Genomic DNA, 57,671 nt, shown 5'->3' on the forward strand with positions numbered 1-57,671 from the left:
TATGGCTTCAGTTTTACTTAATTTCTTTGCAGAGTAAGCCCAGGTTACCGGTTTTTCGATTTGAGCAAATGCGCCAGCAATGGTAAAAAGTACCATCGAAAGCACCAGGGTGATTTTTTTCATTTGTGTTTTATTTTGTGTGTATAAATTCAATTTCCTTAAAGTTAAAAACTTTTAAACCATTTTTTGTAACAACGTTTAACCTGCCGTTATTTTCAACTCCTGTAATCGTTCCTTCAAAAACCTCGCCGTTATGTTTATATAACGCAACAGTCTGGTAATTATATAGCTTCGCAAGGTAATCATTTTGTAAAATACTGAATTTCCCTGCCCTCAAAATTAAGTAGTACTTTTCAATAAATATGATTATTTTCTCCATAATATCCATTAAAGGCACTTCTCTTTGTAAAATTTGAATGACGGAAGTGGCACGCCTACTTATACTTTCCGAAAATTCTGATTGATTCACGTTTAACCCAATGCCAATTACTGATGACTTAAAAGCACTACCTGTCAGTGTATTCTCAATTAAAATTCCGCCCAATTTCTTGTCCTCATAATAGATATCGTTGGGCCATTTCACGCTTACTCCTGTGGGAATAAAACAAGATAAGGCTTCACTTACGGCCAGGCTAACAGCCATATTTAAATAAAACTGCATCTCAAGAGGTAAAAAAGAAGGTTTAACATAGATACTCGTACTGATATTTTTACCTTCCTGTGTCTGCCAAACACTTTCCTGCTGCCCCCTTCCGGCAAACTGATGGTCTGCCATAATTACAGTTCCTTCAGCTAATGGCTCGGATTTTGACACCATATCTTTTAAAAAGTTATTTGTAGAATCAACTTCTTTTAATTTGATTAAATTTTGACCAACAAATAGTGTTGAAAAAGTGTTATTTTGCAAGTGTTGAATTTATAATATTGTAATTCCAAAATTAAAGCATTTTAATGGTAAAAAAGAAAATAGTAGCCCTTTCTACATACCTTTCTGAATTGGCCGTTCACGGCATACAGGAGAAAAAAGGAGAAGATATCGTGCGGTTAGATCTTAGAAATATTCATACTTCAGTGGCTGATTACTTTATTATAGCGAGTGCCAACTCCGCTACCCAGGTAAAAGCTATTGCCGATAGTGTAGAAAAAGAAATATACAAAGCCACTCTGGCCGACCCCAGACATAAGGAAGGTTTCGAATCAGCAGATTGGATAATTCTTGATTATTTCGATGTGGTTGTGCACATTTTTAAAACTGAAAAGCGCCACTTTTATGGCATAGAAGAACTTTGGGGAGATGCAGAAAGCACAAATTTTCAAAGCGCATAACCTAATAGAACCATTTTGACAAAGACAAATGAACGACAATCAAAATAATAACGAGAAACAGGGAAGAAGAATTCCAAATATTCCTAAAAAACCACAAAAAGGATCAAAATTTAATATTTTCTGGGTTTATGCAGCCATTATTATAGCCATTATTGCTGCACAGTTTTTATTTACCAGTGATGGGGGTAAAGAGGTAACTTACCAAAAGTTTGAACAACAGATGTTGCTTAAAGGCGACGTTCAAAGAGTGGTTGCTTACAAATCAGACGATTTAGTTCGCGTAGAGGTTTATATCAAAAAAGACAGTCTAAAAAAACCGATATATGATGCATACAAAAGCAACAGCACTTTTAACGTAAACAACGCCTCGAGTCCTGTTGTATTTTTTAATGCCGGAACGATGGATGGACTGGATAAACAACTTGCTGATTCGCAAAAAGACCTTCCCGCTAACCAACCAAGAATATTGGCAGAAAAAACCAGTCGGAGTAATCCGTTGGCAAGCTGGTTTTTAAGCATCATTTTACCAGTATTGCTTTTAATCGGTTTCTGGATTTTTATGATGCGCAGAATGGGTGGCGGTGCTGGCGGTGGCGGCCAGATTTTCAGTATCGGAAAATCTAAAGCAACTTTATTTGACAAAGAAAGCCAGGTAAGCATCACATTTAATGATGTTGCAGGTTTAGAAGAGGCTAAAACAGAGGTAATGGAAATTGTAGATTTCCTTAAAAACCCTAAAAAATACACCGATCTGGGTGGAAAAATACCTAAAGGTGCTTTATTAGTAGGTTCGCCTGGTACAGGTAAAACGTTATTGGCCAAAGCCGTTGCAGGCGAAGCTCAGGTTCCTTTCTTTTCTCTATCAGGTTCCGACTTTGTAGAGATGTTTGTTGGAGTTGGTGCATCTCGTGTTCGCGACTTGTTTAAACAGGCAAAAGACAAATCACCTTGTATTATCTTCATTGATGAGATTGATGCTATTGGCCGTGCCCGTGGCAAAAACGGTGTGATGGGCGGAAATGATGAACGTGAAAACACCTTAAACCAACTTTTGGTTGAAATGGATGGTTTTGGTACCAATACACATGTGATCATCCTTGCTGCTACCAACCGTGCTGATGTTTTAGATAAAGCCTTATTAAGGGCTGGAAGGTTCGACAGGCAGATTTACGTTGATTTACCGGATGTTATAGAACGCAAACAGATTTTTGAAGTACACATTGCGCCACTTAAAAAATCTGAAGAACTTGATACCGAATTTTTAGCGAAGCAAACGCCAGGATTCTCCGGTGCAGATATTGCAAATGTTTGTAACGAAGCGGCATTAATTGCGGCACGGAAAAACAAATCCTCAGTTGATAAGCAAGATTTCTTAGATGCTGTAGATAGAATTGTTGGTGGTTTAGAAAAGAAAAATAAAATCATTACCCCAAGCGAAAAACGTGCAATTGCGATCCACGAGGCTGGCCACGCCACGGTAAGCTGGTTACTGGAACATGCTGCGCCTTTAGTCAAGGTTACTATTGTTCCACGTGGACAAAGTTTAGGTGCCGCTTGGTATCTGCCTGAAGAGCGCTTAATTGTCCGCCCTCACCAAATGCTCGACGAAATGTGCGCAACAATGGGCGGTAGAGCCGCTGAAAAAGTGATGTTTGATACCATTTCTACAGGTGCACTTAGCGATTTAGAAAAGGTGAACAAACAAGCAAGGGCAATGGTTACTATTTATGGTTTGAACGATAAATTAGGAAACATTACTTATTACGATTCATCTGGTCAGAACGAATATAATTTCTCTAAACCATATTCAGAGGATACCGCTTTAACTATCGATAAAGAAATTTCGGCATTGATTGAAGGTCAATACCAAAGGGCAATTCAGCTATTAGAAGAAAATAAAGATAAATTGATTCAATTGGCCGATATCCTAATCGAAAAAGAAGTTTTATTTAAAGACGATTTAGAAGTGATTTTTGGTAAACGGTTATTCGAAAACCAAGGCGAAAGCGGAACACCTGGACATATTACTCCAGTTGAGGCTTAAATAAATAATTTCTATTATTACATTTGCTACCCTAGTTTAATCATTAGGGTAGCTTTTTTTTATAATGAAGGATAATACGACAGCGAAAGAACAAATACTAAAAAAGATAAGGAAGGCATTATTAGAGAAGCGTGAAAATCCCTATCCTAACTTAGAAGAAAGTCCATTGTATAAAAAAAATACAGATGAGCTTGAAATATTATTTGCTGAACAGCTTACCGCAATATCTGGTAACTTTATCTTCTGTGAAGATGGAATTGATTTTTTTGAAAATATGTTGCATCTGGCTGATAAGTTTAAATGGCGGAAAATCTATTGTTGGGAACCTGAGCTACAGCAATTTTTAAGCAAATACGAGTTTCCATTTTACCAAACTGATAAGGATTTTGATCAGGCGGAGGTAGGTATTACCCTTTGCGAAGCCTTAATTGCCCGCAACGGAAGCGTAATGGTTACAAATCAAGGCGCTGCAGGGAGAAGGCTTAGCATTTTTCCACATCACCACATCGTAATCGCAAAGACCAGTCAGTTGGTTTTAGATCTTAAAGACGCTTTTATGCTATTGAAAAACAAATACGGCAACCAAATCCCGTCAATGATCAGTAATATTACAGGACCAAGCAGAACGGCAGACATCGAAAAAACTTTGGTTTTAGGTGCACACGGCCCTAAAGAGCTTTTTGTATTTTTGATTGATGATTTTAGTTAACTATTGTTGTTTTTGTCTAAAAAATTATAGCCTCGCCCAGTTCTTTTCAGTAGATTCCCCCAAAATTATTTACAGCATTAACTGCAGTTGATACCATCGTAAAAATATGGCGCAAAAGCTAAATGTAACCGAAAAATCAGGGCGGCTAAAGTTTGCGCTTGAAAATAAATCACGCTAACTTTTTTATTTATTTTCGATTATCGAAGATTATTGGTATTTTTATACTACATACCATTTTGGTATGTGGTATTATAATGATGAGCAAAGCGATAAATACGGTAATCACCGGTACTGGAAGTTATATTCCACAAAATATTATTTCTGGTAATGAATTCTTAAACTCGACATTTTTTGAGAACGGAAATGTACTGGAAAAAGAAAATTCAGAGATCATTCATAAATTTTCCGAGATTACAGAGATTGTGGAACGTCGTTATGCCTGTCCTGATCAGTTAAGTAATCATATCGGCGCAAAAGCAGCAGAAAAAGCCATTGAAAATGCAGGTATCGATAAAGAAACCCTGGATTACATTATATTCTGTCATAACTTTGGTGATATCCCTTTGGGTAGTAACCGTACTGATATTTTACCATCTTTAGCTTCAAAGGTTAAACAACAACTCGGCATTCAAAATCCAGACTGTGTTGCTTACGATATTATTTTTGGCTGCCCGGGATGGGTTCAAGGTGCGATACAGGCCGATTACTATATCAAAAGTGGGGATGCCAAACGGGTTATGGTTATTGGCGCAGAAACCTTAAGCCGTATTATCGATCCACATGACCGTGATAGTATGATCTTCTCGGATGGTGCCGGAGCTGTAATATTCGAAGCAGAAGAAGCGGCAGAAAAAAGCGGAATATTAGCTCATAAAACAGAAACCCATGCGCTTCATCATAGTAACTTACTTACTATGGGCAAAGGATCTAATCCTGATGATACCAGCGGAAACTTCTACCTGAAAATGAACGGACGTAAACTTTATGAATTTGCAGTAATCCAGGTACCACAAGTAATTAAAAAAGCGATTGACAAAGCTGGTTTAAGTGTTGATGATATCAACATTGTATTTGTGCACCAAGCCAATGGTAAAATGGATACCGCAATCATGAAACGTTTGTTTAAACTTTATGGAAAAGATACGGTGCCGGAAAACTTAGTTCCGATGACGATTTCGTGGTTAGGAAACAGTTCTGTTGCCACGGTACCAACCTTGTTAGACCTCGTATTAAAAGGGGAAGTTAAGGGTTATAATATAAAAGCCGGCGATGTAGCGGTATTTGCTTCAGTAGGAGCAGGGATGCACATTAATGCTTTTATATACCGCTTCTAATTGGCTAACCGTTTTAACCCGGCCCTGGCCTGGTTTTCAATACTGCTTTCAAACTCATGATTTTTCATGGCAATGGCAGTATTGAAGGCCTCTTTTGCTTTCGCTATATTTTTCCTTCTTTCATAAATCTTACCCATCTGCACCGCAGCATTTGCAGCAAAATAATATTTCAGGCTTCGCCCTTCGTTAATCGTCTCCTGATAGGCTCCTAATGCCTGATCATCTTTTCCTAAATCATCATAAATTCTACCCAAACGGTAGTTTAGTTCTGTTTTGTCTTTGTCGTTAGTATAATCTGTTACCTTCCTGTTACTAATGATCTGCAAGGCCTTGCTTAAATAACCACCGTCAAATAGCAACCTGGCTTTTAAAAGATCAATAGTTGGTGTTGCTGCGGCAGCTTCGGCCTTGGCCTGCTTATCCTTTTCCATATAGCTGTATCCGTTTTTAACAGCCTTCGCTGCATATAACGTATAAGCTGCCTGATCTCCTTTCAGAAGAGCGATCCAACCCAAATGAAGGTAAGTGTCCTTTACAAAATTAACACCCTTTGTATCCTGTAAAAACTTGTTAAAATAGGTGCCGGCATTGAGGTCGAGTTTATTTAAATGCGCAATTCCCTCCAGATAGTCCAGGTAAGGGAAAGGCTGATAAACTCCTCCCTCTGGTCGCTTGGCTAAAATGGAAATCGCTTGCTCACTGTGCCCGTTTTTAATGCATACATAACTTTGCAAATAACTTTTTAATAAACTGGTATCGGCAATCCGTTCGGTATACCTCATGGTTTTGGCATATGCCTGCGGACTATGTGCCACATCAGTTAAAACGTAAGCATAATAAAACACCACTTCTTCGTAAAAAGGTTCATAAGATGATTTTGGCAGGTTATCGGCTAATTTTTCGAACATATTTAATCCACTCTGCAGGTTTCCCTTAATGCCGAAGGTTGATAGTGCCGTTTTTAAAGCCCCATCAGGCAGGTTGCCCAAGACGACATTAATCAAGCCCAGGCCTTTTAAGTTCAGATGAAAATTTGGAAACTTCTTATTATTATCCTGCAAAAGGCTGTTCGCTCTTTTAACTTCCATAGCCGCGTTAAAATACTCTCCGAAACGGCCACGAATAAGCGCCCATTGCAAGTTAATTTCTGCCTGTGCATAAAGGTAGTAAGGCGAATTTTTATCGTCATCGCTTATTTGATCCAAACGTTTAGACTTATTTCCTTTCAAACGGTCAAAATCAGCCTTACTTTCCGATGTAAGTATGGTAAAATAATCGACATAATTTTCGAGAAGCGGAATAATGGAATTGTTGGGATGCTGTTTTTTTTCTGTAGAGATATAAGCCCTCGCATTCCCTAATTTAAGTTCGAATATGCTTTTATAAGCATTTAAGCAGTTATTATTAAAATCGAAATTTGCAAGTGAAAACAAAGGAGAGACGAGCAGGAGAAACGTTATGGAAAAACGGGAACTTTTATTCATCAGGGATTTTATTTCGGTTTGGTTCTATGCTGCCGCAATAGCTCACATTTAAACAAATAAATACATTAAACGTTAAAATGATATTCTTGTTTCGGGTAAGGCCAAAAAATAGCCATAAACAAAAAACGTCCCGATTTAGTCGGAACGTTTTAATAATTTATAATTGAGCTTAAGCCTCTGCTACTTCGTGTGTTAGCGCTTCATCAACCAAAATACGACCACAGTGTTCGCAAACAATGATTTTTTTACGTTGACGGATATCCAACTGGCGTTGTGGCGGAATCTGGTTAAAACATCCAGAGCAAGAATCGCGATCGATAGTTACCACTGCTAAACCATTTACGGCATTTTTGCGTAAACGTTTATAAGCAACCAATAAGCGTTCTTCGATTTGAGGTTCTGCTTTATCCGCTTTCTTTTGCAAATCCTGCTCTTCTTTTTCAGTTTCGGCAGTAATTACGTCAAGTTCTGCTTTCTTAGCTTCCAAATCTTTTTTTCTTCCATCTAACTCAGCTTTAGCAGCTTCATAGATTTCAGTTTTTGAAGTGATTTCGAAGCCATGTTCTTTGATTTTCTTTTCAGAAACCTGAATATCTAAACCTTGAATCTCGATTTCTTTGGTTAAAGCATCGTATTCACGGTTATTTTTAACTTCTTTTAATTGAGAATCATATCTTTTGATGGCAGCTTGCGCATCTTTGATTGTATTTTTGCGCGTTACGATCGAATCTTCAAGATCATCAAGCTCGCCTTTGATTTTTGCAATTCTGGTTTCTAATCCTAAAACGTCATCCTCAAGGTCGGCAACTTCCATTGGTAATTCGCCACGTACCTGGCGGATTTTATCAATTTTCGTGTGGATATTTTGTAATTCGTATAAAGCTTTTAGCTTTTGTTCTACGGTTTGTTCCATTAAAACAAGTAATTTATGGGGTTTGTATTTTGCTCCGTTAAACGGATTGCAAAGTTAGTAAATTTTTTCTGAATAATTTCAAGCAATAAATTTGAGGTAAATTGTTCAGTTTCAAAGTGTCCGATGTCAGCAATGATCAATTTTTCTTCCGCATCAAAAAACTCATGATATTTGAAATCTGCGGTAATAAATGCATCTGCCCCGGCGGCAATGGCTTCTTTTAACAGGAAGCTTCCCGAACCCCCACAAACCGCAACTTTTTTGATCCTTTTGCCAATTACTTCGGTATGCCTGACTACTTTAGCCTGCATCCTATCTTTTACCAAATGCAGAAAATCGTAAGCATCCATATCGTATTCCAGCCAGCCAATCATACCCGAGCCCACCAGTTGATGTTTGTTTTCGAGTTTATAAATATCGTAAGCTACCTCTTCGTAAGGATGGTTCTCGAACAAAGCCACCAGAATTTTTCGTTCTGCCTGTGTAGGGTAAACCATTTCCATCCGCACTTCGTCCTCTCGATGGCGAACACCTTTTTCACCCACGAACGGATCTGAATTTTCATTTCCCTTAAACGTGCCGAAACCATCGGCATTAAAACTACACTCGCTGTAGTTGCCAATGTTCCCCGCGCCGGCGTAAAACAATGCCGATCGCAATTGTTCGGCCTGGGCCTGTGGACAATAAGTAACTAGCTTTTTTAACAAGCCTGCTTTTGGAGAAAGCACTTTAGTACCTGTTAAGCCCAAACGCTCACAGATCCTCGCATTTACACCTGTATGGATACTGTCTAAATTGGTGTGAATGGCATAAAGCGCAATGTTGTTTTTAATGGCTTTTAACACCACACGTTCCACATAGTTTTTTCCATTGAGCTTTTTTAGTCCTTTAAAAACTATCGGATGGTGGGTAATAATCAAATTGCATCCAGTCGAAATCGCTTCATCCACAATTTTCTCTACACCATCTAAAGCCACCAAAGCAGCACGGATTTCCATGTTCGGATCGCCTACAATCAAACCAGAATTATCATAATCTTCCTGATAATTAAGCGGCGCAATACTTTCTAAATAATTGGTAATTTCTGCTAATTTCATTCGATAAATATAAATAAAGCAGGCAGGTTTCGAAAACTTATCAGTTAACTATTCATCACGCATCAATAACATTACTGGTCTATATTGTTTTTTGAAAGCAAGGTTCGGTTCATTTCGGTTACGAAAGCCCCGCTATACGCTGCAAACCCTGGTTCGTTCCTCACCGTTGGGTTTTCACTTCTATCGGGTTTATTTAACATGGGTAATTCGACCTTTAGTCACAAAATTAACCGCAATACTGGGAAATACGTAATATAAATGCAGCCAGGTGGTTTAAGTGGTCAAAAGATTTTGAAAAAATAGTTTTTAAAAACCAAACCCCGCATGTTTTAGAAACCTGCGGGGTTTAAATATCAGATAATTATCCTAGAATTTTCCAGCCTGCTGGAATCCACCGCCCATTCTTACCATCTGTAAGCTTTCAAAAACCATTTTCTGGTTGTGTTCAAAAGCAAGTGTTTTGTGATTTACCACGTCAATAATTGATCCGATAAAGCATAAACCGGCAGTTAACAGGTACAAAATACCCATACCTATCTGGCCAATAATAAACCGCTGCAAACCCGGAACAGCAAATAGCCCGATTAAGCAGAAAATTAACATATCTGATGGATTCTTTCTTTTACTGCTGTAAACCATCAGGAAATTACGCAACTGCTCTTCAGTTAAGCCTGTTGTGGCTTGTTGTAGATATGAGTATTCCTCTGGTGTTATACCTGGTAACGACATAAGAGGTGATTGAAATATATCCATGGTTTCTATGTATTAGTAGTTGAAATTTTAAACTTATTTTTATTTTTTATCAATGTATAAATCCTATAAACTATAATTAAAAGTGCCGGAAACCCGAACCAATGTTCAGAAAAGCTTTCGGTAAATTTGCCATGTAAAATATGACTGATTGACCTGCCTATACCACATCCCGGACACCAATCCTCAAAGCCTAAATGAGCTAAAGGACAAAGTGTAAAATGATGATCGTGGCCATTTGCTATTGCCAACAATACTAAAGCAGCTACCCAGAAAAAAAGTTCCAGTGGAAAGTGCTTAATGTAATTCATTGTTTCACTTTTTATATAATTTAGAAGTTTTAACACCACCTTTGTTACATCAATTTTCCCTTAATCGACGAAATGGGGATATATTTCGACCAAACGAATAATGTTATCTAAGAACAATACACTATTTCTTACCTACATATAATTTTCACGTGGCAACCCTGCCAAAAATAGTTAAAAAAACCTTTACACAAATTGCGGGTTAATATTAAAAGATAAGCTTATTTTTGTGCCTTGAACATTCGCGATTTAATAAACAGATACAAAACCGACGATAGGGTAACCCAATTTACCAAAGCGTTAAACAGCAGCAAAAACCCAAAGATACAGTTAAAGGGATTAGTGGGTTCGGCTGATGCTATTGTTGCACTTTCTTCTTATTTCCTGTTACACAAGCCCATTCTGTTCGTTTTGCCAGATCGGGAAGAAGCCGCCTATTTTCAATCGGACCTCGAAAGCGTATTGGATAAACAGGTTTTATTATTTCCTTCCTCATACCGTAAATCTTTTGATTTTACACAGGTAGATACAGCCAATGTGCTGGCCCGTGCAGAGGTATTGAACGAATTGAATCATGATTCGGAGTATGGTAAGATTGTAGTTTCATATCCTGAAGCCATTGCTGAGAAGGTGATTGATCGTTCGGCACTCGAAAAAAACACATTAGAAATTAGCTTAGGAGCCAAACTAGGCATCGATTTTATCAACGAATTCTTAATTGATTACGATTTTGACAGAAGAGATTTTGTTTATGAACCAGGACAATTTTCTATCCGTGGCGGGATTGTAGATATCTTTTCATTTTCATCCGATCTTCCTTACCGCATTGAGTTTTTTGGCGACGAGGTGGAGAGTATCAGAAGTTTTGAAATTGAAAGTCAGCTTTCGGTTTCCGATGTTAAATCGCTTACCATCGTTCCGAATGTTCAGGCAAAGTTTTTAACGGAAAGTAATATCAGCATTCTTGATTATATTGATCAGGATACGCAACTCTGGTTTAAAGACGTAGAGTTTACCCTTGATATTGTTAAAGCGGGCTTTAAAAAGGCTGTTGAACTCTGGAAAGCTTTGCCTGCGGCAGATAAAAGCCAAAACCCTGAATGGATCGATCCAAAATTTGCCTTTACTGATGAAAAGTTATTAGGCGATCATCTTCAGGATTTCCCATTGGTTGAATTCGGAAAACAATTTTTTTATAAAACAGACAATCGTTTTGAGTTCGAGACCAAACCACAACCATCTTTCAATAAAGATTTCAATCTGCTGATTCATAACCTTAAGGAAAATGAAAAGACTGGTATTGTTAACTTTATTTTTACCGATTCACCAAAACAGATTGAGCGTTTATATGCCATTTTAGAGGATATTGATAAAACGGCCAAGTTTACGCCAATCAATAGTATGTTGCGCGAGGGTTTTGTTGATCCGCAGATCCAAACGGCATTTTATACCGATCACCAAATCTTCGATCGATATTACAAATACAAACTTAAAAAAGGCTACCAGAAAAGCCAGGCCATTACCCTAAAAGATTTAAGAGAACTGAAATCCGGCGATTATGTTACGCACATTGATCACGGTATAGGCAAATATGCCGGGCTTGAAAAGGTTGAAGTGAATGGCAAAACTCAGGAAATGATCCGTTTAGTTTACGCCGATAACGACCTGCTTTACGTCAACATCAACTCGCTAAACCGGATTGCCAAGTACAGTGGTAAGGAAAGCGGCGTACCTAAAATGAATAAACTGGGTACAGATGCCTGGGACAAGCTAAAAAAAAACCACTAAAAAAAAAGTTAAAGATATCGCCCGGGATTTGATCAAGCTTTATGCTTTACGCAAAACCCAGGCCGGAACTGCATTTTCTCCAGATAGCTATTTACAAACTGAGCTGGAAGCATCTTTTATTTATGAGGATACTCCTGATCAGTTAAAAGCGACTCAGGATGTGAAAAAGGACATGGAATCCCCACATCCAATGGATCGTTTGGTGTGTGGTGATGTGGGCTTTGGAAAAACAGAGATTGCCGTTCGTGCAGCATTCAAAGCTGTAGCAGAAGGTAAACAGGCTGCTATTTTAGTGCCTACTACAATTTTGGCTTTACAACATTTTAAAACATTCTCTTCCCGTTTAAAGGATTTCCCGGTAACGGTAGATTACATTAACCGTTTTAAAACCAATAAGCAGATTAAAGATACCCTGGCCGAAGCTGCGGCAGGTAAAGTGGATATCCTGATTGGAACACACCGTTTACTCAGTAAGGATGTTAAGTTTAAAGATCTCGGCATCATGATTATTGATGAGGAGCAAAAATTTGGTGTTACTGCTAAAGAACGGCTAAAGGCCATACGGGTAAATGTTGATACGCTAACCCTTACAGCTACACCAATTCCAAGAACACTACATTTTTCATTAATGGGGGCAAGGGATTTATCCATTATCAGTACACCACCTCCAAACCGGCAGCCGGTAAGTACCGAATTACATGTTTTTAAGGATAAATTGATCCAGGAAGCCGTACAGTTCGAACTGGACCGAGGTGGACAGGTATTTTTTATCCATAACCGGGTAAACGACCTGATGCAATTGGGTGGGTTAATTCAGAAACTGGTTCCAAAGGCAAGAATTGGCATTGCACACGGCCAGCTGGATGGCGATGCACTAGAAGATGTAATGCTCGATTTCATTAATGGGGAGAAAGATGTTTTGGTAGCCACCACTATTATTGAAGCAGGCTTAGATATCCCAAATGCCAATACCATCATCATCAACCACGCACACATGTTCGGTTTGAGCGATCTGCACCAAATGCGTGGCCGTGTAGGCCGAAGCAATAAAAAAGCCTTCTGTTATTTGCTATCACCTCCTTTATCTACCTTAACTTCCGAAGCCCGGAAACGTTTAAGCGCCATTGAAGAATTTTCAGATCTGGGCAGTGGTTTTAATGTAGCCATGCGCGATCTGGATATCCGTGGAAGTGGAAATTTATTGGGTGCCGAGCAAAGTGGTTTCATTGCCGAAATCGGTTTTGAAATGTACCATAAAATATTGGACGAAGCGATTCAGGAATTAAAAGAAGCTGAATTTAAAGGATTGTTCGAAAATGAACCCGCCCGTCCGTTTGTGGGCTTTACGCAGGTAGATACCGATCTGGAATTATACATTCCGGATGCTTACATTACCAATATCACGGAACGTTACAATTTATACACCGAGCTTTCTAAACTCGATAATGAAGCTGAACTGGCCGTTTTTGAAAAGCACCTGGCCGACCGTTTTGGTCCGGTACCACCACAGGTAAAAACCATGCTCAGTGTGGTGCGTTTACAGTGGCTAGGTAAAAAATTAGGTTTTGAGAAAATCAGTTTCAAAAAAAATAGTTTACGCGGATATTTCTTAAGTGACAAACAATCGGCTTATTTTGATTCGAACACCTTTACCAAAATTTTAACTTTTGCACAGAATCATCCCCGCATGTGCAATTTAAAAGAGGTAAAGAACACCCTTAGAATTGCTTTTGATAATGTAAAGACTGTTGAAGAAGCAATTGAAACGTTAGAATTGATTGATTAAAAACGTTAATTGAGTCAGTTCATTGACTGAATTAACGTTAATTGAGTCAGTCTATTGACTGAATTAACGTTTTTTACTATATTTGACTTAAATGAAAAGTCAAATCATTAGATCTTTACAGCCTATTATTCTTAATAAAATTGGAAAAAAATAAGGTCATTTTAATTTTCGGCACAAGGAGGGTAGGCAAAACCTGGTTGGTAGAAAGCATTGTTAGAGATGCCAACATCAACCACCTTTCTTTAAATGGCGAAGATCAGGATGTACAGGTATTGCTCTCAACCCGAACAGCGGCAAATTATAAAAGGATTTTGGGTGACGCCAAACTGCTCATTATTGATGAAGCCCAGGTGATACCTGAAATCGGAAAAATATTAAAATTGCTCATTGATACTTTTAAAGACCTTACCATTATTGCCAGTGGGTCATCTACCTTCGATCTGTCAAACCAAACAGGTGAACCCTTAACCGGAAGAAATTTGACCTATCATCTCTACCCTATAGCACAGGTTGAACTGGATAAACAGGAAAATGCCTTGCAAACTACCCAAAACTTAGAGGAAAGATTAATTTTCGGTTCTTATCCGGAGTTGTTCCATTTAAATTCATTGGCTGAAAAAGCTCAATATTTAACTGAACTGGTTAAATCATATCTGTTAAAAGATATTTTGATGTATGAAAACATTCAAAATAGCGCTAAACTACTGGAATTATTGAGACTAATTGCCTATCAGGTAGGATCGGAAGTTTCAATTGATGAGATTTCCCGTAACCTGGGTATCAGCAAAAATACGGTAGATCGTTACCTTGATTTACTCTCAAAGGTTTTTATCATCTATAAAGTTGGTGGTTACAGTAATAATTTACGGAAAGAGGTCACGAAATCATCCAAATGGTATTTTTACGACAATGGCATTCGAAATGCAATTATAAACGATTTCAGGTTGTTAGCTTTACGGGATGATCAGGGAATTTTATGGGAAAATTATTGTTTTAGTGAGCGAATTAAAAAAATGGAATACGAACAGCAAAATTCCACTTATTACTTTTGGAGAACTTATGATCAACAGGAGATAGACCTAATTGAAATTAACAACGGAGAAATTTTAGCCACTGATTTCAAATGGGGAAACCAAAAAAAGAAGATCCCCGGTTTTTTTTGCCAAAAACTATCCTCAAGCTAGCTTCTCGGTTATTAACAAAGAAAATTATTTAGATTTTATATTATAAATGTTAGATCCTTCCTTATTACTCGATTTAGTAAAAATGCAGATGCCTTATGGAAAATACAAAGGTTACCTGATCTGCAACATTCCTGAAAGTTATTTGCTTTGGTATAAGGACAAAGGTTTCCCGAAAGGAAAATTAGGTGATTTAATGGCTACCATGTTCGAAATCAGGGTGAATGGTTTAGAGTATTTATTAGGGCCGTTGAAGAATCAGCGTTGATGGATCGCTACTGGAGATAACGTCATTTCGAGCGAAGTGCAGCGCAGTCGAGAAATCTATTTGGATAGATCTCTCCCCGCCTGTACGGGTAGGCCTGTCCGCACAGGCGGGCGCTCCACTGCATTTCGGTCGAGATGACGAAAAAGCACAATCCTATATTTCGCATCCATTTTCATCACAAACCGCATCATCGTTTTTATTTAGTGAGGTAAGTTTGGTAATAGGCTGAGCGGCTTTCCACTCGGTAAAACTTTGGGTAAGCGCATCAGTAAAAGCCTGAACAGGCTGGGCACCTGAAACACCATATTTACGATTCATTACAAAATAGGGCACACCGCGGATTCCTAGATTCTGGCTTTCATAAATATCATAACGAACAGCTTCAGCAAACTCATTACTATTTAAAACGGCAGTAGCTTCATCCTGATCTAATCCGATTTCTACAGCAAGATCAACTAAAATATCTGTTTCACCAATATTTTTGCTATTTACAAAATGAGCTTCAAACAGTTTTTCTTCAGCTAAATCCTGAAGGTTATGTTTTGCTGCCAAATGGATCAGGCGATGCGCATTAAAGGTATTGGCAGGGATATTTTTATTAAAATCGATCGTTAGACCAGCATTTGCAGCCATCTCTTCCACCTGTTTTGTCATTTGTTTGGCCTGCTCAACCGGCATTCCCTTACTTCTTGATAAATAATCGTACACCGTTTCATTATTGGTATTATGATATTCCGGATTGAGTTGAAAACTCTTCCAATCCACTTCAATTTCATTTTTAAAGGGTAATTTTTCCATCGCCTCTTCAAAATGTCTTTTCCCAATATAACAAAACGGACACATTACATCCGACCAAATTTCTACTTTCATAATCCAAAATTAAGCGGATTATAATTGGCTATAGTAAGGCGAAAGTAAAAAGCCACTATCGTTTGGGATATTGGTTTGTATTAGTATTAGAATATCATTCTTGGAGAAATTTATGATACAACCCGATATATGACAAGGAAATCTTAATAAATTGAGAGACTATGAGCATCGTCATTCCCAACTCGATCCGATGGCTATCGATTGGGCTGGAATGACGAACGATTAAGAAATGAGTAAGGCAAACTCCATTGTTATTATTTATACAATTGATTAAATATCAGCTTAAAAGTACCGTGCGTTTGTGCTCTGAACGCAATTTCAGGACCGAAAGCAAGCAATTTACCTTTGCCCACCCTTGCTTCAAAAGAGGTTACCCCATCGTGCAGGTAAGCTTGCCCCCAGGCCCAACCGCTACGCAATGGAGTAGCATTTTCAAACCACATTAAAGGTTTAATCTTTGCAGCTGCAATTGCGTCGCCTGTGAGTTTAAAAACAGGACTATTATCGAAATAGACGTCGGCTTCTTTTTCCATGCCCCAATTGGCTGGCAAAGCCGTATCTATATTAACATTTAACACACTTCCAGGAACATAATATTTTTCAGCAGGTAATCTTTTTTCCGCACCATTTACAATTTCTACCATAGCATTACGTACAGGCAGATTTAAGTGATAAGCCAGATTGGTACTGCTTCCAATAGTTACAATATTTCCTCCAGCTTCCAAAAACTTCTTTAATTCAGGAATTGATTGATCAGCACTAATTCTCCCTAAACGGTTTCTAAATTCCTGAGGAATTTCTTCTGCTTTTGGTCCGAAATTTCTGTTGCCAAACCCGCCTTGAACAGAGGGTATAGCTCCGCCCACAAAAATGATCACATCGTATTTGGATTTTAAGTTCCCTGCGTCTATATCCTGCGGATAAATTACCGTGGCACTATAATGATATTGCTCCATTAAAAAACGCACCCAACCCGAAGCCATAGAACCACCATAAGTATCCCAAAGTGCAATTCTAGCAGTCGAAACTTTAATTTTATTTTTAGGGGCAGCAGCAATTTTTAGTTTGATGTTTGCCTTTTCTAGCACAGCTTTTCCTGCTGACGAAACATAAAAGTCTCCGTTATCTGTAGATCGATAAACCGCTACCTCATTTTTCAATAAATCGTTAACTGCTGTATAGGAATCATTTTGTGCTGCACTTAATAAGTAACCCGATCCATTTGGCACTTTATTTTCAGGTTTTAATAACTCTCCGTACGGATTTTTTTCAAAGGGACCTGAAAAATCATCGAGAATCCGGTCAAACTTAATATCCATTAAATAGGCCAATGTCCATCCGGCGGCATCGTACGGCGGAATTGGCGCACCACCTTCGTATTTAAAATCATTTGGGTGATCTTGTGGTTCGAACATATCCAAAACATGTGGACGGAAAGCCTGATCAGTTTTAACCACATAACTTCCGGCAGGATAATTTTTACCAGCAACGGTAAATGGCGCTGTTGCTTTTTGAACTACAATACCCGTTCTAATCAACGCATTCAAAAACTTAATGGCAGTATTAAAATCAGACTGATCTGCAGATAAAATATACCCACGAGGATCCCGGTTTGCAGGCGCTTTCATCACAGTATCGAAAGCTTTGATGCTCATCTGGCGTCTTGATTCAAAATCAGCATCGCTTCCAGTAGCAAAACCAACTTTTGCAGCCTTATTAATGGCTTCAATTTTCTTTGGAGAAAAAGACCAGGTATCTTTTTTACCTCTTTCAATGGAATTTCTACCCATCTGGTAAATATTGTACAGCAATTCATCGCGGTAACGTTGTGCATAATTTAAAACAGCATAATTTAAGGATACCGAATAATCAATCGCGTTTTTAAAATACCATTTCCTGGGTGTGATCGGATTAGGTGAATCCCCGTTAGGTAATAACCTGGAAGGGACTAGCGGAATTTCGGAAGGCGTAGGGTTTCCGATAATTTCAGTCAACAGCCCAATCATGTTATGAAAATAGGTCGTAGTTCTTAATCCGCCATTGTACCAAGTAGAATACACCGATCCTCCGCGCTGCGTATAACCAGGTTTATTTTCTACGTTCATCCTGTTATGCATGGCAGCACCAACTGCATCTAAACTGGTTAACAAGGTTGGATCAAAAACATAATTAAAGGGATCCCGATAGGGAGGACCTGCGACAACCGTTCCCGCCGGACCAGCCTGATGGTGGTTGTACATGATTTGCGGGATCCATTCTACAAAAAGCTGGCGACCAATATTCTGCGTTTCTTTGAGATTTAACATAAAGAAATCTCTGTTATTATCATGTCCTGCATATTTTTCGTACAAAACCGGCAAGCCTGTGGTTGTGCGTTTTTTAGGATCTTTTTCTCTCATGTACCAGTTGCTTACAAGTTCCTGCCCATCCGGGTTGGCATGTGTAAATAAGATGATCACATTATCCAGAATACGCAGGGTTTCAGGATCTGTTCGAGAAGCAAACTCGTATATTGTTTGGATCAATTGATGGGTACCAACCACCTCATTTGCATGTAAACCACCATCTATCCACACCACTGCTTTACCTTCCTGTGCCAATGCTTTGGCCTGCTCTGGTGTCATTTCAGCATGAGCCAACCGTTGCGAAATTTCTTTATAATGGTCTAATTTCTTCAGGTTCTCCGGCGAAGAAACAATCAACATATATTGACTTCTGCCTTCTTCTGTTTTACCGATATCAACCAGTTTAATGCGATTAGAACTTGCTGCAAGCTTCTTTAAGTAGGCTTCTGTTTGGGTATAATTGGCCAATTGGTAGTTGTCACCTATATCAAAGCCAAAATGGGATTTCGGCGTGGGTACTTCCTGTCCTAGTAAGGCACAATTACTCAGCAATAAAAAAGCGATGCAAAGCCTGATAAAGTAAGTTTTTATCATAATCTGATAGTTTAGTTGGGTAATCAAATATAATGGAGAAAAATTCCAAAATCAGCTTGCTGTAAATTTGTTACAAGTTTTAAATCCTAATCCATACATTTGCCTTGATGTAAGTTCTTAACTTTATTTTTCATCAACCGATACAGGTTCCCGGAATTACAACCGGGATTAATAGGGAATCGTGTGTAAATCACGAGCTGTCGCGCAACTGTAAATTCTGTCTTTTAGCAAAAAGATAACGGTCTTATCATTATGCCACTGTGCCTTTAACGGCATGGGAAGGCGATAGGATCGGGAATAAGTCAGGAGACCTGCCTATATTGAATTGACGGTACTTTCGCGTTATAAAGTAATTGGTCAGGTCTGATTGTACACCATAAAATTAAAATTTTATAGGCTTGCTTTAAGCTTTTTGCTGATAAGTAGGCAGGCTGTGCCATAACCTTTCCTTTAATTTTTAACAAAGAGTATTACAAATATTGCTTTAAGAGCTTTTGAACGATTTATTTACTTAATCTTTAAAAGAGATGCTAACGCAAAATCTGGGTTATCCGCGAATAGGTAGCCAAAGGGAATTAAAGAAAATCTGCGAAAATTATTGGGCAGATAAAACTGGGTACAAAAATGTACTGCAGGTGGGCAAAAACATTCGCCACGAAAACTGGAAACTTCAAAAGGAAGCGGGAATTGATGTGATTCCATCAAACGATTTTTCCTTTTATGACCATGTACTCGATCATTCCCTAACTTTTGGGGCCATCCCGAAAAGGTACAATGAGGTAATCCTGAAAAAAGGAAATGAGGAACTTGATCTTTATTTCGCGATGGCAAGGGGTTACCAAAAAGAAGGACTGGATGTGGTAGCGATGGAAATGACCAAATGGTTCGATACCAATTACCATTACATTGTACCTGAGTTTTACAAAAACCAACCTTTTAAGCTTTTCTCTACCAAAATTATAGATGAGTTTTACGAGGCAAAACAATTGGGGATTAACACTAAACCTGTGCTAATTGGCCCGGTTTCCTATCTTTTGTTGGGTAAGGAAAAAGAAGCAGGGTTTGAAAAAATAGACCTGATTAAAAACCTCCTTCCGGTTTATATTGAGATTTTATCCCGCTTAGATGCACTGGATGTAGAATATATTCAGTTTGATGAGCCTTTCTTGACTTTGGATTTAAATGAAAAGGACAAAAAAGCTTATGAATATGCCTATAAAGAAATTCGGAAAGCCTTCCCAAGATTAAAAATTGTTTTAGCAACATATTTTGAGGGTCTGGGAAATAATTTAGCATTAGCTACTTCATTGCCAGTGAATGTTTTACATATCGACTTAGTGCGTGCAGAAAGTCAATTAAATGATGTTCTGGCTTCATTAAAAGAAAACACCATTCTTTCTTTAGGTTTGGTAGATGGAAGAAATATCTGGAAAAATGATTTCGAGAAATCTCTTTCGATCATTAATCAGATTACAGAAAAAAGAGGTCAGGATAAAGTGTGGATTGCTCCATCCTGTTCATTGATCCATTCGCCGGTTGATTTGGACAATGAAACCAACGAGAAGAATTTATCAGCAGAAATTAAACAATGGTTAGCCTATGCAAAACAGAAAATTGCGGAAGTAGCTACCTTAAAAAAATTGATCACCACCGAAAGCCCTGCATCTACCCTGCAAAAACTCGAAGAAAATAAGATCGCCATTGCTAACCGTAAAGTTTCTAAAATTATCCATAATCCTGCAGTTAAACAAAGGGTTCTGGATTTAAAAGAGCAGGATGCCGAACGTTTGAGCCCTTTTTCGAGCAGAAAAATAAAACAACAGGAGCTTAACTTGCCTGCTTACACCACAACTACTATCGGATCGTTTCCGCAAACTGCGGAGGTAAGAAGCTGGAGAGCGAAACTTAAAAATGGAACTTTTACTGTTGAAGAATATGATGATCTTATTGCTAAAGAAACCGAAAAAGCAGTAAAATGGCAGGAGGAAGTAGATCTTGATGTTTTGGTTCACGGTGAATTTGAACGGAACGACATGGTTGAATACTTTGGTGAGCAATTAGACGGTTTCGCTTTCTCTAAAAACGGTTGGGTGCAGAGTTATGGGTCACGTTGTGTAAAACCACCGATTATTTTTGGTGATGTTTCGCGCCCGAAACCCATGACCGTAAAGTGGACCGCCTACGCGCAGTCGCTTACCTCAAAATACATGAAAGGGATGTTAACAGGTCCCGTAACCATCTTACAATGGTCGTTTGTACGCAATGACCAGCCACGGTCAGAAACCTGTACACAGATTGCCCTGGCTATTCGTGATGAAGTATGCGATCTGGAAAACGCGGGCATTAAAATCATTCAGATTGATGAACCAGCCATTAGAGAGGGTTTACCATTGCGCAAAGCAGATTGGCAAAACTACCTGAACTGGGCAGTAACGGCATTTAAAATTTCAGCCAGTGGCGTGAAAGATGATACACAGATCCACACGCATATGTGCTATTCGGAATTTAACGATATCATTCAAAACATTGCCGATATGGACGCCGATGTGATCACCATAGAAACTTCGCGTTCGCAGATGGAATTATTAGATGCATTTGCCGATTTTAAATATCCAAACGAGATTGGTCCGGGTGTTTACGATATCCACTCACCAAGAGTTCCAAAACGCGAAGAAATGGTGCAGTTACTCAAGAAAGCGAAAGCTGTTATTCCTTCAGCACAACTTTGGGTAAATCCTGATTGTGGCCTAAAAACCCGCGGATGGGACGAAACCAAAAAAGCATTGATTGAAATGGTTGAAGCCGCAAAAGAGATGCGTAAAACGGAAGAAGTACTTTCAGCAGATCTTCAGGTAAATTAATTTAATTTTAGCTTTCACAAGGCAATGGTGGATTCCTAAAAAAATCGTCATTGCGAGGAGGAACGACGAAGCCTACCGGCAACAGGCTGGCAATCTTTTCTGCAAGTAATCCTCCCGTGGAGATTGCTTCGTCGGCCGAAAAGGCCTTCTCGCAATGACGATAATCTTAAGGAGATAAATTAAGCCTTACGATAACCTATTTTTATTTTTTTTATCAGATCTCAACTTTGACAACTTTCTAATCAGAAAGTTGTCAAAGCTTATTACTCACCCTATATTTACCCCATGACCTTAGCAGAAAGAATAGAATATTCAAAAACCAGTATTTTTAAAGCCGTTTTCCCAAATACAACCAACCATTACGATACGCTTTTCGGGGGTACTGCCATGCATTTGATGGACGAAGTTGCTTTTATTACTGCAACCCGCTTTAGCCGCCAGATTATGGTAACGGTAAGCAGCGACAGAATTGATTTTAAAAAACCGATTCCAGCAGGAACCATTGTAGAGCTTATTGGCAAAGTAAACCATGTAGGTAACACCAGTTTAAAAGTTAACGTAGAAATTTATATCGAGCAGATGTACGCAGAAGGAAGGGAGCTTGCCGTACATGGCGATTTTACTTTTGTAGCTATTGATGAAAACAAAAAGCCCGTTCAGGTAATCAAATAACCTGATACATTTTAGCGAAAAAGAGATAAAATCGCCAGAATAAAATCTCTAAATTTGATCATGGAGCAACAACATTCTGAAGCAGATTTAAAAAATATTGCGAAGCAATTAAGCTGTCCGGAAGGCGAACATGGCGTTAAAACAGGGGAGATGATGCAGGCCAGCAACATAGGCATGACCAGTTCTGCTATTAATGCGTTAGATCTCCAAAAAAATGAGACTGTATTAGAAATTGGCGCTGGCAATGGTGGGCACATTGCTCAACTATTATCACAAGCTGAAAACCTTCACTACTTTGGTGCCGATATTTCTGCTACCATTATTGCCGAGGCTGAAAAGATTAATCGGGATTTAATTCCAGCCGGAAAAGTTCATTTTAAACTATCAGATGGAATTACTTTGCCCTTTGATGAAAATCGGTTCGATAAAATTTTTACCGTCAATACGATATACTTTTGGCAAAATCCAGGCAAATATCTCGCCGAAATTAAAAGAACTCTAAAACTTAATGGCACTTTAGTAATCTGCTTTGCCGATAAAACTTTTATGCAAACTCTTCCTTTTACGCCTTACGGCTTTAAACTTTACGAAGTAGAAGAGGTAAAAGAATTATTAAAAAACATAGGATTTACAGTTGTAAATATCCTAAGTAAAACCGAGCAGATCAAAAGCAAAACAGGCGAGCAGGTAGAACGGAAATATCATGTTGTGGTTGCTTCCATTAAATAAACACGACGGAAAAATCATAGTCCTCGTTTGTAACGAGGATTAGCTAAAATAGCGATTGTATCGCTTAAATGAATATAAACTGCTTAAAGATTCCAGTAAGCGCGAATGACGAAACAACACAGAGGCCTGTCCCGGTATTCGCTAATACAAAATCAGATATAAATAGGCATAAACCACAGGAGCGGCCAGCAACAATCCATCAAAACGATCTAATAAACCACCATGTCCTGGTAGTAAACCTCCACTGTCCTTAGTATCCAAACTGCGTTTGAGCATCGATTCTACCAGGTCGCCCAGTGTACCGAAACTTGCAATTAAAACGGCCATACCCATCCAAACCCAAGCCGGACTTTCGGTAAAAAGAAAGGACAAGCCAAAACCGACCAAAACGCTGGTGAACATACCCCCAAAAAATCCTTCCCAACTTTTCTTAGGCGAGTGACGTTCGAACAATTTTCGTTTACCATATTTTACACCAAATAGATAAGCACCCGTATCATTTGCCCAAAGCATTAACAAAAATGCGAGTGGTAAATGAAAATTATATTCATTCCAGTTTTTTAAAAAGCCAAGTGCATGGAAAAAACAGAAAGGGATGGTTACATAAACAAAGCCAACAAATGTATAAGAGATATTGGCAAATGGAATTTTGTTTTTCTTATACAGCTCAGTAATAAAAACAGAGAAAATTAAGGGGATACAAAGTAGCAGATACTTGACATCATATTCTAAGTAATGTAAGCCTGCAGCCATTAAAAAGATTAAAGAACCTGCCATTAAACCAATATTCCGGTGTGGCCTGATGCCAGCATTTTTAATCAGCTTATAAAACTCAAATAAGGATAAAACACTTAGAATAAGATAGAAAATGGTAAACGCATAACTCCCTGAAAAGATAGAGCCAAGCATTACGATGGTAAAAAAGAAAGCGGTTATTGCCCTGGTTTTCATGCTAAAAATGTAAGATGGGAGATGTAAAATGGATGATGTTTAAAAGGTTATTCGATTTCGTTTTCAACAATGTATTCTATGGCTTTATTGAAATCTACTTTATTCACCAACACATTTATCTCGCCAATGTTATATGCCGAGAGCTGTTTATTTATGGTAACCGCAGGGATACCAGCTTCTGTTAATCCCTGTTTTAATACCTCTGCCGCAAAGGCATTGCTGGTGGTATATACTTTAACCCAATTTTCGCTCACGTGATGCGCTATCTTTAAAAAATTTAAACAAAGCTATGGTAATTATTGCACTAATTAAATAGCCATACCATGGAAAACCGATCGGTTCATCCGCTTTATCAAGTGGCATGTGATGTTTTTGCATATAAAAAGCAGCACAAACTGCATAAGCATTATTTAAAAAGTGTGCAAACATGGCATACCAGATACTTCCGCTAAAGTAATACAGGTACCCGAAACCGGCTCCCAATAACATCCGAGGCACAAAACCATAAAATTGAACATGTATGGTACTAAAAATTATGGCCGAAAGCCAGATCGCCAGGTGCGGATTGCCAAATGACCGCTCTAATGCGCGTTGCACACCACCCCTGAACGTCAATTCCTCGCCTATGGCTGGCAAAACTGCAATCATGACCAGGTTCACCACAAAATCGAAATGACTCCTCACCGTAATCAGTTGAAGGGTCATTTTTGCCGCCAGTTCCTCTTTCTCTTTCATCCATGCCTCGATTCCTTTCAAAAAGTCGGGCAGAACCATTTTTTGGTTCCAGATTACTGTCCATTCCATAAAAGGCATACTCGCAATCATAATGATGATAACCAGCAAAAGCAGTAAAACCTTTGGCCGTTTAAAGCTATAAAAACGGGTTATTTTTATTCTTTCTGTTAAAGCGAGGGCCAGGGGTGGTAAGATGAATGTACCTATTGAGCTTAAAATCTGTATTACTTTAAAACCCATAATATATTTGGCATCTCCTGATAAAAGCAGGTTAAAATTGCTAACCAATCCCATTCCGTACATGGCCATACAGATTACCAGTCCAATGATACCAAATATAAAGGCCCCGGCAACTGCGTAAAATAAAAGTAAAAGTAATTGTAAGAAAGGATTGATTTCCTCGCGTTTAGGTGTTACAAAACTCATTATTTGTACCTTTGTATGTTTTATTAATTGTTGAAGATAGAAAATGTCTGTAAAGATAGGAAATATAGATTTAGGTGAGTTCCCTTTATTGCTGGCCCCAATGGAGGATGTAAGTGATCCACCGTTCCGTTATGTATGCAAAAAAAACGGGGCCGATATGATGTACACCGAATTTATCTCTTCCGAAGGCTTGATCCGTGATGCCGCAAAAAGCTTACAAAAATTGGATATTTTCGAATATGAAAGACCCATTGGCATCCAGATTTTTGGTGGTGATATCGAGCACATGCGCGAGGCCTCAGAAATTGCTTCTGCAGCTGGTCCCGATTTGGTTGATATCAATTACGGCTGTCCGGTAAAAAATGTGGTTTGTAAAGGTGCAGGTTCCAGCCTTCTTCAGGACATTGATAAAATGGTAAAAATGACAGATGCTGTTGTTAAAGCTTCGCATTTGCCTGTTACCGTAAAGACCCGCTTAGGCTGGGATGACAATACCAAAAATGTTGATGAAGTTGCCGAGCGACTTCAGGATGTAGGGATCCAGGCATTGACCATTCATGGCCGAACAAGAGCACAATTATACAAAGGCGAAGCCGATTGGAGCTTAATCCGAGAAATTAAACGTAATCCGCGTATCAAAATTCCCATTTTTGGCAATGGTGATGTAGATAGTCCGGAAAAAGCGGCCAATTGGCGTATGGAATATGAGGTAGATGGTATCATGATTGGTCGTGCCGCAATTGGTTATCCATGGATTTTCCGTGAGGTAAAACACTTCTTTGAAACCGGAAAACACCTAGCCGGACCAACAATTGAGGAAAGAATTGAGGTGTGCCGTACACACTTAGATAAATCGCTGGAATGGAAAGGTCCTAAAACCGGTATTTTCGAAATGCGTCGCCATTATGCCAACTATTTCAAGGGGCTGCCAGATTTTAAACCTTATCGCATGCGATTGGTTGCTGAACCAGATATCAACAACATTTACAGCATTTTAGAAGAAGTGGCACAAAAATTTGCCAACTATGACGCCACTGGTGTACTGGCTTGATTTTTGAAAGTTTTTTCTTACATTCGTTATTATCATGGTTACAGCAATTACAGACGGTGTTAAGGTTTCAGTAGAAACCGTTTACCAGCCAGAATATTCAAATCCGGCGAACGAACATTATATGTTTGCCTATCGTGTGGAAATTTCCAATCTTTCTGATTATGCTGTCCAATTGATGCGCCGCCAGTGGTTTATTTTCGATTCGAATAGTAGCAAAAGAGAGGTAGAAGGCGAGGGTGTTGTTGGTTTGCAACCCATCATACAGCCTGGCGAAACCCATGTATATGTTTCGGGTTGTAACCTAAAAACCGATATGGGTAGCATGAAGGGTACTTATTTAATGAGACGTGATATTGATGGCTCAGAATTCGATGTGGATATTCCTGAATTTCAATTGGTGGCACCATACAAATTGAATTAATTTTACAAACATTAATCTCTAGTGCCGTCACCCTGAACCGAGCCTTAGCGAGCTCACAGAAGGTAATTCATTTCAGGGTCTATCTTTCAATAAAGATGCTGACTACGAAGTAGCTATTTGGCCTTTAAAATAATAGAAACTGCTAATAAAATAAATCCGATGGCTATCGGATCAGCATAACTTTCACTGAAAGAATAAGCTAAAAATTCATCAACCAAGTTTATTAAATTATTTGTAGGATAGAAAAGCAATTTCAGTATTTCATTTTAGCATTAGTCCTGCTTTCTTTTCAAGTCCGCACTCGTTCCTCGCTTACAGGCTTTTCTCTTCAATCAGGTTAAATCGCAGTGGTTTTGCCAGTTTTAAAGGTTAATAACATGGTGGATAAACCTTTCTATAGAATGGCGTACCTTGAAACCTAAACCCCAGGCGATCGGGATGCCAACATTTTTCTATCGGCAGAAGCGGGAGTGGGACAGAACTTTTCCTGCTATCATAAAACCTGCTTTCCAAATAGATATTATAAATTAGCCGTCACCCTGATGTTATGACGATCGAGTTAAGTTACTAACCAAAAACGGCCAGGATATTATTCCGGACGCGCTTTATTTGATTATCGAATTTTTAATCTCTGCTTCTTCCAAAAAGCATTGATGCGTAATATAATAAATTGGCCAATGCACCAACAGCTGCTACCACATAAGTCATAGCTGCCCACCAAAGTGCATCTTTCGCCTGCGCATTTTCTTCTTGCGTTTGCATTACACCATTATTGTTTCTTAACCAGGCCAAGGCACGGTTACTGGCATCAAATTCGACAGGTAGGGTAACAATACTAAATATGGTGACCAGTGCTAAACCCACTACACCAATCGCTAAAACTATTGGGTTTCCGGTAAAACCTATTAACAATACACCAATTAATAATACCCATTGCAAAAGATTAGATGATATACTCACTACCGGTACCATGCTGCTTCTTAACTGTAACCAATTATATGATTTCGCCTGTTGCACTGCATGTCCACATTCGTGAGCCGCTACTGCAGCTGCCGCTACACTTCGGCTATAGTATACATCTGTACTTAAATTAACGGTTTTATCTGACGGATTGTAATGATCTGTTAATTGCCCTTCGGTACTCATCACCTTCACATCGTATATTCCATTATCATGCAGCATTCTTTCTGCTACCTCTTTGCCCGATAAACCAGAGCTTAATTGCATTTCGGCATACTTGGAAAACTTGTTTCTAAACCGCCATTGTACAAACATGCTCAGCAATAATACCGGGATGATTAATATTAAATAAACTCCCATTTTCTTATGTATGTTTTTCGTTTAGCGTATATCAAAAAGCGTTCCCATATTATTTGAAGTTTAAAAAACAGTACATTTATATAATGTCAACCGAACTTTCATACTGGGAAAAAGAATCATTTTTTTGTAATTATGATGCTATTGTGATTGGCAGCGGAATAGTAGGATTAAATGCAGCCATCCAACTTAAGAAAACAGCTCCTTCCTTAAAGATAGTCATACTCGAAAAGGGGTTTTTACCGACAGGTTCGAGTACAAAAAATGCTGGTTTTGCCTGTTTTGGAAGCATTTCTGAACTTATAGAGCAAGAGAAACTGATCGGTAGCGACCGCCTTACAATGCTCATAGAAAAACGGTGGAAAGGTCTGCTCAAATTACGCCATTTGCTGGGCGATAATACCATTGATTATCAATGCCTGGGGGGATATGAACTATTTAAAAAGGAAGATAATTTTTCAGCTGACCTAGGTGTATCCAAAATTGAACATTTTAACCATCTGGTTAATGATATTGTCGGATCCGATGCTTTTCTTTTAAACAATAAAAAAATCAGTTTCTTTGGTTTTGATGGCGTAGACCGTTTAGTCAGAAATCAATATGAAGCCCAGATTGATACTGGCAAAATGATGTCTGCTTTGATTCAATATGCACAACAGCTTGGCATTAGCATTTTTAACAATTGTAAAGTAGATCGGATTGAAGAAGAATCAAAAGGTTTTTGCCTGGTTACCAAAAACGGAAATTTTTTATGCAAAAGATTAATTGTTACTGCAAATGCCTATATCAAGGACTTATATCCTGATGTGGATATCAACCCAGGCCGCGGTCAGGTTTTAATAACCAAACCCATTAAAAATTTAAAGATAAAGGGCACTTTCCATTACGATAAAGGTTATTATTATTTCAGGAATATAAATAATAGAATTTTGTTGGGTGGTGGCAGAAATATTGATTTCAAAGCCGAAGAAACTACCACTTTTGGTCAAACTGAACCTGTTCAATCGGCGCTTGAACAACTACTTAGAGAAGTAATTTTACCAACAACTAATTACGAGATAGATTACCGTTGGAGTGGCATTATGGCCTTCGGAAAAACACTTGAACCACTTATCGAAGAAATTCGTCCGAATGTATTTTGTGCAACCAGGTGCAACGGCATGGGGGTTGCTATTGGTTCGCAAAGCGGAGAAGAGGTGGCAAATCTGTTGTTAAATAAACTATAGGTGGTTTTTACCACAAAACATCAAGAAAGCACAGAGGGTGCAGAGTTAGGTTTTATGTAAAGATCCCTCACTGCATTCAGAATCACAGGAAAGAGATCATTACCTTTCCATCATCCATTATACCTCTTACATTATTTAAACACTACCGTCTTATTCCCACTTACAAAAACCCGGTCTTCAAAAATAAGTTCCAATGCTTCTAATAGAACTTTTTTTTCTATTTCCTTGCCCGCACGTACCATTTCTTTCACGCCAAAATTATGGTCAACGTGATTGGTATGTTGCGTAATAATAGGCCCTTCATCTAAATTATCGGTAACAAAATGTGCGGTAGCTCCAATAATTTTTACCCCACGCTCAAAAGCCTGGCGATAAGGGTTAGCACCTATAAAAGCGGGTAAAAAGGAATGGTGGATATTGATGATTTTACCAGCGTAATCTTTTACAAAGTCAGCTGAAAGAATCCGCATAAACTTGGCTAATACGAGGTAATCTACCTCAAATTTATTAATGATCGCTTTTACCTCGGTTTCAAATTCATTTTTATCTTTATTGTTATGATCTACGTGAAAATAAGGGATACCGAGTTTTTCGGTAAAACCCTTCAGACTTTCATAATTACCTATCACACATTGAACATTTGCCCCTAGTGTTTTAAATTGGTTTTTAATCAGTATTTCTGCTAAGCAGTGATACTCTTTGGTCACCAGAACTGCAATCTGTTTTTCCTGTTTGGTAATTAAATTTACCTCGGCAGCATTTGGTAAGTTTTCCAAAAGTTTCCCCTTTAATTTTTCTGCATCTTCCAGGTTACCAGTACAGGCAATCCTGGTAAAAAATGCTTTATTGGCTTCATCTACAAATTCGCGCATGGCAATAATATTCAATTGATGTGCGGCCAGCACGCGGGTAATGTTGGTAACTAAACCAACTTGATCGGGGCAAGAAATAAGGACGGTTAAAGCGTTCATTTTTAAAATACTAATATTCAATTATAAATAATTTTTACGATTTTATCTGGCTAAAGCTGACTAATTTTTTTTGGTATATCTATTTTAAATCTACATTTTTACTAAAATTTTTATCATTATGGAGAACATCGGTATTGCCTTACTAATCGTAATTTTAATTATTCTGTTTATTTTATTGCTTAAAAAACCTCAATCCTCTTTATCTATTGTCTCTGTAGAGGATTTTGAGCGCGCGAAAAGTGAAAATGAAGCTTTAAAAATCAGTTTAGCCAAAGCCGACGAACGGGTTTCTAATTTATCTGCAGAAAAAGAGCACATTACTACTTTACTTAAAGAAGAACAGCAACGCTTAATTGATGAATTACAGGCTGAGCGCGATCGGCTTGCTGATGCCAACCGTGAGTTAGAAAGTACCAGATCTTTTTACCTGGCTGAAAAAGAAAAGTTAGCTGAACAAAAATTAAGTTATGAGCAGTCGCAACAAAAACTGAATAAAGATTTCGAATTAATTGCCAATAAAATCCTTGAAGAAAAATCCACCAGATTTATTGAGCAGAACCGAACTAACCTGGATATCATTCTCAATCCGCTGAAAGAAAATATCAAGGCTTTTGAAGATAAGGTAGAAAAAGTTTACAAAGCAGAGTCGGACGAAAGGAATATACTAAAAGGTGTAATTTCTGAATTACAGATTCAAAGTAAACTTATTCAGGAAGATGCCAATAATCTAACCAGGGCTTTAAAAGGCGACAGCAAAAAACAGGGAAACTGGGGAGAGATCATTCTGGAAAAGGTTTTGGAACGATCTGGATTGGTTCGCGATCAGGAATATCGTATCCAGGCTTCTCACACCTCTGGTGAAGGTGGCCGATACCAGCCAGATGTGGTGATAGACCTTCCAGATGATAAACACCTGATCGTTGATGCTAAGGTGAGTTTAGTAGCATATGAACGATCGGTATCAGCAGAAACAGATGAAGAGCGTGAAAGTTATGTAAAGCAGCACCTGGCCTCTATTAAAAATCATGTGCAGGAACTGTCATCTAAAAATTATCACGATTTGTATAAAATCAATTCTCCTGATTTTGTTTTATTGTTTATTCCCATCGAATCTTCTTTTAGCATTGCGGTACAAAAAGATGCAGAACTCTTCAATTTTGCATGGGATAGGCGAGTTGTAATTGTAAGTCCTTCAACTTTGCTTGCTACCTTACGTACCATTGCCAGCATGTGGAAACAGGAACGTCAAAACCGTAATGTAATGGAAATTGCCCGTTTGAGTGGAAGCATGTATGATAAATTTGTTGGATTTGTTGCTGATATGGAAAACATTGGCAGGCACATCAAAAATGGACAAGATGCTTATGATAAAGCCATTAATAAATTGTCAGTAGGTGCTGGAAATTTGACCAATACTTCAGAAAAGATTAAGAAATTGGGTGCGAAAGCTACCAAACAAATTGATACGAAGTACCTGGATTTGAATGAAACGCAGGATGTATAATTTATGTAGGCTAGCGAAAGCCTCCTATTTAAAAAAATTGATTTTATAAAAAATCAATATAAAATATAGCTTTATATGATTTTCTGACTGGGAGTGATCGTCATTCCCAACTCGATTGGGAATCTTAGTAAAAGCGCATTAAGATTTCCGCATGCGCGAGAATGACGGCCAAATTTTTACTTCTTAAAAGCATTCCAGCCCTGGGCTTTCAGCTCATGAACATTGTTTGATTTTGACACCATTTTGCAACCCGAATTTTTATCCGTTACGTGGCCGATTACTGTGATATCTACATCATGTTTCAGTTTTTTGTAATCATCCTGGCTAATGGTAAATAATAACTCATAATCTTCGCCGCCACTTAATGCACAAACCGTTGGATCAATTCCCAGTTCGCGCGCGGTTTCGTATGTCATAGGATCTAAAGGAATTTTCTCTTCGTAAATGGTCATTCCCTTATCTGATTGTTCTGCCAAATGCAAAATTTCTGAAGCCAAACCGTCTGATACGTCGATCATAGAAGTCGGTTTAATATCCATTTCTTCCAATAATGCTACAATATCCATCCTCGCTTCAGGTTTCAGTTGTCGTTCGATAATGTAATCTTTCCCCTCTAAATCTGGTTGAATCTGTGGATTTTCCAGGTAGATTAGTTTCTCTCTTTCTAAAATCTGCAGCCCTAAATAAGCACCGCCCAAATCACCAGAAACACATAACAAATCATGCTCCTGAGCACCATTTCTGTAGACCACTTTATCTGCATCGGCATAACCAATACTGGTAATACTAATTACTAAACCTTGTTTACTTGATGAGGTATCTCCCCCAATTAAATCAATGTTATATTTATTGCAGGCCAGTTCTATCCCTTTATAGATTTCTTCAACAGCTTCTAAAGGAAATTTGCTCGATAAACCCAGGGAAACTGTAATCTGACTTGCCTTTCCGTTCATGGCATAAATGTCACTCAGGTTTACCTGTACCGCTTTGTAACCCAGGTGCATTAACGGCACATAAGCCAAATCAAAGTGGATACCCTCCAACAATAAATCGGTAGAAATTAAAGTCTGTTTTCCCTTGGCATCTAATACTGCTGCATCATCACCAACACCTTTTACCGAATAATCATTTTTAATTTTGAAATTGGTAGTCAGGTGTTTAATTAACCCGAATTCACCTAATTCATTGATATCTGTGCGTTCTTTATTTTCAAACATAAATTATATATAATTATCGTCATGCTGAACTTCCGCCCGACTGGTCGGAATTTCAGGGTGACGGATCTAGTTTTTTATTCTCCATCCAATTTTTCCCTTCAGTAAACCTGGCAATTAACATCGCCGCAACGTTATCACCTGTAGCGTTTAATAAAGTAGCCATAGGATCAACCAAAGTACCTATAATCATAGCCGGTGGCAATGCTTCCGGTGGTAATTGGTAAGCCGAAATCATTAATAATTCTCCTATGTAACCACCATTTGGTATTCCACCTTCAACAATACTTACAAGCACGGTAATGCCAAGCGCTAAAATAATCGTATCTACGTGTACCAAATCTTTACCAAAAATGGCAAAAACAACCGCAATTTTTATAATGGAACTAATGCTCGACCCATCTTTATGTAAAGTTGATCCCAAAGGAATCGTTACATTGGTGATGTATGCCGGTACGCCCATTTTTGTAGTCCCTTCTAAGTTTGCCGGTATAGTAGCAATGCTGCTACAGGTTCCGATGGAAGTTAAAGAGGGTACAATATTATTTTTCCAAAATGCTTTTACGGCTTTAAATCCACCTGCAACGAAAGCGTACAGCGTAAAAAAAACAATAAAATAAAATGCACCAACCCCATAATACAAACCCAATGCTTTAGCATAGGTGCCAAAAAGCTGTGGACCAAACACACCAACCTGGTAGGCGAAATAAGCACCCAAACCAACCGGACCTAATTTCATAATCAAAATGATGAGTTTTTTCATCACCTCATTACCTGAAACCAGGAATTTTTTAAAACCTTCACCTTCCTTTTCTGCATATAAGGTTGAAAAACCTACCAATACGGAAAAAATAATCAGCGCCAGCATATTTTTCCTGCTTCCGATTTCAAAAAATTCACTAACTGTTAAAAGTTGTGTCATTTGTTCACCAAACGACTGGATCTTTTCAGCTTCAGTTGGTAAAATAGCGTTTCCTAATTGCTGGTGGATAGGAAAGATCCATGTTGCAAATAAAGTTAAAACCGCAGAAATAAGTATGGTAGAAAGAAATACCAAAACCATAATGGTCAATAATCTTCCTAACTTTTTTGTTCTATCAATATTTGCAATAGCTGATGAAACCGCAAAAAATACCAATGGAATAACAGCTGTAAACAACAGGTTTAAAAATATATCTCCTAAAGGTTTTATACTTTCAACGCTTTTTCCAAAAATTAAACCCACAATACTTCCGGCAGTTATCCCCGCCAAAAGCCATAATAGGCCAGCATAATTTTTTAGGATGTTGTTGTTTTTCATATAATCTTTTTCTTCATTGCGAGGCAGGCAGGCGTTGTTGTGCCTGCTTGCAATGACGATTGTTGTTTTTACAATCCCAGCTCTGCTGAAATATCCAGCATTCTTTGGATCGGTTTACGTGCCTGTTCAATAATATGCTCTGGAACAGTTACCTCAGGCAAACCATTTTTAATACATAAATATAGTTTTTCCAAAGTATTTCTTTTCATGTAAGGGCAATCGTTACAGGCACAGCTGTTGTTAGGCGGCGCCGGAATAAATGTTTTGGTTGGATTTGCCTTTTCCATCTGATGGATAATGCCACTTTCAGTAGCTACAATAAATTCTGTAGCAGGATTAGTGATGGTGTATTTTAAAAGTCCAGTGGTAGAACCGATATAATCAGCCATTTTCAAAACAACTTCTTCACATTCCGGATGTGCAATAAATTTAGCATTCGGATGGCGTTCTTTTAATTTGGTAATTTTTTCCTGAGAGAAAATTTCATGTACCATACATGCACCATTCCATAATACCAGGTCTCGTCCGGTTTTCTTTGCTACGTAAGCCCCTAAGTTACGATCTGGTCCGAATATTATTTTTTGGTCTTTAGGTAAACTTTCTACAATCTGTACCGCATTCGTACTTGTACAAACAATATCACTTAAAGCTTTCAACTCAGCTGTACAGTTTACGTAAGTAATAACCAGATGATCAGGATATTTTTCTTTAAATTTTCTAAATAGGTGTGGTGGGCAACTATCTGCTAATGAACAACCAGCCTTTACGTCTGGTAATAAAACTGTTTTGTTAGGAGATAAAATCTTGGCCGTTTCAGCCATAAAATGCACACCAGCAAACACAATTACATCAGCATCTGTTTTTGCAGCTTCTTGTGATAAGCCTAAACTATCGCCAATATAATCGGCAATATCCTGTATATCAGGTTCTTGGTAATAATGTGCAAGTATTATGGCATTTTTTTCCTTTTTTAATTTCTCAATCTCTGCAAAAAGATCAAGCGTAGGATCAATTTCTTCTTCTGCGAAACCTTTTTTATTGATTTCTTCTAAGACATCTATGTTCATTTTAAAATTTTCCTTTTTTCAATTTTGACGTTGGTCAAAGATAAAGCTTTCCACGTCTCAATAATTAATAAGTTATTTTAAATAAATAAATCTTGTTTGTTTATTAGTGTGTTAGTATTGTTGGCAAGTTTAGAAATTTCTTTCGTTTAGATAAGTTATTAATTGTTTACTAACATTTAGATTACATTTATCTAATATTATAGGTTTGATTTTCAGTGTTATCGAAAAGTCGTCCAATTTTTATCAATACTGGAATGTTAATTGTTTATAAGTGGGGAAAAAGTTAATTACTTGTATGAAGCTGCTTAAAAATTGCGTAAAAGATTGTGGCAAATTGTGTTTTTAGAGTAGCTTTAAACATTCAAATTTATTTGTTAGGATAATTTAGACATAGCGTTAACATTTATCAACTAGTTGTTAACATCGTGGATAAAGTAAATGTTTTTATTAATGAGAAAGGTAGATTTTCTGGTAATTGGTTCAGGTATAGCAGGTTTGAGTTTTGCACTTAAAGCTGCAAAATTTGGTAAGGTTTTAATTGTTACTAAATCTAACGAAGATGAATCTAATACAAAATACGCTCAGGGTGGTGTTGCAGTTGTGGTAGATAAAGGTGATTCTTTTGAAAAACACATCGAAGATACTTTGGTTGCCGGTGATGGTTTATGCGATCAGAAAATTGTGGAAATCGTTGTAAAAGAGGGACCTCAACGCATTCAGGAGATCATTGACTATGGTATAAATTTCGATAAAGACAATGCTGGTTTTTATGATTTAGCAAAGGAAGGGGGGCACTCTGAACATCGTGTTTTGCACTATAAAGACATCACCGGGTATGAGATCGAGCGAGTGTTGCTGAATGAAATTCATGAGAATAGCAACATAGAGATATTAACACATTACTTCGCGCTGGAGTTAATTACCCAGCATCACCTTGGTGAATTTGTGGATAAACGTACAGAAGATATTAACTGTTACGGTATATATGCCTTTAACACAGAGCTTAACGATGTGGAAAAGATTGTGGCAAATGTGACTGTGATGGCTTCTGGTGGTGCGGGACATGTGTATTCGGCTACAACAAATCCGGTTATTGCAACAGGTGATGGTATGGCTATGGTTTACCGTGCAAAAGGAAAAGTAAGAAATATGGAGTTTATTCAGTTCCATCCAACTGCTTTGTATCACCCTGGAGAGTATCCATCTTTCCTAATTTCGGAAGCAGTTAGGGGTTTTGGTGGTGTTTTAAGGCGTAAGAATGGCGAAGAATTTATGCATGAGTATGATGAGCGTAAATCATTGGCACCTCGTGATATTGTAGCACGTGCCGTAGACAATGAAATGAAGAAATCGGGTGATGACTTTGTTTATCTGGACATTACCATGAGAAGCAAGGCCGACATATTGAAACATTTTCCTAATATATATGCTAAATGTTTATCTATAGGAATTGATATGACGAAAGATTATATACCGGTTACACCGGCATCTCATTATATGTGTGGTGGTATCCTCGTTGATGAATATGGTCGTTCTTCAATTAAAAATTTATATGCTTGTGGAGAATGTTCATCAACTGGTTTACATGGTGCTAACAGATTGGCTTCCAATTCTTTATTAGAGGCTACAGTTTTTGCACATCGAATCTATCAGGATGCTATTGAAAACTTTAAAGATAATATTATTCCAGATCACATCCCAGAATGGAATTCGCATGGTGTTACGCAAATTAACGAGGATGTATTGGTAACGCATAACCTAAGGGAATTACAGAAGATTATGGGAGATTATGTGGGGATTGTACGTTCTGATTTTCGTTTGGAAAGAGCACATCGTCGCTTGTTTTTAATCTACCAGGAAACCGAAGAGTTTTATAAGAAGAATAAAGTTTCAGTTAAACTCTGTGAGTTAAGAAATGTGATTCAAACGGCTTATATCGTCATAAAATCTGCTATGCAAAGAAAAGAAAGCAGGGGATTACATTATACTACAGATTATCCTGAACATGCTGATGAATTGGTAGATACCGTTTTTTAATACAATATCTTCACGCTGAATTTGTTTCAGTATCTAACTTGCTATATAAATAATCCTTTAAAGACCCGGAAATAAATCCGATATTTATTGGATCAGGGTGATGTGAAATAATATTATGCCTTTAATACTTCCAGTAAAAGATAAATATCCTGAAATAGGAAAGGATAATTTCATTGCAGAGAATGCCACAATTGTAGGTGAGGTAACCATTGGAGATAAATGTTCTGTATGGTTTAATGCTGTTATTAGAGGCGATGTAAATGCGATTACCATAGGAAATGAATCAAACATTCAAGATGGCGCGGTAATACACGCTACATACTTAAAAGCTTCTACACATATTGGAAATAGGGTATCTGTTGGACATAATGCGATAGTACATGGTTGCACGGTTCAGGATCATGTTTTGATCGGTATGGGTGCTATTGTAATGGATCATGCTGTGATAGAAGAATATTGTATCATAGCAGCTGGATCTGTGGTATTGGAAAATACCATTTGTGAAAGCGGTTACATATATGCCGGTACGCCTGCAAAAAAAATAAAGCCCATTACCGAAGAGCAAAGGGCTTTATTGAATAAATTACCTGATAATTATATCATGTATTCGGGTTGGTTTATGGGATAATCGTCATGCTGAACTTGTTTCAGCATCTTTTGTTATTAAGACCCTGAAATAAATTCAGGGTGACGATCGCGTTGAGTGAAAAATGCTTTATTGCGTTGGCGGTGGTATCACCAATGGATCTTCACGCTCCCAATTGGGTTTTAAATCCATTAATGCCTTTAAATACCATACTTTTTCAGGTTGATATCCTTCCTTAACATTTCCTGTGTCCCAGATGCCATTTTTATTTTCATCATAAATAACCCTGAGCATGTACTTACCTGCCGGATATTTGGAGAAGGTAACTTTCGTGTTTTGGCTAACAGGGAAAGATTTTATGACGTCTTTTTTTTCATTTAGGAACTGTACCACATATCTTTTTGAGGTATCCGGAACAGTTACATTTAATACCAGAGTGGTATAAGCATCCTGGCTTTCAAGCGTAAAGCGTTTAGTTATATCTTTATTTTTTGCGTCAAATATAGCTGTAAATGCGCCGTTACCCAGTTTTATATCATAGTTTCTTTTATGCTTCCAAGGATATTTGACGTAGTATTTTAGAAAATCTACACTATCTTTAACTACTTCGAAACCTGTTCTTTTAACTGAATCTTCTAAAAGAGTGATTTTAGATGGATCTGCAGCAGTTATCGGAAAAGGAAAAGTTAAGGTTAACTGTTGGAAAGGGTTTAATTTGCCGCCCAATAAGTTATCAGAAATAGTAAGGTCCCTTGTATAAGTATCTTTTTTACCTTTTGTGAAATTCAAAATTTGCAAAAGCTTTCCCTGATCTTCAATAGCCACCTTAACTGAATCGAAGCTCATGTCTTTCAGCCAAATTTTAGCGGTATCATTGTTTTTGGTAAAATGGACATACTTGCCCACATCTACTGCCGGAGGATCTGTGATGGTTATTTTAGGGCTTTTAAGTTGCTGATTGAAGATGATTGATATGCTACCATCATTATTCAGTTTACGGTCTAATACGCGAAATTCTGGAGCCAGTTCTTTAAATATCTGCAGGTTAATGTTCTCCAGGTTTTTATCGATTACAATAGGTTCTTTTTTAAATCCAACTTCATCTGATATCTGTTGGTATATTTTATCGCCGCCACCACTATTTTCTTTTATTGCGTAAACTTTATAAGTACCCTTTTTCAGGTTGCTCAATTTGTAGGTTCCCGCGCTATCAGTAGTCGTATATATTGATGCGCGCTTTTTTCCAAAGATGGTATCTCTTTCCAAAGGAAGAATAAATACTGTAGCATCTTTTTCCGGTTCATCGCTTAATGAATTAATTACTTTACCACTGATCGATAAGGAATCAATATCTGGCCCGGTTGAAAAAACATAGGATAAATTTTTTACTACATTTCCTTCATTAACATCTGCAATGGATTTTCCGAAGTTCAGCGTGTAAGTTGTATTTTTCTCTAAAGAATCCTTGAGAATAATCTCCAATCTCTTTTGTCTCTTTCTTAACTCTGGAATTTTTTCCTGATCAGGAGAAATTGAAAATTCTTTAAACTCGTCTTTCAAATTAAAATATTCATCAAATTCTATTATGATTTTTTTAGCATTAAAATTTCTTGTCAGATTTTTTGGAGTCATACTTAAAACTTTAGGCGGCTTGGTATCCTTTGGCCCACCTTGAGGTGTTTGCATACTGGCACAACCAAAAAATAGGAGCAGGGTTATAACAGCTGCTAAATTTTGGAGCTTAAAAAAAAGGTCTTTTAAATTTGGCATATTTTAATCGTTCTGACGGATTTTGGTGCTTTTTGGAATATTATGTTTAAAAAATATTTTTTCTTTCTTAAATCGCTTAATTTTAAGTCTTATTTATTTTATTTAAATACCTGATTATCAGTTATTTATTAATATAAACCATTAAAACTGAAATATCTGATGGTGACACACCAGAAATTCTCGATGCCTGACCTAAAGTACGCGGTTTGATCTTAAATAGTTTTTCACGTGCTTCCTTTGAGATGGAGACAATTTTATTATAGTCAAAATCTGGCTTGATCTCTTTATCTTCCATCTTTAACATTTTAGTTACAATCTCATTTTCTTTTTCGAAATAGCTTTCGTATTTAATTTTAATTTCGGCTTGTTCAATAGTTTCTTTATCTAAAGCTTTTGTAACTTCGGCTAATGGTTTACTTACTTTAATGATATCTTGTAAACCAACATGGGGTCTGCCAACTAAACTATGAATTTTTACATTTTGGTTTAAAGCACTTGAGCCTAAACTTTCAAGCATTGGATTTGCATCGGTCATTTCGATGCCCTGGCTTTTTGTGAATTTCACCAAAGCTTCAGCATCTGCAACTTTTTGGTTTACTTTAGCTAAGCGTTCGTCTGAAATTAATCCAAGTTCATGTCCAACAGGAGAGAGGCGAATATCGGCATTATCTTGTCTTAATAATAATCGATGTTCAGCTCTGGAAGTAAACATGCGATAAGGTTCTTCCGTTCCTTTAGTGACCAAATCATCGATTAAAACACCAATATAACTTTCAGATCGTTTCATGATCAATTCACGTTTATCCTTAATTTTTTGGTGTGCATTTATACCTGCCATGAAGCCTTGACAAGCAGCTTCTTCATAACCTGTGGTTCCATTTATTTGTCCGGCTAAAAATAAATTGCTGATCAATTTAGTTTCGAGCGTTAAAGACAATTGGGTGGGTGGGAAGAAATCATATTCGATGGCATAACCAGGTCTAAACATTTTAGCTTGTTCGAAACCAGGAATCAATCTTAATGCTTTAAATTGTACATCTTCCGGAAGTGATGTTGAAAAACCATTTACATAGATTTCGCAGGTATTCCATCCTTCAGGTTCAACAAAAATCTGATGTCTGTCTCGTTCTGCAAATCGGTTAATTTTATCTTCAATGGAGGGACAATATCTCGGACCTAGACCTTTGATGCGACCAGTGAACATGGGCGATTTTTCAAAACCTTCCTTTAAAGTTTCATGGACTTCATCATTGGTATAAGTAATCCAGCAACAACGTTGATCAGTTGAAACTTCGGTATCTGTGTACGAGAATTTACCAGGATTTTCATCTCCCCATTGTTCTTCCATTTTGGAATAGTTGAGGCTTCTTCCATCAACACGGGGTGGGGTACCTGTTTTCATTCTGCCAGCTTCCATACCTAATTCTACCAGTTGTTCAGTAATACCAGTTGATGCTCTTTCGGCTGTTCTACCACCACCAAATTTCTTTTCACCGATATGCATTACACCGTTTAAGAAAGTTCCGTTGGTTAGCACTACTGTTGTGCTTTCTATCTCAATGCCTAATGAAGTTTTAACTCCATACACTGTATTATCCTTTATTAATAGGCCAACAACACTATCTTGCCATATATCTAGATTTGGTGTCCGTTCTAATGCTAAGCGCCACTCTTCGGCAAAGCGCATTCTATCTATCTGTGCTCTCGGACTCCACATAGCAGGGCCTTTTGATTTGTTGAGCATTCTGAATTGAATGGTCGATTTATCAGAAATGATGCCTGAGTAACCGCCCATTGCATCTACCTCACGAACAATTTGTCCTTTAGCTACACCACCCATTGCAGGGTTACAACTCATCTGGGCAATGGTACCCATATTCATTGTGATTAATAAAACAGATGATCCTAAATTGGCGGCAGCAGCAGCAGCTTCACATCCGGCATGACCCGCACCAACCACAATCAAATCGTATTTTGAAAACATTTACTTTATATTTTATAATTGTTTCACGTGAAACAATTTGTTTTTTTACTTTCATTTCTGCATGCTGATCCGATAGCTATCGGAATATATCAGTATACTATATTCAAATGTTTCACGTGAAACATTGTAGGACGGGTGGATTATGTTTACATTGTTTTATTCTGAAAGTTCCAACCATCGCATGGTATAATCATCCAATTTGACTTTCATTTTTTCTATTTCTGTTGAAATTTCTTGAATTTTAATATAATCTGACGAATCAATATTGTTTAAGGTTTTTGTTAATACAGCTATTTTATTTTCTGTTTCTTCCATACCTTTTTCACTTTCGGCCAATTCTTGCTGCTCTTTAAAATTTAATTTTTTCGCTGCTCTAACCGGAGTTTTTTCTATAACTGGAGTAGGGATTTTTTTATTTTCTATCTTAGTTTTAGGTTGCTCCAAACTTAAACGGTACTCAGAATAATTGCCATTATAAATTTTTACAACGCCTTCACCTTCCATAATGAAGAGCTGGTCACTCATTTTATCTAGTAAATACCTGTCGTGTGAAACCAACATCAGGATACCTGGAAAATTTTCTAAGAATTCTTCAAGTACATTTAAGGTATCAATATCTAAGTCATTTGTAGGCTCATCAAGTATTAGAAAGTTAGGGTTTTGCATCAAGACTTTCATCAGATTTAAACGTTTCTTTTCACCGCCACTTAATTTCTCTACCATGCCATGTTGTTTTTTAGGAGGGAAGAGAAATAGGGTCAATAGGGCAGAAGCCGTAATCACAGAACCATCTGCCATTTTAATATATTCGGCATCAGATTTTACAATGTCAATTACACGCTCTTTAGGATCGAAAGTTAAACCGCCCTGTTTATAATATCCAAAAACAGTTGTTTCTCCTGTTTCAACTTTACCCGCATCCGGTGTTAATTGACTGGTGATGATATTTAATAGCGTTGATTTTCCGGTTCCATTTTTACCTGCCAAACCAATTCTATCGCCTTTTTTAAAGGTATAACTGAAATCATTGATGATTGAACGTCCATCGAAAGATTTTGCAACGTGTTCAACCTCAATAATTTTCCCACCTTGACGCGACATCTTCATTTGGAGGTTAATGCTCTGATTATCAGACTTTTTCTTAGTTTTTTCTTCTAAATCGTAAAAAGCATTGATTCTGGCGTTTGATTTTGTTCCACGAGCCTGAGGCATGCGTCTCATCCATTCTAATTCTTTCTTTAACAGTTGTTGATTCTTGTGTAAAACCGTTGCATCTAAAGCTTCTCTTTCGCTTTTCTTTTCTAAGAAGTAAGCATAATTTCCATTGTAATTGAAAATTTTTCCCCGGTCTAATTCCACGATGGTATTGCAAACGTTATCTAAAAAGTACCTGTCGTGGGTAACCAATAAAATTGTTTTTTGTCCAGTAGTTAATAATTTCTCCAACCATTCAATGGTATCAATATCCAAATGGTTGGTAGGTTCATCAAGTACGAGGATCTCTGGATCCTCAATTAAAAGTTTAGCTAATGCCAAACGTTTTTTTTGTCCGCCAGATAGGGTAGATATCTTTTGCTGCAGATGAGTAATTCCCATTCGGTTAAGAATAGTTTTAATCTCATGTTCATATTCCCAGGCATTATGCTCGCTTAATTCTTCGTATAAGCGGTTAAGTGTATTCTCATCCGGATTGGGTTGTTCAATTAATTCTTCATACTCTTTAATGAGCTGTTGCTGTTTATTTTCAAGCGAGAAAATATGGTCGCTAATAGAAAAACCTTCTGTAAATTGGGGTTCCTGGTCTAAAAAACCGATTTTAACGGACTTATTTTTTACAATTTTACCTTCAAGGGGAGGAAACCGCTCGGCAAGTAATTTTAACAAAGTACTCTTACCTGCACCATTAATACCAACCAACGCCACGCGCTGTCCGGAATTAATTCCCAAGGTTAAATTCTTAAATAACCATTCGTCATGATAACCATGCCCTAAGCCTTCTGCCGCAATTAATGTGCTCAATTTTTTTGTATTTCAGATTTATAAAGAAAAATTAGTGCAAAGGTAAGTATAAATTATTTTGGAACGTTAAATAGATGTTTCAAAGCTATTGTGTATCAGTTAAAATGGCAGAAGCTTGATGTATTAGGTCTTATAAAAAGAAAACAGCGGTCGGAATCGCTCCACCGCTGCTTCAATCATTAACTAAAACTAAACTTTATTTTGTAGAGTGACCCGAAAATTTCAATTCATGCCCTCTATTTATTGGTGCTTTTTAATATAAGACGTTGGTAAGGTAGAAAAGTTGCAGAGAGATCGTTGGTATTATACCAGCAGTCTGTAATTATCGACGAACGCCAATAACATTTAGACGAACGCTAATGTATGGGAATAGATATGATTATTTAATGCCATGGGAGATTATTTACAGGGAAGATGAAGCACGCATTTTCCATGTAGCTGGTAAGCATTCCTATTAGGTTACCTGCATACGGTTTGTTTTAATTAAAAGAATCTTCGCTGCGCTCAGAATTATATTGGGGTGGGAATATGAAGCTAAACTAATCCAAATTCATTTCTATAAGCTAAATATTCATCTTCTTTATGCGTCATCAGGGTTTTAGCAGCTTTTCCTTTGTCTTTATACCCCAATAGATGCAGGGTTCCATGAATCATAATGCGGCAAACCTCGTCGAATTCTAGATTTTTGAAGGTTTTAGCATTTTCTTTTACGCGCTCAATACTGATGAATATATCACTAATGATCAGTTTTTCTTCTTCAGAATTATCGAAAGTAATGATATCGGTATAGGTATCATGATTTAAATACTGTTGGTTGATGCCTAACAGATATTCATCATTGCAGAAAATAAAATTGATTTCTTGCAATTGATAGCCTTCCTTTTCTATAGTAGCTTTAATCCACTTTTTGATTTTAAGTTTCTGTGGAAGGTTATAGCTTATGGATTCTGTAAAAAAAGAAATTGCAGGCATACTATAGTGTTTATGACCGCAAATTTAATTAAAATTTAAAGCAGTTCGTTACCCTTAAATTATTTCAGGGTCTATCAAGTAAAGATGTTGAATCAAGTTCAGCATGACGTACCGTAGGTCTCATCGCCCCATATTCAATGACTTTAAATATTCTGTAATTTTATTTTTGTAATAATAATTTAAACCAGGTGGTAGCTTCTGCAGCATATCATTTCCATTTTGCTGCTGTTTTCTAAATTGATCAAGCATTTTTTGATAGGATGGTGGAAACTCTTTTGCTGCTTTACTTTCGCGTTTCGAATCTTCCTCCTGATCGCGCTCTGCTTTTTCTGCCTCTAACAGTTTGGTCAATAGGTCTTTTTGCCTGTTTAATGTTTCTTGTTGTAAACGTTTATTCACCAGATCGCTCTCGGTTTGTTTCATTTCCTGAATGGCTTGATTAAAGTTACCCATTTTGCCTGTACCGTCCTTATTTTCTTCACGGTTGAGTTTTTCTAAAGCCTGACGGATCATTTGCTGCTGCTGAGCCATTTTTCCAAACTCCTGACTCATTTGTCCTTTGCCAACCGTACCTTGATTGCCCCCCTGTTTTTGCATCTGTTCCCGTGCTTTTTGCATGCTTTTATTCAGCTGTTCCTGCATCTGAGAAAGTTGCTTCATTCCTTGCTTTTGTTTCTTTCCACTACCACCTTTACCATTTTTCTGCATATTTTGCAGCTGACTTAGTGCTTCGCTCAATATTAGCGTTAGATTATTAATCGAAGTCATGGTAAATTGCTGGAAACGGTTAGCTTCAGCCGTTCTTCTATCGCCCAGATTTTCCAAACTTTTATCAAGATTGAAATTAATTTTATTCATTTCCTCATTAACAGTCGATTCTATCTGTGGAACGCGTTTGCTTAAACTATACAAGCTATCAGCAATGGTTTTAAGATTGTCTTTAATGCTGCGCTGTTTCTGAACATTGCTGGTGTAAGATGGATCGGCAGCGGTCATTCTCTTTAGAGTAAGCATAACCTTTTCCTGATCGAAAGAGGTAGTTAACAAGTTTTCCAACAGGCGACGCAATTCTTTGGCGTTCAGGTTATTTTCCAATTCTTCTCCCTGTTGCTGCATGTTGCTCATTTTTTTGGATAATTTTTCCATCTGCTCACCTGCTTTTTGCTGTTTCTGGCTTGCATTTTTCGAATCTTTTTTATCCAGGGCATCTTTACTGTCTTGCTGATCTTGTTGTATATCCTGAACATCTTTTTCAGGGTTTTCGAAAGGGTTTGGCCTGTCTAAGGATTTATTTTTTTCTTCCAGCTTTTTCAGATCATCTTTCAGGTCTTTCATTTCCTTGTTTAGTGCATCCTGTTTCTGCTTTAATGACTCATGATCCTGCGTTTTATCTCTGGTTTGCTGGGCAAGTTCCTTTTGTTCCTTAGCGAGCTCATTTAAGCGATCTATATCATTTTGAAGGTTTTGCTCAAATTCCAGCTGTTTATAAAGTTCCAAAATCCTGTCGAGTTCGTTTTTGAGGGTTTTATTGTCCAATTGCATTTTCGAGAGTTCGTTCTGCGTCTGGTCTTTATTTTTCTCGTTCATTAAATTTTGCAGCTTCTGCAAAAGTTCTTTTGTTTTATCGTCTAATACATGATCAAATAGGTCTTTAATCTGTTTTTGTTTTTCAATAAGTTCTTCCGTTTGCTTTTGGTCTTGCTGTTGCTGAATATTTTTATCGTTCTGCTCCTTAATTTCTTTTACGGCCTCATCCAGCTGCTTTTGTTTGTCTAAGAGCGCTTCAATCTGTTTTTTATCCTCGAAAGAAATTTGTTTTTTATCGATAAGGCTTTCGGCCACTTTTTTGCTCTCTTTTTCAATGGTATTGGCTAAGCGTATGGCAGATTGCATTTTCTTTTTTAAAGCCTGGTTGCTTGCATTTACTTGTTCGGCAGTTTCTTTTTTAGTCGGTTTTTTAAAATTTTTAATTTCAGATCGGGTAACCTTTGCACCATTTACGCCGTCATTATCGGCTACTTCAAAATAATATTCAATTTCCTGACCAGGTTTGGCATCAACAGCTTTTAAATCCCAGAAATAGAAAAAGTTATTTGCAGTCGCATTACTTTTAATGGCAATGTTTTTGGTAACGGTACCAACAATACGGTTATTCTCTTTGAGGTTGTATTTAAAGCTCAAGCGGCTAAATCCATAATCATCGGTTACCTGTCCGCTGAAATATATTGCTTTGTTGCTAACTGAATCCTGCTTTTCGGCTACCGTAATCTGCGGAGCCTGATCTTTAATTACCGTAATTTGATGTGAAAGTGAATCTCTGATAGTAACGTATTGATTTTTAGGTGTAATACTATATTTTGAATTGTTTTTTATAGTAGCGCTAAAATTAGCCTCATCGTTAAGAATTTTAAGGAGGTTTTCGTTCCCGTTGAGCATAAATAGCAGTACGTTGCTCTTTTCAGTCTTGAAATTCCAGGTAACTTTGGTGCCTTCGGGCAGCAGCATATCGCCAACATTGGCAATCGATTCTATTTTTTTGCCCAAATAAGCAGGATAATTTAGGGTAGCTGTAGTATTAAGCAGTTCAGGGCGAGGTTTAACGGTAATGGTATATATGGCAGAACTAAATCCTCCGCCTTTGAAAATCAATTTTTTATCATTCTGTATATTTTTTATAGCGTAATTAAACTCATTAATGCTCTTTCTCTCCAGTTTATAGGTATTTTTTCCGTCTTCTACATAAATCTCCGCCGGAATTTCATCACCGGTCACTTTTAGGTTCAGGATAATATCATCACCTTGTGTAAAGGTTAACCTTTTATTTAAAACCGTGAAGCTGAATGGTGCTTTAGGCGCAATGTATTCATTATACTTGAAGAAACTGTTTGTACCCTCACGTAAAATAGCAGGTGCTACAATAGCAATGAGCAGAATGATGGTGAGGGGAACAAAAAGATATTTTAAATATTTTCGGTTATCATTAATCTTAACTGCGGTATAAAATGGAATTGGCCTGAGTTCAATAATCTTCTGATCAATGCTGGCCAAGATAAGGCGATTATTTTCTGGATTTTTTTCCGCTAAATGATGAAGCTGCAGGGTATTGAGTAATTTATCCTTAATATCGGAAAAGTGATTTCCGATGATAACCGATGCTTCATCCAAGCTAAGGTGTTTGCCCAATTTTAACATGGCAAGCAATGGTTTAACGATTAAAAAACCAATTAGGAGTATACCGATAAGTAAATAAGCAAAAAATAAAAAGGTTTTAAAACCAGCGGTTGGATTTAGGTAATAAAGGCTTAAAAAAACTAGGAGATATAGCGCTAAAAGTATAGCAGCGGCGTAAATACTGCCCCGCAAAATTTTATTCAGGTAAAATTTGCGGATAAACTCATCTATTTTGCGTAATAAGTCGTTGTAATTATTGCTCACCATATCTCCGTAAATGTAAAAATTGTTCCAGTCAATTAAAAGGAAAGTATTTAAGGTAACGCGTTTATTTCAAATTGTTTAATGGAAAAAGCTTTTGGCTTGCGCTCCAATTGGTGGCGTTTGATTTTTATTGCAAATTAGAAGTATTTAGCTCGGGGCGTAGCGGCATCCCTGTATCGCAGCGAAAGGATATAGCGAAGAACGGGAACAGGCGTTGATAATTGTACCTGCTTTGCGCTTCAAAAATGCAGATTTATTCAAAAAAGTGATTTGTATAACAAATCTCCACCCGGTTACACTGCATTAATTTTGAAATCTTTATCTTGTTATATTAATACAAAGGTTACATAGATTTTAAATGAGTATTCTGATAAAAATCTACTTTTGGCTTTTTGTATAATTATGCCAATATGAAACAATTACTTATTTCCACACTGATGTTGTTCTTTTTCACTGCTTCTTTCGGACAAAAATTTAACTGGAACAAAAACCAGGTGATTGCACACCGGGGTGCCTGGAAGAAAAATAATTTTCCTCAAAATTCAATCGCTTCATTAAATGAAGCGGTAAAACTAGGGTGTTATGGTTCCGAATTCGATGTGTGGATGACGGCAGATCAAATTTTGGTGGTTAACCACGATCCCGAATTTCAGGGTTTAACCATTGAGAAGGTAAATTACGCAGATCTTTTAACTAAAACCATGACCAATGGTGAAAAGATACCTACGTTAGAAGCTTACTTATTAGCAGGTAAAAAACAGAAAACCACCAAACTGATTTTAGAAATAAAGCCCTCATTGATCAGTAAAGAACGTGGTCTTGAGGTGACTAATAAATGCGTAGAGATGGTTCAGAAATTAAAAGTTACTGACTGGGTGGAGTACATCAGTTTTGATTACGACTACTGCAAGCGTATTTTAACATTATTACCAAATGCGAAAGTTGCTTATCTAAAAGGCGAAATTAGTGCTCAGCAGATGAAAGCAGATCAGTTAACCGGTGTTGATTACCATTACAGTGTTTACCAAAAAGATAACTGGATTGAAAATGCACAAAAACTAGGTTTAACCGTAAATGCATGGACGGTAAATGCGGTGCCCGAAATGCAATGGCTTTTGGCACACCATGTTGATTATATTACCACCAACGAACCTGAACTGCTTTTTGAAGAGATTAAAAAAGCACCGGTTGCACAGGGATGGAAACTAAAATGGGCAGATGAATTTGACGATGTGGGATTACCTTTAACCAAAAACTGGGGCTATGATGTAGGTGGCAGAGGTTGGGGGAATAACGAACTGCAATATTATACCGATGCCGATACTGCAAACGCAGTCGTTAAAAAAGGAAACCTGAACATTATTGCGATTAAAGCTGATAAGGAAAACAGGAACTATACTTCAGCCAGGTTGATAACCAAAAATAAATTCGATTTTAAATATGGTAGAGTGGAAGTAAGGGCGATGTTACCAAAAGGCAGAGGCTTATGGCCTGCAATATGGGCACTTCCTACCGATTCTAAATATGGTAGCTGGCCAAAAAGTGGCGAAATTGATATTATGGAACATGTAGGATACGATCCTGATAGTGTTCACGGAACAGTGCACACTGAAAAATTTAACCATGTTATTCATACGCAGGTTGGTAAGGCTTTGAAAGTTAATAACCCTTACACAGAATACCATATTTATGCAATTGAGTGGTTTACCGATCATATAGACTTTTTTATCGACGATCAAAAATACCTCACTTTCAAAAATACTAAAGCGGGATCTGGCGATTGGCCATTTGATCAAAACTTCCACATCATTTTAAATTTAGCTGTAGGCGGCAATTGGGGTGGAAAAAAAGGAGTGGATGATGCTATTTTTCCCGCAACAATGAAAGTTGATTACGTTAGGGTGTTTCAGAAGTGATTCGATAATTAAGCTCGGTTAATTGTTTAAATTGGTTAACTGAATTGAAAACTGTCAAATGCCAACTGAATACTTCACGTATAGTATCTAAGTTATATTGTCAAATTTTATGGACTCACGTAGAGAATTTCTAAAAAAAGCGGCCTTGTTTGCCGGAGCTACAGGCATGGCCAATACCGTGCCCAGCTCGGTACTAAAAGCTATGGCCATTAACCCTGAGCCAGGCAGTACATTTTATGATGCCGAACATATTGTTTTCCTGATGCAGGAAAACCGGTCTTTTGATCATATGTTCGGTAAAATGAAAGGTGTACGCGGATTTAATGATCCACACCCACACACTCAACCTGATGGTAATAAAGTTTGGTTGCAAAAGGATGGGCAGGGCTATACTTATGCCCCTTTTCATGTTGATATTAACAAAACAAAAATTACCTGGCAGGGGGGCTTGCCCCACTCGTGGAACGATCAGGTAGCGGCCCGCAATGGCGGCCGTTATGATAAATGGTTACCTGTTAAAACCCCCATGACACTGGCTTACTATGACCGGAATGATATTCCTTTCTATTATGCTATGGCCGATGCTTTCACCATCTGTGATCAGCATTTTTGCTCATCGTTAACCGGAACAACCCCCAACAGATTGTTTTTTTTTACAGGAACTGTTCGGGGAGAAAAAAGTGAAAACCGGATTGCGGTGGTTAATAACGAGCAGGCTGAGTCGCAAAATAACGTATTTGTAGATTGGCCAACCTTTCAGGAAACATTAGAGGATAATGGTATTGACTGGCGTATTTATCAAAATGAACTGTGGACATCAAAACTCCCGGAAGGTGAAATAGATGACTGGTTTGGGAATTATGGTGATAATCCGGTAGAGTATATCAGCAGGCACAATGTTAAATTATCAGCTTATTTTAGAAAAAATGGTGATAACACGGTTAAACCGGCGTTAACGGCAAAAGAGGTTCAGGAGAAATACAATAAATTGTCGCAAAGGGAAAAGAATTTGATCGATAAAGCTTTTACCACCAACATTTCTCAAAAGGATTATTTAGAACTCGAACCCTTCACGTTTAAAAACGATCAAGGCCAGTCAGAGACCATAAACGTTCCAAAAGGAGATATCTTTCACCAGTTTAGGCAGGATGTAGATAGCGGAAAATTACCAACTGTTTCCTGGTTAGTGGCCCCTCAACGTTTTTCTGACCATACCAGCTCGCCATTATATGGAACCTGGTATGTAAGTGAGGCGCTGGATATCTTAACCAAAAACCCAGAAGTTTGGAAAAAAACAATCTTTGTTTTAACCTATGATGAAAACGACGGGTATTTTGATCACCAGCCACCTTTTGTCGTGCCTAATCCTGATGATCCTAACAGTGGAAAAACATCAGCAGGTATAAATTATGCCACTGATTTTGAAGCAAGAAAGGGAAGTCCGATAGGTTTGGGTTACCGTGTTCCATTGATTATTGCCTCACCATGGAGCAAAGGCGGTTTTGTAAACTCACAGGTTTTTGATCATACCTCATCAATCATGTTTATGGAGAAATGGTTGGCGAAAAAGACAGGCAAAACCATAAAAAGCAATAACATTAGCGATTGGCGAAGAAATATTTGTGGCGATTTAACCTCCGTTTTCAGGCCATATTATGGAGAAAAAATTAAATCTCCTGAGCCTTTGCAACGCGATGTTGTGGTGGCCAGTATCGGTAATGCAAAAAACAAGCCTGCGCAGGTTGGTCCCACTGCATTGAATAAAACGGAAGTAGAAAAAATCAACAAATTTGAATCTTTTTCACGTGAAACTTCGATCCATGCGCCTAAACAGGAAAATGGCACCAAACAGGCCTGTGCGTTGCCCTATCATTTAACTGTTGATGCCACTTTAATTAATGATGAAATTGCACTTACTTTTCAGTCGGTAAAAACCTTGTTTGGCAGCGAAGTCGAAACGGTTGGCGCACCTTTTAACATGAATACTATCGCTAAATTTAAAGGTGTTGCGGGCAAATCATGGGCCTATGCAGTTAAAGCTGGAGATGTAATAAAGGACAACATTAAGCTGAATGATTTTGATAATGAAGTTTACGATCTTATCGTAAATGGTCCGAATGGTTTTTACCGGAATTTTATAGGGAGTAAAAAAAATCCTTCCATTATTGTAAAAGTATATGCTGAGCAAACTGGTTTGGTAAGCAAAAAGCTTACAGGTAAACTGGTTTTTGCTTTTGAGAACACGGGTACGGGCTTGGTTACGCTTCAAATTTTAGATAACAAATATAAATCAGGACGTAAAACAGTAAGCATCAGGGCAAAATCAAGTGTAAATGTTTCTTTTGACCTGGCTAAAAACGCTAATTGGTATGATTTCAGCGTCGCACAGCAGGGTAACGCCACATTTAAACACCGCTATGCAGGTAAAATAGAAACAGGAGAGATTACCCAAAGCGATCCATACATGGGCAATCTATCGTAAATATCCCCCCAAACGGGTGATGGCATTTGAGAGAAATTATACTTATTTTGTATTACATGTACAGTAAGCTGTCTATAATCAAAATAAATGTCATAGTTTCTTTCATATTGCTCTTTAGTCTTAAGCTATTAGCCCAAAGCTATAACTTTACGAATTACAGCCTCAAGGATGGCTTGCCTCAATCGCAGGTAATGGTTATTTATCAGGCTAAAGATAATACACTCTGGCTTTGGTACTTTTGGTGGAGTCCAGTAATTTTTGATGGCAGGCAATTTACTTCGTACAGTAAAGCTGATGGTTTAGGATCTAATTCAGTTAACTGCATTGCCCAGGATAACCAAAACCATATGCTGTTTGGAACTGAAACAGGCATCAGTATCCTTAAGCGTGGAAAAATAAGCACTTTGTTTTCGGGTAAGGGAGTAAGCCATCTACTTAAAGATAGGCGAGGTACCATTTGGGGATTAAGTGATGGTAAGCTGTTCAAAATTGAAAAAGGTAAAGTCGTTTTTTATACTATAGGCAATAAAAGTATCCAAACGCTAAATCGCGACAGTTCCGGTAATTTATATGTTATTGTTTCAGGAACGGGAATCTATCAGCTAAAAAATAATAATTGGTTAATCTATCAGGAGTTGCCTCCGGCTATTAATATCTTAGCAATCCGAAAGATTTTATTTGACCGTTTTATCAAGGATAAAATCTATCTTTTAACTGCCCATACTGGGATTTATGAATTGGATAAAGGAAAGGTTAAGCTGTTTTTCAGAAAAAAAAGTATTGATACCTATTTCTCTGTTGCGCAAGATCATCATGGAAATATGTGGGTAGGTTCGGAAAAGGGTGCTTATTTAATCAACAAGCGTAACTCTATCCTCAACTTTAACGCAGAAAATGGGCTTAGTGATAACCAGATTAATGAAATATTTAGTGATGCGGAAAATAATATTTGGATATCTAGCTTTAGCGACGGCATTTACAAATATGAAGGCGATGCTTTTATCCGTTACAATAGGTTTAAAGGTAAAAATTTGGCTTATCCAATAAGTGGAATAGCGGCTGATAAGCATGATCATCTCTGGTTCGGTACCTTTAATAAGGGCGTTTTTAAATATGATGGAACAAATGTAGAAAACGTTGACGTCCCTGCTTTTAAGGATAAAAAGATTTACTTTGTTTATGCCGATAAAGCCAGAAATATTTGGTTTTCTACCTATGGAAAAGGTGTCTGGAAGTATGATGGTCAAAAATTCAGTCAGGTACTAAAGCCAGAGAAATTTGATAATAGTTCGATAGCTGAAGACGAGAAAGGAGGAATATGGATAAACGGACTTCTCTCATCCACTTATTTAAAAGATGGAAAAATGGAAAAGATAAGTGGGTTTGACGGTTATCTATCCTGTATTTATCCGTTGGGCAAGGACAGTGTGTTTATTGGGACTTCTAATGGAATTACACTCCTTAAAAACAAAAAGATAGATCGGACTTTTCACATAAAGGCACTTTCTGGGGTTTACTTGCTCAGCATTATAAAACATGGAGACAATTTGATTTTTGCTACACTTGGCGATGGGATCATTACCTGGAATGTAAAAACAAAATCCACTAATCGCTATGTTATTGCCAATGGGCTAAATTCAAATGACATCTATAGCCTTGCCACCGATAGGGAAAATAATGTATGGGCAGGAACAGGTAGGGGAATTAACAAACTAACTTTTAATAAGCAGCAACAAAATTATGAAGTATTTAGAGATCAACCCTTAATTGTGGAGTGCAACCAAAATGCCATTATCAATTATAAAAATAGCATATTGGTGGGTACCATAAACGGATTGATTCAATGTAAAACCAATCTTCTTACTGAAAGTAAGAAAAAGCCTTTCATCCATATACAACAGGTGAGTGTTTTTCATAAAAATGATCGGGCAAAAGATTTTTCAATCGATGTGAACGGTAAAGGAGATCAGTTTTACAAACTTAATTATAGTCAAAACCATATTTCCATAAGTTTTAAAGGAGTTTACCTTACTAACCCTGAAAATGTACTTTACCGCTATAAATTGGTAGGCATAGATAATGATTTCAGCAAGCCTATACCCAATACTGAAATTGAGTATTCGGCCATAAGACCAGGCAGTTATACATTTCAGGTTTATACTATTGCTAATGGGCAGCAATCAGAAATCGAACAATTTAGCTTTACCATTGTGCCGCCATATTATGATACCGTCATATTTAAGATTGTTGCATTTCTAGTGCTCATATTCCTGATCTGGCTAATCTTCTATCTTATTTTTAAAACCAGAGAACGTAAAAAATATCAGTTAGAGAAGTTAAAGTTAAAGGAGCAAGAAAAAATAAGAAAGCAAACTGCAGAAGATTTTCATGATGATATTGGCAATAAACTTACCAGAATTAACGTGTTGTCTGAAATACTGGATAAAAAGGTGCCTGAAACCAGCAAAGAGCAAAAAGAACTGATTAGCTTGATAAGAGAAAATGCTGGGTTGCTTTATACCGGAACCAAAGATATTTTATGGGCATTGGACCCACATAGTGATAATCTTTTTGAGATATTGTTGCATATTAAAAATTTTGGAATAGATCTTTTCCAAAACACGGGCATTACATTTAAAATGGAAGGGGTATTAAGCAAATACCAAAAATTACATCTTTCAATGGAGTTTAACCGCAACTTTACCCTTATTTTCAAAGAAATGCTAAACAATGTATTAAAACATGCCGAAGCAACGCAAGTTTTGATTATGGTTATTGAAACCGAGCATGATACCATCAATATTTTGACGACAGATGATGGTAAAGGTTTTGATATTGAAACGGTGCAGAGGGGAAGAGGACTTAGTAATATTCAAATGCGTTGCAAACGGATAAAATCTACCTTTCAGATTTCTTCTATAAAAGGTAAAGGCACCACTACAACAATTTCTACCAGAATTCCTGTTACAAAATAACCAAAAAACAATCTTAATATAAACTAACATCAAATGACCAAGAATTTACGAATTGTTCTAATAGAAGATGACGATGTGTTAAGAATGGGTTATGAATCATTGCTAAGTGATGTAAATGATTTCGTGGTTGTAAATTCGTATGGATCTTACGATTTGGCCAAAAAATATTTAGAGTCTGATGAGCCGGATGTGATTTTGCTTGATATTCAAATGCCCGGAACCAATGGTCTACAGGCCCTGCCTTTCATAAAAAAGACTTTGCCTAATACCAATATTATTATTCTTACTGTTTTTGATTCGCCAGAAATGGTTTTCGAGGCGCTGACTTTGGGCGCTAGTGGCTATTTGACCAAAAACTCAAGTGCATCTAAAATTATCGATGCAGTAAAAGAAGTAAATACAGGAGGAGGGGCAATGAGTACAAATGTGGCGCGCATTGTAATGCACTCTTTTCAAAAAAATCTGAATTCTCCTTTAACGAAACGAGAGACCGAAATTTTAGAACGGATTGCAAATGGACAAACAAAATCTCAAATCGCAAACGAACTCTTTATCGATCCTGAAACCGTAAGAAGCCATGTAAAAAATATTTACATCAAACTCGACGTAAATTCTAAATCAGAAGCGATTAAAACAGCCAGAGAAAAGCGTTTTATTTAGGCATATAGGTATTCTCTCAAAAAATAATGCGAAAATCACCCTTTTTGGGTGATCCATGAGGTTCAATTTTGGTTTAATTTTACACCATACAATTAAGCAAGGCCATGAACCAATCTGCCAAATTATTTTATGTGCAAGTAACGCAGCTAAATGATGCAGATACATTTTATGCCAACTGTTTGGGCATGCCAACAGAGTTGAAAATGGGATCTGAAAAGGGAAAAGGAATATTGGTAAAGGCAGATCATAATACCAATATTTTCCTTTCAGAACAGAAGAATCAGTACCAGACAGATAGAATTGTACTAACCAGTGATGATTGCCTGGAAGATTATTGCAGGTTAAAATCGAGAGGCGTTATTTTTAAAAATAGCCCGGTTTACTTAAGTGAGGGTTTAAGTATCGAATTTTCTGATCCCTCAGGTAACCGTATTATCTTATTGGAACCACGTAATTACATTGAGGATTAATGTGATGAGGTACGTAAAGGAATTGAGCAATAAAAATAAAATTATAAGCGAGAGTACTAGCGAAGCACTTTATGCCCGGGAAAACGACGCTTACACTATTAAATTTGTTTTTAACGGAAAGGAAGATTTTGAAGTTAACAGGAGAAGGTTTAGTATTTATCCTGATACTTTTGCTGTCGTAAATCTGGGTTCAAATTTTACCAGCAAAATAGATTCGATAAGTCTTGTAAATACGTTTTCTGTTTCTTTTGGTGAAAATTTTATCAAAGATTTTCATCAAACTTTTTTATGCAGCCATGAAAGTTTACTGGATGGAAAGGAACTTCAGAATATGCCTCATTTTATGGAATCACTTTATCCTTTTTCCGGTGATATGCGGTTTAATGTACTGCATTTAAAAAAGCAGCTTGATAAAGGTTTGAAAAATGAAATGCTGATAAACGAGTATCTGTACCATTGCCTTCTCAATTATTATAAAATTTATGACCAGGAGGTTACTCAAAAATTAAACAAACTCCGCTTTATCAAATCAAAAACCCGGGAAGAGGTTTTGAAAAGATTAACTGTCGCCAAGGAATACATGAGCAGCAATTACAACAAAAATATAACATTGGAAAATATTGCTGAGCAAGCATGTTTATCGGTAAACCATTTGCTGAGAACATTCAAAGAAGCATATGAAATTAGTCCATACCATTTTTTAATGCATTTAAGATTAAAAAGGGCTAGAAAACTATTGCAAACTTCTACCTATCCCTTAAATGAAATAGTGGGTTTGGTAGGGTTTGAATGTCCAAGTTCGTTCATCAGGTTATTTAAGCACACGTTCAATATTACCCCGCTAAAGTATAGAAAGAGTAGGTTGAATTAAAGTATAAATAGTGATTTCTGCACATTTTAAAGGCAGGATGAAACTATTTTTGAAGCTCTTGCAGGAAAATTTGTAGAAGTTTTTTCCTGTTTAGGTTAATAATGATTAAAAAGCAAACTGCCAGGATTGGAGTTTGCTTTTTGCATTTAAAGCCATCACCTATTCAAAATGATGATTTTCGCACATTTTTGAATTCTCATAGCGCCTAAATTGCTTAGTGATTTGGTTTAGTGCAAATCTGCAAAATAACCT

At 37.4% G+C, this 57,671-nt stretch carries 43 protein-coding genes, 1 pseudogene and 1 riboswitch; of the genes and pseudogenes, 22 read left to right on the forward strand and 22 right to left on the reverse strand.

From position 1 onward, the window contains the following. Positions 1-130: 130 nt before the first annotated feature. On the reverse strand, positions 131-907 hold the full coding sequence (locus tag PGN18_RS18580) for a biotin--[acetyl-CoA-carboxylase] ligase (RefSeq protein ID WP_335321093.1): 777 nt from the start codon (positions 905-907) through the stop codon (positions 131-133). A gap of 44 nt (positions 908-951) precedes the next feature. On the opposite strand from PGN18_RS18580, the gene rsfS reads away from it, so the two are divergent. The 4 genes from rsfS to PGN18_RS18600 all read left to right on the forward strand — a co-directional run bounded on the left by rsfS (position 952) and on the right by PGN18_RS18600 (position 5,413). Beyond that, positions 952-1,326, forward strand: coding sequence for a ribosome silencing factor (gene rsfS / locus PGN18_RS18585; RefSeq protein ID WP_335321094.1), 375 nt, complete (start codon positions 952-954; stop codon positions 1,324-1,326). Positions 1,327-1,354: 28 nt separating this feature from the next. Further along, positions 1,355-3,370, forward strand: a complete 2,016-nt coding sequence (gene ftsH / locus PGN18_RS18590) for an ATP-dependent zinc metalloprotease FtsH (RefSeq protein ID WP_335321095.1) — start codon at positions 1,355-1,357, stop codon at positions 3,368-3,370. A 64-nt stretch (positions 3,371-3,434) separates the two neighbouring features. Beyond that, the gene (locus PGN18_RS18595) at positions 3,435-4,079 is read left to right on the forward strand and encodes a LutC/YkgG family protein (RefSeq protein ID WP_335321096.1); all 645 of its coding nucleotides are present in this window, start codon (positions 3,435-3,437) and stop codon (positions 4,077-4,079) included. Between the two features lie 257 nt (positions 4,080-4,336). Beyond that, entirely contained in the window at positions 4,337-5,413 is a 1,077-nt protein-coding gene (locus PGN18_RS18600) for a 3-oxoacyl-ACP synthase III family protein (protein WP_335321097.1), read from the forward strand. On the opposite strand, the gene PGN18_RS18605 is transcribed toward PGN18_RS18600, so the two are convergent. From PGN18_RS18605 to PGN18_RS18630, 6 genes are all read right to left on the reverse strand, one after another. Further along, positions 5,410-6,897: a tetratricopeptide repeat protein gene (locus PGN18_RS18605; RefSeq protein ID WP_335321098.1), complete on the reverse strand. Its 1,488-nt coding sequence runs from the start codon at positions 6,895-6,897 to the stop codon at positions 5,410-5,412. The two genes, PGN18_RS18600 and PGN18_RS18605, sit on opposite strands and share 4 nt — an antisense overlap. A 169-nt stretch (positions 6,898-7,066) precedes the next feature. Further along, complete coding sequence (locus PGN18_RS18610) at positions 7,067-7,810, reverse strand: zinc ribbon domain-containing protein (RefSeq protein WP_090981351.1); 744 nt, start codon at positions 7,808-7,810, stop codon at positions 7,067-7,069. After that, positions 7,810-8,907 carry a Nif3-like dinuclear metal center hexameric protein gene (locus tag PGN18_RS18615; RefSeq protein WP_335321099.1) on the reverse strand — a complete coding sequence of 366 codons (1,098 nt, stop codon included), beginning with the start codon at positions 8,905-8,907 and terminating at the stop codon, positions 7,810-7,812. The genes PGN18_RS18610 and PGN18_RS18615 overlap by 1 nt, the downstream gene beginning before the upstream one ends. A gap of 71 nt (positions 8,908-8,978) precedes the next feature. Further along, positions 8,979-9,107, reverse strand: coding sequence for a hypothetical protein (locus PGN18_RS18620; protein WP_335321100.1), 129 nt, complete (start codon positions 9,105-9,107; stop codon positions 8,979-8,981). A gap of 166 nt (positions 9,108-9,273) precedes the next feature. Then, the gene (locus PGN18_RS18625; RefSeq protein WP_090497432.1) at positions 9,274-9,660 is read right to left on the reverse strand and encodes a TM2 domain-containing protein; all 387 of its coding nucleotides are present in this window, start codon (positions 9,658-9,660) and stop codon (positions 9,274-9,276) included. Positions 9,661-9,665: 5 nt separating this feature from the next. Then, complete coding sequence (locus PGN18_RS18630) at positions 9,666-9,968, reverse strand: DUF2752 domain-containing protein (RefSeq protein WP_335321101.1); 303 nt, start codon at positions 9,966-9,968, stop codon at positions 9,666-9,668. 231 nt (positions 9,969-10,199) lie between these two features. Here PGN18_RS18630 and mfd point away from each other — a divergent pair. The 3 genes and pseudogenes from mfd to PGN18_RS18645 all read left to right on the forward strand — a co-directional run bounded on the left by mfd (position 10,200) and on the right by PGN18_RS18645 (position 14,988). Further along, positions 10,200-13,539 (forward strand): annotated as a pseudogene (gene mfd, locus PGN18_RS18635) (transcription-repair coupling factor). A gap of 140 nt (positions 13,540-13,679) precedes the next feature. Beyond that, on the forward strand, positions 13,680-14,723 hold the full coding sequence (locus PGN18_RS18640) for an ATP-binding protein (protein ID WP_335321102.1): 1,044 nt from the start codon (positions 13,680-13,682) through the stop codon (positions 14,721-14,723). Positions 14,724-14,769: 46 nt separating this feature from the next. Further along, a complete protein-coding gene (locus PGN18_RS18645) occupies positions 14,770-14,988 on the forward strand; it encodes a DUF3820 family protein (RefSeq protein ID WP_335321103.1) in 219 nt (72 codons plus the stop codon). 153 nt (positions 14,989-15,141) lie between these two features. Here PGN18_RS18645 and PGN18_RS18650 read toward each other — a convergent pair whose 3' ends face one another. Both PGN18_RS18650 and PGN18_RS18655 read right to left on the reverse strand, forming a co-directional pair. Then, positions 15,142-15,858: a DsbA family oxidoreductase gene (locus PGN18_RS18650; protein ID WP_335321104.1), complete on the reverse strand. Its 717-nt coding sequence runs from the start codon at positions 15,856-15,858 to the stop codon at positions 15,142-15,144. 254 nt (positions 15,859-16,112) lie between these two features. Continuing rightward, on the reverse strand, positions 16,113-18,797 hold the full coding sequence (locus PGN18_RS18655; protein ID WP_335321105.1) for a M14 family metallopeptidase: 2,685 nt from the start codon (positions 18,795-18,797) through the stop codon (positions 16,113-16,115). Between the two features lie 127 nt (positions 18,798-18,924). Next, positions 18,925-19,130, forward strand: a riboswitch (cobalamin riboswitch). Positions 19,131-19,324: 194 nt separating this feature from the next. Between PGN18_RS18655 and metE the strand changes: the two genes are divergently transcribed. From metE to PGN18_RS18670, 3 genes are all read left to right on the forward strand, one after another. Next, positions 19,325-21,658, forward strand: coding sequence for a 5-methyltetrahydropteroyltriglutamate--homocysteine S-methyltransferase (metE, locus tag PGN18_RS18660; protein WP_335321106.1), 2,334 nt, complete (start codon positions 19,325-19,327; stop codon positions 21,656-21,658). 285 nt (positions 21,659-21,943) lie between these two features. Further along, a complete protein-coding gene (locus PGN18_RS18665; RefSeq protein WP_335321107.1) occupies positions 21,944-22,330 on the forward strand; it encodes an acyl-CoA thioesterase in 387 nt (128 codons plus the stop codon). Between the two features lie 60 nt (positions 22,331-22,390). Further along, entirely contained in the window at positions 22,391-23,059 is a 669-nt protein-coding gene (locus tag PGN18_RS18670) for a class I SAM-dependent methyltransferase (RefSeq protein ID WP_335321108.1), read from the forward strand. Positions 23,060-23,200: 141 nt separating this feature from the next. Here the strand turns inward: PGN18_RS18670 and PGN18_RS18675 are convergent, their stop codons facing one another. The 3 genes from PGN18_RS18675 to PGN18_RS18685 are packed head-to-tail and all read right to left on the reverse strand — an operon-like array spanning position 23,201 to position 25,171. Continuing rightward, positions 23,201-24,010, reverse strand: a complete 810-nt coding sequence (locus PGN18_RS18675) for a phosphatidate cytidylyltransferase (RefSeq protein ID WP_335321109.1) — start codon at positions 24,008-24,010, stop codon at positions 23,201-23,203. A gap of 47 nt (positions 24,011-24,057) precedes the next feature. Beyond that, positions 24,058-24,264, reverse strand: a complete 207-nt coding sequence (locus PGN18_RS18680) for a putative signal transducing protein (protein WP_167354688.1) — start codon at positions 24,262-24,264, stop codon at positions 24,058-24,060. Further along, complete coding sequence (locus PGN18_RS18685) at positions 24,245-25,171, reverse strand: CPBP family intramembrane glutamic endopeptidase (protein WP_335321110.1); 927 nt, start codon at positions 25,169-25,171, stop codon at positions 24,245-24,247. Before PGN18_RS18685 ends, PGN18_RS18680 begins: the two co-directional genes overlap by 20 nt. A gap of 43 nt (positions 25,172-25,214) precedes the next feature. Here PGN18_RS18685 and dusB point away from each other — a divergent pair, with 43 nt between their 5' ends. Continuing rightward, entirely contained in the window at positions 25,215-26,222 is a 1,008-nt protein-coding gene (gene dusB / locus PGN18_RS18690) for a tRNA dihydrouridine synthase DusB (protein WP_335321111.1), read from the forward strand. Positions 26,223-26,256: 34 nt separating this feature from the next. Next, positions 26,257-26,643: a Co2+/Mg2+ efflux protein ApaG gene (gene apaG, locus PGN18_RS18695; RefSeq protein WP_335321112.1), complete on the forward strand. Its 387-nt coding sequence runs from the start codon at positions 26,257-26,259 to the stop codon at positions 26,641-26,643. 624 nt (positions 26,644-27,267) lie between these two features. Here the strand turns inward: apaG and PGN18_RS18700 are convergent. Continuing rightward, positions 27,268-27,963 (reverse strand): zinc metallopeptidase, encoded by a 696-nt coding sequence (locus PGN18_RS18700; protein WP_335321113.1) that lies wholly within the window; start codon positions 27,961-27,963, stop codon positions 27,268-27,270. A gap of 83 nt (positions 27,964-28,046) precedes the next feature. On the opposite strand from PGN18_RS18700, the gene PGN18_RS18705 reads away from it, so the two are divergent. Continuing rightward, positions 28,047-29,186: an NAD(P)/FAD-dependent oxidoreductase gene (locus PGN18_RS18705; RefSeq protein ID WP_335321114.1), complete on the forward strand. Its 1,140-nt coding sequence runs from the start codon at positions 28,047-28,049 to the stop codon at positions 29,184-29,186. A gap of 131 nt (positions 29,187-29,317) precedes the next feature. Here the strand turns inward: PGN18_RS18705 and purU are convergent, their stop codons facing one another. Continuing rightward, entirely contained in the window at positions 29,318-30,157 is an 840-nt protein-coding gene (gene purU / locus PGN18_RS18710; RefSeq protein WP_335321115.1) for a formyltetrahydrofolate deformylase, read from the reverse strand. Positions 30,158-30,275: 118 nt separating this feature from the next. Between purU and PGN18_RS18715 the strand changes: the two genes are divergently transcribed. After that, positions 30,276-31,661, forward strand: coding sequence for a DNA recombination protein RmuC (locus PGN18_RS18715; RefSeq protein WP_335321116.1), 1,386 nt, complete (start codon positions 30,276-30,278; stop codon positions 31,659-31,661). 176 nt (positions 31,662-31,837) lie between these two features. Here the strand turns inward: PGN18_RS18715 and thiL are convergent, their stop codons facing one another. The 3 genes from thiL to nadA form a co-directional block, all read right to left on the reverse strand. Beyond that, a complete protein-coding gene (gene thiL / locus PGN18_RS18720; protein ID WP_335321117.1) occupies positions 31,838-32,878 on the reverse strand; it encodes a thiamine-phosphate kinase in 1,041 nt (346 codons plus the stop codon). A 52-nt stretch (positions 32,879-32,930) separates the two neighbouring features. Then, the gene (locus PGN18_RS18725) at positions 32,931-34,175 is read right to left on the reverse strand and encodes a dicarboxylate/amino acid:cation symporter (protein ID WP_335321118.1); all 1,245 of its coding nucleotides are present in this window, start codon (positions 34,173-34,175) and stop codon (positions 32,931-32,933) included. A gap of 68 nt (positions 34,176-34,243) precedes the next feature. Beyond that, complete coding sequence (gene nadA / locus PGN18_RS18730; protein ID WP_138819280.1) at positions 34,244-35,242, reverse strand: quinolinate synthase NadA; 999 nt, start codon at positions 35,240-35,242, stop codon at positions 34,244-34,246. A gap of 450 nt (positions 35,243-35,692) precedes the next feature. Between nadA and nadB the strand changes: the two genes are divergently transcribed. Then, positions 35,693-37,279, forward strand: coding sequence for an L-aspartate oxidase (gene nadB / locus PGN18_RS18735; protein ID WP_335321119.1), 1,587 nt, complete (start codon positions 35,693-35,695; stop codon positions 37,277-37,279). Between the two features lie 115 nt (positions 37,280-37,394). Continuing rightward, a complete protein-coding gene (locus PGN18_RS18740) occupies positions 37,395-37,907 on the forward strand; it encodes a gamma carbonic anhydrase family protein (protein ID WP_335321120.1) in 513 nt (170 codons plus the stop codon). 87 nt (positions 37,908-37,994) lie between these two features. Here PGN18_RS18740 and PGN18_RS18745 read toward each other — a convergent pair whose 3' ends face one another. The 5 genes from PGN18_RS18745 to PGN18_RS18765 form a co-directional block, all read right to left on the reverse strand. Continuing rightward, positions 37,995-39,551, reverse strand: coding sequence for an Ig-like domain-containing protein (locus tag PGN18_RS18745; protein WP_335321121.1), 1,557 nt, complete (start codon positions 39,549-39,551; stop codon positions 37,995-37,997). 205 nt (positions 39,552-39,756) lie between these two features. Further along, entirely contained in the window at positions 39,757-41,619 is a 1,863-nt protein-coding gene (mnmG, locus tag PGN18_RS18750; protein WP_335321122.1) for a tRNA uridine-5-carboxymethylaminomethyl(34) synthesis enzyme MnmG, read from the reverse strand. 156 nt (positions 41,620-41,775) lie between these two features. Next, the gene (locus PGN18_RS18755; RefSeq protein WP_335321123.1) at positions 41,776-43,638 is read right to left on the reverse strand and encodes an ABC-F family ATP-binding cassette domain-containing protein; all 1,863 of its coding nucleotides are present in this window, start codon (positions 43,636-43,638) and stop codon (positions 41,776-41,778) included. Between the two features lie 534 nt (positions 43,639-44,172). Next, complete coding sequence (ybeY, locus tag PGN18_RS18760) at positions 44,173-44,610, reverse strand: rRNA maturation RNase YbeY (RefSeq protein WP_335321124.1); 438 nt, start codon at positions 44,608-44,610, stop codon at positions 44,173-44,175. Positions 44,611-44,730: 120 nt separating this feature from the next. Beyond that, a complete protein-coding gene (locus tag PGN18_RS18765; protein ID WP_335321125.1) occupies positions 44,731-48,048 on the reverse strand; it encodes a DUF4175 family protein in 3,318 nt (1,105 codons plus the stop codon). Positions 48,049-48,455: 407 nt separating this feature from the next. On the opposite strand from PGN18_RS18765, the gene PGN18_RS18770 reads away from it, so the two are divergent. The 6 genes from PGN18_RS18770 to PGN18_RS18795 all read left to right on the forward strand — a co-directional run bounded on the left by PGN18_RS18770 (position 48,456) and on the right by PGN18_RS18795 (position 57,419). After that, the gene (locus PGN18_RS18770; protein WP_335321126.1) at positions 48,456-49,961 is read left to right on the forward strand and encodes a family 16 glycosylhydrolase; all 1,506 of its coding nucleotides are present in this window, start codon (positions 48,456-48,458) and stop codon (positions 49,959-49,961) included. A 109-nt stretch (positions 49,962-50,070) separates the two neighbouring features. Beyond that, positions 50,071-52,443, forward strand: coding sequence for a phosphocholine-specific phospholipase C (locus PGN18_RS18775; RefSeq protein WP_335321127.1), 2,373 nt, complete (start codon positions 50,071-50,073; stop codon positions 52,441-52,443). A gap of 56 nt (positions 52,444-52,499) precedes the next feature. Continuing rightward, positions 52,500-55,418, forward strand: a complete 2,919-nt coding sequence (locus tag PGN18_RS18780) for a ligand-binding sensor domain-containing protein (protein ID WP_335321128.1) — start codon at positions 52,500-52,502, stop codon at positions 55,416-55,418. Between the two features lie 33 nt (positions 55,419-55,451). Then, on the forward strand, positions 55,452-56,078 hold the full coding sequence (locus PGN18_RS18785; RefSeq protein ID WP_335321129.1) for a response regulator transcription factor: 627 nt from the start codon (positions 55,452-55,454) through the stop codon (positions 56,076-56,078). A 104-nt stretch (positions 56,079-56,182) separates the two neighbouring features. Continuing rightward, a complete protein-coding gene (locus PGN18_RS18790) occupies positions 56,183-56,548 on the forward strand; it encodes a VOC family protein (protein WP_335321130.1) in 366 nt (121 codons plus the stop codon). Positions 56,549-56,552: 4 nt separating this feature from the next. Beyond that, positions 56,553-57,419 (forward strand): helix-turn-helix transcriptional regulator, encoded by an 867-nt coding sequence (locus tag PGN18_RS18795; protein WP_335321131.1) that lies wholly within the window; start codon positions 56,553-56,555, stop codon positions 57,417-57,419. Positions 57,420-57,671: the final 252 nt, after the last annotated feature.

The organism is Pedobacter terrae, assembly GCF_036946585.1.
Classification (GTDB): Bacteria; Bacteroidota; Bacteroidia; order Sphingobacteriales; family Sphingobacteriaceae; genus Pedobacter; species Pedobacter terrae_C.

Bases quoted from the DNA above. Each gene is read 5' to 3' on its own strand.
- rsfS (WP_335321094.1), top strand. From the start codon at position 952: ATGGTAAAAAAGAAAATAGTAGCCCTTTCTACATACCTTTCTGAATTG.
- ftsH (WP_335321095.1), top strand. From the start codon at position 1,355: ATGAACGACAATCAAAATAATAACGAGAAACAGGGAAGAAGAATTCCA.
- PGN18_RS18595 (WP_335321096.1), top strand. From the start codon at position 3,435: ATGAAGGATAATACGACAGCGAAAGAACAAATACTAAAAAAGATAAGG.
- PGN18_RS18600 (WP_335321097.1), top strand. From the start codon at position 4,337: ATGAGCAAAGCGATAAATACGGTAATCACCGGTACTGGAAGTTATATT.
- PGN18_RS18605 (WP_335321098.1), bottom strand. From the start codon at position 6,897: ATGAATAAAAGTTCCCGTTTTTCCATAACGTTTCTCCTGCTCGTCTCT.
- PGN18_RS18610 (WP_090981351.1), bottom strand. From the start codon at position 7,810: ATGGAACAAACCGTAGAACAAAAGCTAAAAGCTTTATACGAATTACAA.
- PGN18_RS18615 (WP_335321099.1), bottom strand. From the start codon at position 8,907: ATGAAATTAGCAGAAATTACCAATTATTTAGAAAGTATTGCGCCGCTT.
- PGN18_RS18620 (WP_335321100.1), bottom strand. From the start codon at position 9,107: ATGTTAAATAAACCCGATAGAAGTGAAAACCCAACGGTGAGGAACGAA.
- PGN18_RS18625 (WP_090497432.1), bottom strand. From the start codon at position 9,660: ATGGATATATTTCAATCACCTCTTATGTCGTTACCAGGTATAACACCA.
- PGN18_RS18630 (WP_335321101.1), bottom strand. From the start codon at position 9,968: ATGAATTACATTAAGCACTTTCCACTGGAACTTTTTTTCTGGGTAGCT.
- PGN18_RS18645 (WP_335321103.1), top strand. From the start codon at position 14,770: ATGTTAGATCCTTCCTTATTACTCGATTTAGTAAAAATGCAGATGCCT.
- PGN18_RS18650 (WP_335321104.1), bottom strand. From the start codon at position 15,858: ATGAAAGTAGAAATTTGGTCGGATGTAATGTGTCCGTTTTGTTATATT.
- PGN18_RS18655 (WP_335321105.1), bottom strand. From the start codon at position 18,797: ATGATAAAAACTTACTTTATCAGGCTTTGCATCGCTTTTTTATTGCTG.
- metE (WP_335321106.1), top strand. From the start codon at position 19,325: ATGCTAACGCAAAATCTGGGTTATCCGCGAATAGGTAGCCAAAGGGAA.
- PGN18_RS18665 (WP_335321107.1), top strand. From the start codon at position 21,944: ATGACCTTAGCAGAAAGAATAGAATATTCAAAAACCAGTATTTTTAAA.
- PGN18_RS18670 (WP_335321108.1), top strand. From the start codon at position 22,391: ATGGAGCAACAACATTCTGAAGCAGATTTAAAAAATATTGCGAAGCAA.
- PGN18_RS18675 (WP_335321109.1), bottom strand. From the start codon at position 24,010: ATGAAAACCAGGGCAATAACCGCTTTCTTTTTTACCATCGTAATGCTT.
- PGN18_RS18685 (WP_335321110.1), bottom strand. From the start codon at position 25,171: ATGAGTTTTGTAACACCTAAACGCGAGGAAATCAATCCTTTCTTACAA.
- dusB (WP_335321111.1), top strand. From the start codon at position 25,215: ATGTCTGTAAAGATAGGAAATATAGATTTAGGTGAGTTCCCTTTATTG.
- apaG (WP_335321112.1), top strand. From the start codon at position 26,257: ATGGTTACAGCAATTACAGACGGTGTTAAGGTTTCAGTAGAAACCGTT.
- PGN18_RS18700 (WP_335321113.1), bottom strand. From the start codon at position 27,963: ATGGGAGTTTATTTAATATTAATCATCCCGGTATTATTGCTGAGCATG.
- PGN18_RS18705 (WP_335321114.1), top strand. From the start codon at position 28,047: ATGTCAACCGAACTTTCATACTGGGAAAAAGAATCATTTTTTTGTAAT.
- purU (WP_335321115.1), bottom strand. From the start codon at position 30,157: ATGAACGCTTTAACCGTCCTTATTTCTTGCCCCGATCAAGTTGGTTTA.
- PGN18_RS18715 (WP_335321116.1), top strand. From the start codon at position 30,276: ATGGAGAACATCGGTATTGCCTTACTAATCGTAATTTTAATTATTCTG.
- thiL (WP_335321117.1), bottom strand. From the start codon at position 32,878: ATGTTTGAAAATAAAGAACGCACAGATATCAATGAATTAGGTGAATTC.
- PGN18_RS18725 (WP_335321118.1), bottom strand. From the start codon at position 34,175: ATGAAAAACAACAACATCCTAAAAAATTATGCTGGCCTATTATGGCTT.
- nadA (WP_138819280.1), bottom strand. From the start codon at position 35,242: ATGAACATAGATGTCTTAGAAGAAATCAATAAAAAAGGTTTCGCAGAA.
- nadB (WP_335321119.1), top strand. From the start codon at position 35,693: ATGAGAAAGGTAGATTTTCTGGTAATTGGTTCAGGTATAGCAGGTTTG.
- PGN18_RS18740 (WP_335321120.1), top strand. From the start codon at position 37,395: ATGCCTTTAATACTTCCAGTAAAAGATAAATATCCTGAAATAGGAAAG.
- PGN18_RS18745 (WP_335321121.1), bottom strand. From the start codon at position 39,551: ATGCAAACACCTCAAGGTGGGCCAAAGGATACCAAGCCGCCTAAAGTT.
- mnmG (WP_335321122.1), bottom strand. From the start codon at position 41,619: ATGTTTTCAAAATACGATTTGATTGTGGTTGGTGCGGGTCATGCCGGA.
- ybeY (WP_335321124.1), bottom strand. From the start codon at position 44,610: ATGCCTGCAATTTCTTTTTTTACAGAATCCATAAGCTATAACCTTCCA.
- PGN18_RS18765 (WP_335321125.1), bottom strand. From the start codon at position 48,048: ATGGTGAGCAATAATTACAACGACTTATTACGCAAAATAGATGAGTTT.
- PGN18_RS18770 (WP_335321126.1), top strand. From the start codon at position 48,456: ATGAAACAATTACTTATTTCCACACTGATGTTGTTCTTTTTCACTGCT.
- PGN18_RS18775 (WP_335321127.1), top strand. From the start codon at position 50,071: ATGGACTCACGTAGAGAATTTCTAAAAAAAGCGGCCTTGTTTGCCGGA.
- PGN18_RS18780 (WP_335321128.1), top strand. From the start codon at position 52,500: ATGTACAGTAAGCTGTCTATAATCAAAATAAATGTCATAGTTTCTTTC.
- PGN18_RS18785 (WP_335321129.1), top strand. From the start codon at position 55,452: ATGACCAAGAATTTACGAATTGTTCTAATAGAAGATGACGATGTGTTA.
- PGN18_RS18790 (WP_335321130.1), top strand. From the start codon at position 56,183: ATGAACCAATCTGCCAAATTATTTTATGTGCAAGTAACGCAGCTAAAT.
- PGN18_RS18795 (WP_335321131.1), top strand. From the start codon at position 56,553: ATGAGGTACGTAAAGGAATTGAGCAATAAAAATAAAATTATAAGCGAG.